General features: G+C 66.6%; 57 protein-coding genes and 1 tRNA gene (1 of these 58 cut by a window edge). 29 read left to right on the forward strand and 29 right to left on the reverse strand.

Annotated elements, in window-relative coordinates; genetic code table 11:
• Positions 1 to 424 precede the first annotated feature (424 nt).
• Both KBZ13_RS11095 and KBZ13_RS11100 read left to right on the forward strand, forming a co-directional pair.
• On the forward strand, positions 425 to 1,108 hold the full coding sequence (locus KBZ13_RS11095) for a hypothetical protein (RefSeq protein ID WP_255009147.1): 684 nt from the start codon (positions 425 to 427) through the stop codon (positions 1,106 to 1,108).
• A 19-nt stretch (positions 1,109 to 1,127) separates the two neighbouring features.
• Positions 1,128 to 1,955, forward strand: coding sequence for a nucleotidyl transferase AbiEii/AbiGii toxin family protein (locus KBZ13_RS11100; protein WP_255009149.1), 828 nt, complete (start codon positions 1,128 to 1,130; stop codon positions 1,953 to 1,955).
• A gap of 73 nt (positions 1,956 to 2,028) precedes the next feature.
• Here the strand turns inward: KBZ13_RS11100 and KBZ13_RS11105 are convergent, their stop codons facing one another.
• Together KBZ13_RS11105 and KBZ13_RS11110 are read right to left on the reverse strand one after the other, a co-directional pair.
• Positions 2,029 to 2,430, reverse strand: coding sequence for a type II toxin-antitoxin system VapC family toxin (locus KBZ13_RS11105; RefSeq protein WP_255009151.1), 402 nt, complete (start codon positions 2,428 to 2,430; stop codon positions 2,029 to 2,031).
• Complete coding sequence (locus KBZ13_RS11110; protein WP_255009153.1) at positions 2,427 to 2,735, reverse strand: FitA-like ribbon-helix-helix domain-containing protein; 309 nt, start codon at positions 2,733 to 2,735, stop codon at positions 2,427 to 2,429. Before KBZ13_RS11110 ends, KBZ13_RS11105 begins: the two co-directional genes overlap by 4 nt.
• Before the next feature lie 151 nt (positions 2,736 to 2,886).
• On the opposite strand from KBZ13_RS11110, the gene KBZ13_RS11115 reads away from it, so the two are divergent.
• Positions 2,887 to 3,141, forward strand: coding sequence for a type II toxin-antitoxin system Phd/YefM family antitoxin (locus tag KBZ13_RS11115; RefSeq protein WP_255009155.1), 255 nt, complete (start codon positions 2,887 to 2,889; stop codon positions 3,139 to 3,141).
• A 4-nt stretch (positions 3,142 to 3,145) separates the two neighbouring features.
• Complete coding sequence (locus tag KBZ13_RS11120; RefSeq protein ID WP_255009156.1) at positions 3,146 to 3,568, forward strand: type II toxin-antitoxin system VapC family toxin; 423 nt, start codon at positions 3,146 to 3,148, stop codon at positions 3,566 to 3,568.
• 458 nt (positions 3,569 to 4,026) lie between these two features.
• Here KBZ13_RS11120 and ribH read toward each other — a convergent pair whose 3' ends face one another.
• Both ribH and psbZ read right to left on the reverse strand, forming a co-directional pair.
• A complete protein-coding gene (gene ribH / locus KBZ13_RS11125) occupies positions 4,027 to 4,506 on the reverse strand; it encodes a 6,7-dimethyl-8-ribityllumazine synthase (RefSeq protein WP_255009157.1) in 480 nt (159 codons plus the stop codon).
• 4 nt (positions 4,507 to 4,510) lie between these two features.
• Complete coding sequence (psbZ, locus tag KBZ13_RS11130) at positions 4,511 to 4,699, reverse strand: photosystem II reaction center protein PsbZ (protein ID WP_255009159.1); 189 nt, start codon at positions 4,697 to 4,699, stop codon at positions 4,511 to 4,513.
• An 88-nt stretch (positions 4,700 to 4,787) separates the two neighbouring features.
• Between psbZ and KBZ13_RS11135 the strand changes: the two genes are divergently transcribed.
• Together KBZ13_RS11135 and mutS are read left to right on the forward strand one after the other, a co-directional pair.
• On the forward strand, positions 4,788 to 5,045 hold the full coding sequence (locus KBZ13_RS11135) for a type II toxin-antitoxin system VapC family toxin (RefSeq protein WP_255009161.1): 258 nt from the start codon (positions 4,788 to 4,790) through the stop codon (positions 5,043 to 5,045).
• A gap of 35 nt (positions 5,046 to 5,080) precedes the next feature.
• A complete protein-coding gene (gene mutS / locus KBZ13_RS11140; protein WP_255009163.1) occupies positions 5,081 to 7,795 on the forward strand; it encodes a DNA mismatch repair protein MutS in 2,715 nt (904 codons plus the stop codon).
• Here mutS and KBZ13_RS11145 read toward each other — a convergent pair.
• Positions 7,770 to 8,381 (reverse strand): precorrin-8X methylmutase, encoded by a 612-nt coding sequence (locus tag KBZ13_RS11145; RefSeq protein ID WP_255009165.1) that lies wholly within the window; start codon positions 8,379 to 8,381, stop codon positions 7,770 to 7,772. The genes mutS and KBZ13_RS11145 overlap by 26 nt on opposite strands.
• Before the next feature lie 9 nt (positions 8,382 to 8,390).
• Between KBZ13_RS11145 and holA the strand changes: the two genes are divergently transcribed.
• Both holA and KBZ13_RS11155 read left to right on the forward strand, forming a co-directional pair.
• Positions 8,391 to 9,365 carry a DNA polymerase III subunit delta gene (holA, locus tag KBZ13_RS11150; RefSeq protein ID WP_255009167.1) on the forward strand — a complete coding sequence of 325 codons (975 nt, stop codon included), beginning with the start codon at positions 8,391 to 8,393 and terminating at the stop codon, positions 9,363 to 9,365.
• A gap of 27 nt (positions 9,366 to 9,392) precedes the next feature.
• Positions 9,393 to 11,207 (forward strand): aspartate kinase, encoded by a 1,815-nt coding sequence (locus tag KBZ13_RS11155; protein WP_255009169.1) that lies wholly within the window; start codon positions 9,393 to 9,395, stop codon positions 11,205 to 11,207.
• An 18-nt stretch (positions 11,208 to 11,225) separates the two neighbouring features.
• Here KBZ13_RS11155 and uvrB read toward each other — a convergent pair whose 3' ends face one another.
• The 3 genes from uvrB to KBZ13_RS11170 all read right to left on the reverse strand — a co-directional run bounded on the left by uvrB (position 11,226) and on the right by KBZ13_RS11170 (position 14,519).
• Positions 11,226 to 13,232, reverse strand: coding sequence for an excinuclease ABC subunit UvrB (gene uvrB / locus KBZ13_RS11160; RefSeq protein WP_255009170.1), 2,007 nt, complete (start codon positions 13,230 to 13,232; stop codon positions 11,226 to 11,228).
• Positions 13,233 to 13,254: 22 nt separating this feature from the next.
• Positions 13,255 to 13,680 (reverse strand): phage holin family protein, encoded by a 426-nt coding sequence (locus KBZ13_RS11165; RefSeq protein WP_255009172.1) that lies wholly within the window; start codon positions 13,678 to 13,680, stop codon positions 13,255 to 13,257.
• 71 nt (positions 13,681 to 13,751) lie between these two features.
• Positions 13,752 to 14,519 carry a DUF561 domain-containing protein gene (locus tag KBZ13_RS11170; protein WP_255009174.1) on the reverse strand — a complete coding sequence of 256 codons (768 nt, stop codon included), beginning with the start codon at positions 14,517 to 14,519 and terminating at the stop codon, positions 13,752 to 13,754.
• Between the two features lie 15 nt (positions 14,520 to 14,534).
• Between KBZ13_RS11170 and tilS the strand changes: the two genes are divergently transcribed.
• Positions 14,535 to 15,590, forward strand: a complete 1,056-nt coding sequence (tilS, locus tag KBZ13_RS11175) for a tRNA lysidine(34) synthetase TilS (protein WP_255009175.1) — start codon at positions 14,535 to 14,537, stop codon at positions 15,588 to 15,590.
• A complete protein-coding gene (locus KBZ13_RS11180) occupies positions 15,590 to 16,204 on the forward strand; it encodes a hypothetical protein (protein ID WP_255009177.1) in 615 nt (204 codons plus the stop codon). The genes tilS and KBZ13_RS11180 overlap by 1 nt, the downstream gene beginning before the upstream one ends.
• Before the next feature lie 56 nt (positions 16,205 to 16,260).
• On the opposite strand, the gene KBZ13_RS11185 is transcribed toward KBZ13_RS11180, so the two are convergent.
• The 3 genes from KBZ13_RS11185 to KBZ13_RS11195 all read right to left on the reverse strand — a co-directional run bounded on the left by KBZ13_RS11185 (position 16,261) and on the right by KBZ13_RS11195 (position 20,365).
• The gene (locus tag KBZ13_RS11185) at positions 16,261 to 18,309 is read right to left on the reverse strand and encodes a ribonuclease J (protein ID WP_255009179.1); all 2,049 of its coding nucleotides are present in this window, start codon (positions 18,307 to 18,309) and stop codon (positions 16,261 to 16,263) included.
• An 89-nt stretch (positions 18,310 to 18,398) separates the two neighbouring features.
• Positions 18,399 to 19,304 (reverse strand): 4-hydroxy-tetrahydrodipicolinate synthase, encoded by a 906-nt coding sequence (gene dapA, locus KBZ13_RS11190; protein ID WP_255009181.1) that lies wholly within the window; start codon positions 19,302 to 19,304, stop codon positions 18,399 to 18,401.
• Positions 19,301 to 20,365, reverse strand: a complete 1,065-nt coding sequence (locus KBZ13_RS11195; protein WP_409995649.1) for an aspartate-semialdehyde dehydrogenase — start codon at positions 20,363 to 20,365, stop codon at positions 19,301 to 19,303. Before KBZ13_RS11195 ends, dapA begins: the two co-directional genes overlap by 4 nt.
• A gap of 330 nt (positions 20,366 to 20,695) precedes the next feature.
• On the opposite strand from KBZ13_RS11195, the gene tig reads away from it, so the two are divergent.
• The 5 genes from tig to KBZ13_RS11220 all read left to right on the forward strand — a co-directional run bounded on the left by tig (position 20,696) and on the right by KBZ13_RS11220 (position 26,983).
• The gene (gene tig / locus KBZ13_RS11200) at positions 20,696 to 22,138 is read left to right on the forward strand and encodes a trigger factor (RefSeq protein ID WP_255009191.1); all 1,443 of its coding nucleotides are present in this window, start codon (positions 20,696 to 20,698) and stop codon (positions 22,136 to 22,138) included.
• 77 nt (positions 22,139 to 22,215) lie between these two features.
• Complete coding sequence (gene clpP / locus KBZ13_RS11205) at positions 22,216 to 22,872, forward strand: ATP-dependent Clp endopeptidase proteolytic subunit ClpP (RefSeq protein WP_315859627.1); 657 nt, start codon at positions 22,216 to 22,218, stop codon at positions 22,870 to 22,872.
• Between the two features lie 89 nt (positions 22,873 to 22,961).
• Positions 22,962 to 24,314, forward strand: coding sequence for an ATP-dependent protease ATP-binding subunit ClpX (clpX, locus tag KBZ13_RS11210; protein WP_255009193.1), 1,353 nt, complete (start codon positions 22,962 to 22,964; stop codon positions 24,312 to 24,314).
• Positions 24,315 to 24,418: 104 nt separating this feature from the next.
• Positions 24,419 to 25,084, forward strand: coding sequence for a lecithin retinol acyltransferase family protein (locus KBZ13_RS11215; RefSeq protein ID WP_255009195.1), 666 nt, complete (start codon positions 24,419 to 24,421; stop codon positions 25,082 to 25,084).
• Positions 25,085 to 25,117: 33 nt separating this feature from the next.
• On the forward strand, positions 25,118 to 26,983 hold the full coding sequence (locus KBZ13_RS11220; protein ID WP_255009197.1) for a DNA polymerase III subunit gamma/tau: 1,866 nt from the start codon (positions 25,118 to 25,120) through the stop codon (positions 26,981 to 26,983).
• Positions 26,984 to 26,989: 6 nt separating this feature from the next.
• On the opposite strand, the gene KBZ13_RS11225 is transcribed toward KBZ13_RS11220, so the two are convergent.
• The 3 genes from KBZ13_RS11225 to KBZ13_RS11235 form a co-directional block, all read right to left on the reverse strand.
• Positions 26,990 to 28,855 (reverse strand): PAS domain S-box protein, encoded by a 1,866-nt coding sequence (locus tag KBZ13_RS11225; protein ID WP_255009199.1) that lies wholly within the window; start codon positions 28,853 to 28,855, stop codon positions 26,990 to 26,992.
• Positions 28,856 to 29,048: 193 nt separating this feature from the next.
• Positions 29,049 to 30,080 (reverse strand): glutaminase A, encoded by a 1,032-nt coding sequence (glsA, locus tag KBZ13_RS11230; protein ID WP_255009200.1) that lies wholly within the window; start codon positions 30,078 to 30,080, stop codon positions 29,049 to 29,051.
• 3 nt (positions 30,081 to 30,083) lie between these two features.
• On the reverse strand, positions 30,084 to 30,845 hold the full coding sequence (locus KBZ13_RS11235) for a MinD/ParA family protein (RefSeq protein WP_255009202.1): 762 nt from the start codon (positions 30,843 to 30,845) through the stop codon (positions 30,084 to 30,086).
• A 219-nt stretch (positions 30,846 to 31,064) separates the two neighbouring features.
• On the opposite strand from KBZ13_RS11235, the gene KBZ13_RS11240 reads away from it, so the two are divergent.
• Positions 31,065 to 31,463 carry a tellurite resistance TerB family protein gene (locus KBZ13_RS11240; protein WP_255009203.1) on the forward strand — a complete coding sequence of 133 codons (399 nt, stop codon included), beginning with the start codon at positions 31,065 to 31,067 and terminating at the stop codon, positions 31,461 to 31,463.
• A gap of 34 nt (positions 31,464 to 31,497) precedes the next feature.
• Here the strand turns inward: KBZ13_RS11240 and KBZ13_RS11245 are convergent, their stop codons facing one another.
• Positions 31,498 to 32,853 (reverse strand): glycosyltransferase, encoded by a 1,356-nt coding sequence (locus KBZ13_RS11245; RefSeq protein ID WP_255009204.1) that lies wholly within the window; start codon positions 32,851 to 32,853, stop codon positions 31,498 to 31,500.
• A 38-nt stretch (positions 32,854 to 32,891) separates the two neighbouring features.
• The gene (locus KBZ13_RS11250; RefSeq protein WP_255009205.1) at positions 32,892 to 34,463 is read right to left on the reverse strand and encodes a SpoIID/LytB domain-containing protein; all 1,572 of its coding nucleotides are present in this window, start codon (positions 34,461 to 34,463) and stop codon (positions 32,892 to 32,894) included.
• A gap of 76 nt (positions 34,464 to 34,539) precedes the next feature.
• Here KBZ13_RS11250 and rpmI point away from each other — a divergent pair, with 76 nt between their 5' ends.
• The 3 genes from rpmI to KBZ13_RS11265 are packed head-to-tail and all read left to right on the forward strand — an operon-like array spanning position 34,540 to position 35,737.
• Positions 34,540 to 34,740: a 50S ribosomal protein L35 gene (rpmI, locus tag KBZ13_RS11255; RefSeq protein ID WP_255009206.1), complete on the forward strand. Its 201-nt coding sequence runs from the start codon at positions 34,540 to 34,542 to the stop codon at positions 34,738 to 34,740.
• Positions 34,741 to 34,781: 41 nt separating this feature from the next.
• Entirely contained in the window at positions 34,782 to 35,129 is a 348-nt protein-coding gene (gene rplT, locus KBZ13_RS11260; protein ID WP_255009207.1) for a 50S ribosomal protein L20, read from the forward strand.
• A 20-nt stretch (positions 35,130 to 35,149) separates the two neighbouring features.
• Positions 35,150 to 35,737, forward strand: a complete 588-nt coding sequence (locus KBZ13_RS11265) for a tetratricopeptide repeat protein (RefSeq protein ID WP_255009208.1) — start codon at positions 35,150 to 35,152, stop codon at positions 35,735 to 35,737.
• 32 nt (positions 35,738 to 35,769) lie between these two features.
• On the opposite strand, the gene KBZ13_RS11270 is transcribed toward KBZ13_RS11265, so the two are convergent.
• On the reverse strand, positions 35,770 to 36,303 hold the full coding sequence (locus KBZ13_RS11270) for a hypothetical protein (RefSeq protein ID WP_255009209.1): 534 nt from the start codon (positions 36,301 to 36,303) through the stop codon (positions 35,770 to 35,772).
• Between the two features lie 75 nt (positions 36,304 to 36,378).
• Here KBZ13_RS11270 and KBZ13_RS11275 point away from each other — a divergent pair, with 75 nt between their 5' ends.
• From KBZ13_RS11275 to KBZ13_RS11285, 3 genes are all read left to right on the forward strand, one after another.
• The gene (locus KBZ13_RS11275; protein ID WP_255009211.1) at positions 36,379 to 37,293 is read left to right on the forward strand and encodes a thiazole synthase; all 915 of its coding nucleotides are present in this window, start codon (positions 36,379 to 36,381) and stop codon (positions 37,291 to 37,293) included.
• Between the two features lie 196 nt (positions 37,294 to 37,489).
• The gene (locus tag KBZ13_RS11280; RefSeq protein ID WP_255009213.1) at positions 37,490 to 38,686 is read left to right on the forward strand and encodes an NAD-dependent epimerase/dehydratase family protein; all 1,197 of its coding nucleotides are present in this window, start codon (positions 37,490 to 37,492) and stop codon (positions 38,684 to 38,686) included.
• A 29-nt stretch (positions 38,687 to 38,715) separates the two neighbouring features.
• Complete coding sequence (locus KBZ13_RS11285) at positions 38,716 to 39,858, forward strand: glycosyltransferase family 4 protein (protein WP_255009214.1); 1,143 nt, start codon at positions 38,716 to 38,718, stop codon at positions 39,856 to 39,858.
• On the opposite strand, the gene mrdA is transcribed toward KBZ13_RS11285, so the two are convergent.
• The 5 genes from mrdA to cbiD form a co-directional block, all read right to left on the reverse strand.
• Positions 39,859 to 41,586, reverse strand: a complete 1,728-nt coding sequence (gene mrdA, locus KBZ13_RS11290) for a penicillin-binding protein 2 (protein ID WP_409995651.1) — start codon at positions 41,584 to 41,586, stop codon at positions 39,859 to 39,861.
• A 44-nt stretch (positions 41,587 to 41,630) separates the two neighbouring features.
• A complete protein-coding gene (locus KBZ13_RS11295) occupies positions 41,631 to 41,993 on the reverse strand; it encodes a hypothetical protein (protein WP_255009218.1) in 363 nt (120 codons plus the stop codon).
• 44 nt (positions 41,994 to 42,037) lie between these two features.
• The gene (locus tag KBZ13_RS11300; RefSeq protein ID WP_255009220.1) at positions 42,038 to 42,646 is read right to left on the reverse strand and encodes a hypothetical protein; all 609 of its coding nucleotides are present in this window, start codon (positions 42,644 to 42,646) and stop codon (positions 42,038 to 42,040) included.
• 72 nt (positions 42,647 to 42,718) lie between these two features.
• Positions 42,719 to 44,317 (reverse strand): glutamine-hydrolyzing GMP synthase, encoded by a 1,599-nt coding sequence (guaA, locus tag KBZ13_RS11305; RefSeq protein ID WP_255009399.1) that lies wholly within the window; start codon positions 44,315 to 44,317, stop codon positions 42,719 to 42,721.
• 49 nt (positions 44,318 to 44,366) lie between these two features.
• The gene (cbiD, locus tag KBZ13_RS11310; RefSeq protein WP_255009221.1) at positions 44,367 to 45,497 is read right to left on the reverse strand and encodes a cobalt-precorrin-5B (C(1))-methyltransferase CbiD; all 1,131 of its coding nucleotides are present in this window, start codon (positions 45,495 to 45,497) and stop codon (positions 44,367 to 44,369) included.
• Positions 45,498 to 45,556: 59 nt separating this feature from the next.
• Here cbiD and KBZ13_RS11315 point away from each other — a divergent pair, with 59 nt between their 5' ends.
• Both KBZ13_RS11315 and KBZ13_RS11320 read left to right on the forward strand, forming a co-directional pair.
• Positions 45,557 to 46,708: a pyridoxal-phosphate-dependent aminotransferase family protein gene (locus KBZ13_RS11315; RefSeq protein WP_255009223.1), complete on the forward strand. Its 1,152-nt coding sequence runs from the start codon at positions 45,557 to 45,559 to the stop codon at positions 46,706 to 46,708.
• A 97-nt stretch (positions 46,709 to 46,805) separates the two neighbouring features.
• A tRNA-Gly gene (locus tag KBZ13_RS11320) sits at positions 46,806 to 46,877 on the forward strand.
• 136 nt (positions 46,878 to 47,013) lie between these two features.
• Here KBZ13_RS11320 and KBZ13_RS11325 read toward each other — a convergent pair.
• From KBZ13_RS11325 to KBZ13_RS11335, 3 genes are all read right to left on the reverse strand, one after another.
• Positions 47,014 to 47,145 (reverse strand): hypothetical protein, encoded by a 132-nt coding sequence (locus KBZ13_RS11325; protein ID WP_255009224.1) that lies wholly within the window; start codon positions 47,143 to 47,145, stop codon positions 47,014 to 47,016.
• A gap of 200 nt (positions 47,146 to 47,345) precedes the next feature.
• Positions 47,346 to 47,576: a hypothetical protein gene (locus KBZ13_RS11330; protein ID WP_255009226.1), complete on the reverse strand. Its 231-nt coding sequence runs from the start codon at positions 47,574 to 47,576 to the stop codon at positions 47,346 to 47,348.
• A 39-nt stretch (positions 47,577 to 47,615) separates the two neighbouring features.
• Positions 47,616 to 47,939 carry a hypothetical protein gene (locus tag KBZ13_RS11335; protein ID WP_255009227.1) on the reverse strand — a complete coding sequence of 108 codons (324 nt, stop codon included), beginning with the start codon at positions 47,937 to 47,939 and terminating at the stop codon, positions 47,616 to 47,618.
• A 95-nt stretch (positions 47,940 to 48,034) separates the two neighbouring features.
• On the opposite strand from KBZ13_RS11335, the gene KBZ13_RS11340 reads away from it, so the two are divergent.
• Together KBZ13_RS11340 and KBZ13_RS11345 are read left to right on the forward strand one after the other, a co-directional pair.
• Positions 48,035 to 48,556: an AbrB family transcriptional regulator gene (locus KBZ13_RS11340; RefSeq protein WP_255009229.1), complete on the forward strand. Its 522-nt coding sequence runs from the start codon at positions 48,035 to 48,037 to the stop codon at positions 48,554 to 48,556.
• 78 nt (positions 48,557 to 48,634) lie between these two features.
• Entirely contained in the window at positions 48,635 to 49,102 is a 468-nt protein-coding gene (locus KBZ13_RS11345) for a DUF6554 family protein (RefSeq protein ID WP_255009230.1), read from the forward strand.
• A 9-nt stretch (positions 49,103 to 49,111) separates the two neighbouring features.
• Here KBZ13_RS11345 and KBZ13_RS11350 read toward each other — a convergent pair whose 3' ends face one another.
• Positions 49,112 to 50,665 carry a DEAD/DEAH box helicase gene (locus KBZ13_RS11350; RefSeq protein ID WP_255009231.1) on the reverse strand — a complete coding sequence of 518 codons (1,554 nt, stop codon included), beginning with the start codon at positions 50,663 to 50,665 and terminating at the stop codon, positions 49,112 to 49,114.
• A gap of 214 nt (positions 50,666 to 50,879) precedes the next feature.
• On the opposite strand from KBZ13_RS11350, the gene KBZ13_RS11355 reads away from it, so the two are divergent.
• A complete protein-coding gene (locus KBZ13_RS11355; protein WP_255009232.1) occupies positions 50,880 to 51,317 on the forward strand; it encodes an HNH endonuclease in 438 nt (145 codons plus the stop codon).
• Between the two features lies 1 nt (position 51,318).
• Here the strand turns inward: KBZ13_RS11355 and KBZ13_RS11360 are convergent, their stop codons facing one another.
• Complete coding sequence (locus tag KBZ13_RS11360; protein ID WP_255009233.1) at positions 51,319 to 51,564, reverse strand: serine protease inhibitor; 246 nt, start codon at positions 51,562 to 51,564, stop codon at positions 51,319 to 51,321.
• 32 nt (positions 51,565 to 51,596) lie between these two features.
• Here KBZ13_RS11360 and KBZ13_RS11365 point away from each other — a divergent pair, with 32 nt between their 5' ends.
• Positions 51,597 to 52,562 (forward strand): SDR family NAD(P)-dependent oxidoreductase, encoded by a 966-nt coding sequence (locus KBZ13_RS11365; RefSeq protein WP_255009234.1) that lies wholly within the window; start codon positions 51,597 to 51,599, stop codon positions 52,560 to 52,562.
• Positions 52,563 to 52,575: 13 nt separating this feature from the next.
• On the opposite strand, the gene KBZ13_RS11370 is transcribed toward KBZ13_RS11365, so the two are convergent.
• On the reverse strand, positions 52,576 to 52,797 hold the full coding sequence (locus KBZ13_RS11370; protein ID WP_255009235.1) for a hypothetical protein: 222 nt from the start codon (positions 52,795 to 52,797) through the stop codon (positions 52,576 to 52,578).
• Between KBZ13_RS11370 and pdxA the strand changes: the two genes are divergently transcribed.
• Positions 52,796 to 53,818, forward strand: a complete 1,023-nt coding sequence (pdxA, locus tag KBZ13_RS11375; protein WP_255009236.1) for a 4-hydroxythreonine-4-phosphate dehydrogenase PdxA — start codon at positions 52,796 to 52,798, stop codon at positions 53,816 to 53,818. The two genes, KBZ13_RS11370 and pdxA, sit on opposite strands and share 2 nt — an antisense overlap.
• Here the strand turns inward: pdxA and accB are convergent.
• Positions 53,805 to 54,157, reverse strand: the 3' portion of a protein-coding gene (gene accB / locus KBZ13_RS11380) for an acetyl-CoA carboxylase biotin carboxyl carrier protein (RefSeq protein WP_255009237.1). Its footprint extends 136 nt past the window's final position; the window shows 353 of its 489 coding nt (coding positions 137-489); the start codon falls outside the window, past its right edge; its stop codon occupies positions 53,805 to 53,807. The two genes, pdxA and accB, sit on opposite strands and share 14 nt — an antisense overlap.

The raw sequence follows: 54,157 nt of genomic DNA on the forward strand, positions 1-54,157 counted from the left end.
TAGCAGCGGCTGACTGAGGCCCATCGATGGGGCCCGGACAGCAGAAGGACGGAGTCTCAGCTATTCAGCTCAGGGGTCGATCCGCTGTGGCCAGGGGTTCGCTGCTCAATTGGCAACAAACTCCTAGGCGATCAGAGGGATCTCAACACTGCAGGGCACCCAGGCCACATCGATGCCGTGGCACCGGCTTGGACCGAGTCCTAAAATCTGTACAACGTGTACTTTTAGGACTGGGCCGAAGTGGCGGCGGCCGTGTTGCTGCGACCTCTCGCCGTTGGATGGGGCGCAGCAGAGCTCCCAAAGAGTCGGAATTTGCAAAGAGTTCGCTGAGGGATCACTCCATCACGGCAGCAGCACGCTGATGGGCCGGCTTTAAGCGCTGATTCTGACGAAATGAACCAGCATGATCGGATAAAATCCGATCATGCCGTCAAAAACAGACAATCTGGACCATCCGCTTCGGCGCTTCGGGGCTGTGCCGCTGGCACGGGACGTGCTCGATGAAGCACTCAGCGGTTACCGGCAGCCCAACGACAAGGTGAGTGAATGGCTGCGGGAAGGGGCACTGCAGCCGCTGCGACGCGGGCTCTACCTGGCGGGGGCGCCCCTGCGAACCAGCCCGGCTTGCCTGCCCCTTATCGCCAATCATCTCTACGGCCCCTCCTGTGTATCCCTCGACTTTGCCCTGGCCTGGCATGGCCTGATTCCCGAGGGGGTGGCGGAGGTGACCTCGGTGACCCCCAAGCCAAGCCGCAGGCTCAGCAACGCTCTGGGGCGCTTCACCTACCACCACCTGCCACTGCCCTACTACACGGTGGGCCAAGAACTGGGCCAGGCAGCCGATGGGCTCAGCTTCCTGATCGCCAGCCCCGCCAAGGCACTGTGTGATCGGCTGGTGCTCAGCCGCCAGTTGGCGCCGTTGTCCCGCGGGGCCATGCGGCAGTGGCTGCTGGAGGACCTGCGGCTGGATCCCGATCAGCTGGGACTGCTCAACCTCGCCGCCATCCGCGCGTGCCTGGCCACCGGCTACAAGCGAAGGCAGCTGGGAACCTTGCTCAAGGTGATCGAAACGCTGCAGCAGGAGCTGGCCACGGAGCCCTCGCCATGAACTCAGCACCATGAACAGGGTGGTTGAGCAGATGCTGCAGCGGGTTCCCCTCGATAGCGATGCGGCGCGCAGCCAGGCGTTGCGGGAGGTGATGCAGGAGCTTGCTCTGGCGGGGCTCTATCGCCGTGGTTTCTTTGGCAAAGCCGCGTTTTACGGCGGCACCTGCCTGCGCATCTTTCATCAGCTGCCGCGGTTTTCTGAGGATCTGGATTTCTCGCTCCTACAGCCAGATCCAAACTTCTCCCTGCAGCCCTATCTGCGGGGACTTACGGAGGAATTTGCCGCCCTGGGAATTGATGTTGAGATCAAGGTAAAAACCAAGACGGCTCAAACAGCAATCCATTCAGCCTTTTTGAAAACAACCACCACCATCGTTCAGCTCGCAATCGGCAGCTCCAAAATGCTGAAGATCAAACTTGAGGTCGACTCAGAACCCCCCCTGGGATTCAGCACCGAGGAGAAGCTCCTGCTGCAACCCTATTCCTTTTACGTTAAATGTTTCAGCCTGCCCGATTTATTCGCAGGCAAAATGCATGCGGTGTTGTTCAGGCAGTGGCAGCAGCGGATCAAAGGCCGTGACTGGTTCGATCTGGAGTGGTATGTGCGCCAAGGCAACCCCCTGCATCTGGATCACCTGGCTGAGCGGGCTCGCCAGAGCGGCCATTGGCCAGCGGATCAGCCCTTTACGGCATCAACGCTGCAGGCGTTGCTGGATGAGCGCATCGCCCGCCTGGATGTTGCCAATGCCCGCATGGACATTGAACGCTTCATTCCCGACCCCCACCCACTGGCCATCTGGTCGACGGACTACTTCCACCAGCTTGGCCGTCGCATCACAACGGTCTGAACCTCTGGCCGGCCGATGCGTGTCTCGCGTCAAGCCCTGCATCTGGCGCTGATCGCGCCCTCGGCAGGTGGGTTCAGGCGGTGAACAAATCCAGGGGCCTCGCCACATCCGAAAAGGCCACGAGAATGGCGCGGTCCTCGGTGACCAGCGGCACCCCCAGCTGCTGCGCAGCGGCAACGAACTCGCAGCCATAGGCACTGCAGCGGCTGCTGATGGCCAGCTGCAATACCTGCTCGGAGGTCACCGGTTCGTCCTGACCAGCCAGAAGCAGCTCAGCGCGTTCCATCAGCGCCACAGCGTCTGGGAGCTGCAGCAGGTCACGCCGCAGGTAGGTGGTGAGCACATTGCGCCACTCGCTGCGCCAGAGCGGAGGTGCTGCCCAACAGGGTTGATGGAGCAACAGGGCTTCTGCCAACGTTGTCTTGGGCCCCGGCAGCAGCAGATAGGCCAACACGTTGGTGTCGACGACGATCAAGGTCGCCCCTCGCGCTTGAAGGCATCGATCTCGGCCGGATCAAAGCTGTGCTGGCCAAGGCTGTTGCGCAAGGCGCGGATCTCCGCCAGCTGCTGCTCCACAGCCAAGGGCCCATGGCCCAAGCCGGCTTCCAGGCAAACGATGGCTTCGTTGTTGAGGCTGCGCCGATGCCGCTTGGCTGCTGCTGCCAGCCGGGCATGGAGCAGGTCGGGCAGGTTCTTGAGCGTGATGGTTTTGGCCATGGCAGCCAGCGATCTCGCAGCAATGCAACCATTATGGATCCATTCTGGTTTCTGGCGGCCCATGGGCATGGCCCGGTCAGCATTGCGCTGGGTATTGGTTGATTTGTCAATCCATGGCCATGAAGCGGATGGGTCCGGCGCAGGCCAAGATCCGACGCAAGAAGGCAGCAATGATTAGACTAGTCATCTAACTAGTCTGAATGCGGAGTGCCCCATGACGGTCTGGCCGGTCCAGCACGCAAAAGCGCGTTTCAGTGAGCTGCTCGATACGTGTCAACGTGAAGGGCCCCAGGTGGTATCGAAACGTGGCAGCGAAGCGGCTGTGCTGGTATCCATCGACGAATGGCGCCGTCTCCAGGCAGCCGCACAGCCCAGCCTGAAAGACCTGTTGCTGACCCCAGGCGCGCGTACCGAGGCGCTGGTTCCGCCCCGGGGCAAGGCCCGCCGGCGATCCCTGCTGGCTCTTTAGACCGGTGGTATTTCTGCTCGACACCAATGTGGTTTCGGAGCTGCGTAAGCCGCGGCCCCACGGCGCCGTGCTCGCCTGGCTCCAGGGCGTTGACGATGCAGACCTCCACCTCGCCAGCGTGACCCTTGGCGAGATCCAGGCTGGCATCGAGCTCACCCGCGAACAGGACCCCGCCAAGGCCACCGAGATCGAACAGTGGCTCGTTCAGGTGAGCTGCACCTACAACATCCTGCCGATGGATGGAGCGGCTTTTCGCTGCTGGGCCCGACTCATGCAGCGGCAATCCGACACCCTCTACGAGGACGCGATGATCGCTGCCATCGCCAGGGTTCACAAGCTCACCGTGGTCACCCGGAACGAGGCTGACTTCAGCCGCTTTGGGGTGGAGCTGATCAATCCATTCACCGCTACGGGCAGTGGGGCCTGAGTCGGCGCCACAGCTTCTGGGAACTGGAGCAGGAACAGCCAGCACCGTGGTAATCGATTGCATCCGCTGCGAACCGGTCGGGCCCTGCCGGAGCTTTTCAGTGTTGCTTTGGGGAACTTGCACAGATGCACAACTTCCTCAAATAGCTGGATTGCAAGGTCATCAGGCGTTTCTCCCGCTCCGCCACGAAGGCCAAGCAGGCCAGCACGTCCCCATGGGTGAGCTATCGAGTTCGGCGCCCAGCCTCAACAGATCGGCCACGTCCATGGACGGCGCCTCCAGGCAGAGATCAAGATCCGAGCCTGAGCGATGGCGCCCCATCGCCCTTGAGCCTTAGAGAACCACCCGCCGCAGAGTGGCCAAGGAACGCCCGTCATTCTCCAGCCGTTGCAGCCAGCGAACATCCTCATCAGCCATACCGGGCGCTCAACCTGGACTGGCTAAGTCTGGCGGATGCCCTAACCCGGCAACCCCGCCATCAAGCTCCCCATCTCCAGCGCCTGCAGCGCATAACTCCAGCCCAGGTTGCTCTTGATGCCCGCCCGCTCCAGGGCCTGCTGCAGGGTGTCGGTGGTCAGCACCCCGAAGATCACGGGGATTCCCGTCTCGCGCGCGACAGCCGCCACCCCCTTGCTGGCCTCGGCCACCACCACATCGAAATGGGGGGTGTCACCGCGGATCACGGCCCCCAGGGTGATCACCACCTGGTAGCGGCCGCTGGCGGCCAGGCGCTGGGCGATCAGAGGGATCTCGAAGCTGCCGGGCACCCAGGCCACATCCAGCTGCGTGCTGCCTTCGGACACATCAATGCCGTGACGGCTGAGGCAATCCAGGCAGCCACTCAGCAACCGGGAGGTGACCAGATCATTGAAACGGGCGACCACGACGGCGATCCGCAGGCCGCTGACCTCGGTGAACCGTCCTTCAAAGATGGCCAAGGGGTCAGATGACGAAGAAGCTCATACCCCAGTTGAGCAGAACGAGGGCCACCCAAGCCCCTCCGCCCAGCAGAATCAGCCGGTTGGAGCGGCCGCTGTCATCGCTGCTGGCGTAGAGCACGGGAATAGCCACGATCAACGCGAAGGACAGCACCACCAGGGCCAGAACGGTGAGGGTGTTGAGGATCTGCATGGGTCCTTCGGGGGCCTGTGCGGGCTGGAAATGGATTGTCCCACGGCGTTTCGGCCGATTCTGAGGGCGTCTGCCGATCCTTCACAACTTGTCGGGAGGGGTCCTGCGCGAGCACGGGGAAGGCCCGGCCCTGCAGGCCATCGCCTTGATGCAGCGCTCTGAGCTGGTGGCCTTGAGCCCCGAAATCGCCCTCCACGGGGCCCAGCTCAGCCTGGAGCTCAAGCTGCCCATGGCGGACAGCCTGATGCTCGCCACCGCCAAGGCCTGTGGTGCTCTCTTGATCACCCAGGACGCCGATTTCCGGGGGATCGCCGGGGTGCGCTGGCTGCCGAAAGCCCCCGGCTGAGCCACCTACGATCGCCCCCTTGGCAGGGGCACAACGTGGCGGGGGAAGCCAAGGAACAGCTGTCGCTGATCGCCGCTCCGGCGCTGCAGGGCAGCCTGTTCGGCGCTGCCGAGGCCTTGGCCGAGGCCCCGGATGAGGCAGATCCAGGCACCACCGAGCTCGACGACGCAGCCCTGATCGCCCAGGCGGCCGCCCGGCCCCGCAAGCGCCAGGCCAGGAGCGAACCAGACGCCACCGAAACCAGCCCCGGCGACGACAACGCCGGCGTCTCCGACCTGCCCCGCTGGCACCACCACGGCCTGGTGGACCCCGAGGCGCTCCCGCCGATGCTGCGCCACTACGTGGAGCTCAAGGCCGCCCACCCCGATCGGGTGCTGCTCTACCGCCTCGGGGACTTCTTCGAATTCTTCTTCGAGGACGCCCTGCTGCTCTCGCGCCTGCTGGAGCTCACCCTCACCGGCAAGGAGGCGGGCAAGCGCCTCGGCCGGGTACCGATGGCGGGGATCCCCCACCACGCCGTCGAGCGTTACTGCGCTGAGCTGGTGCGCCACGGCCTCAGCATCGCCCTCTGCGATCAGCTGGAGGCGGTGGCCGCCAAGGGCAGCCTGCTCAAGCGCGGCATCACCCGGGTGATCACCCCCGGCACGGTGCTGGAAGAGGGCCTGCTGGCGGCCCGGCGCAACAACTGGCTGGCGGCGGTGGTGCTGGAGGGGCCCCGCTGGGGCCTGGCGGTCACCGATGTGAGCACGGGGGAGTTCCGGGTCACCGAGCGGGAGGGCACCGACCGCCTGCACCAGGAACTGCTGCAGCTGGAGGTGGCCGAACTGCTCTGGCCGGGAGAAGCGTCGCCCCCCCCCTGGTGCCCTGAGGGTCTGCGGCTCACGCCCCTGCCCACCACCCCCTTCGCCAGCGCCGAGGCCCGCCGCACCCTGCTGGAGCGCTTCGCCTTGGCTAGCCTCACTGGATTGGGGCTGGGGGAGACCCCCCTGGGGCTGCGGGCCGCCGGCGGCCTGGTGCGCTACCTCGATGACACCCAACCGGGCAGCTCGATCCCCCTGGAGCTACCCCGCACCTGGTCCGCCGGCGATGAGCTGGTGCTGGATGCCCAGACCCGCCGCAACCTGGAGCTGACCCGCACCCAGATGGGCGGCGCGTTTCACGGCTCGCTGCTTTGGGTGCTGGATCGAACGCTCACGGCCATGGGGGGCCGCCGGCTGCGGCGCTGGCTGGAGGCCCCCCTGGTGGAGCTGACGCGCATCCGCGCCCGCCAGGAGAGCGTCAGCGAACTGGTGGCCCAGCGCTCCCTGCGCCTGGCCCTGCGCCGGCTGTTGCGGCCCATGGGCGACCTGGAGCGCCTGGCGGGCCGGGCGGGGGCCGGCTCCGCCTCCGCCCGCGACCTGGTGGCGTTGGCCGATGGCCTCGAACGGCTGCCGCGGCTGGCGGCCCTGCTGCAGGAGGCCTCCAGCGCCCCTCTGCGGGATCTGAACGAGCCGCGGCCGGAGCTGGCGGCACTGGCCGCCCTGGTGCGCCACACCCTGCTCGATGCCCCCCCGATGGGCCTCACCGAGGGCGGCCTGATCCACGACGGCGTCGATGAGCGCCTCGATGGCCTGCGCAACCGCCTCGATGACCAGGACGCCTGGCTGGAGGCCCAGGAGCGCCAGGAACGGCGCCTGAGTGGCATCGCCAGCCTGCGGCTGCAGTTCCACCGCAGTTTCGGCTACTTCCTCGCCGTCAGCCGGGCCAAGGCCCTGGCCGTGCCCGAGCACTGGATCCGCCGCCAGACCCTCGCCAACGAGGAGCGCTTCGTCACCCCCGACCTCAAGGCCCGCGAGGGGGCGATCCTGCAGCTCAAGGCCCGCGCCGCCCAGCGCGAATACGAGCTGTTCGCCGAGTTGCGCCAGCGCGTGGGCGCCCAGGCGGGTCCGATCCGCGCCGCCGCCCGCCGGGTGGCCGCCCTCGATGCCCTGGCCGCCCTGGCCGAGGTGGCCGCCACCGGCGGCTACTGCTGCCCGGAGCTCACGGACAGCCGCACCCTGCAGATCGAGGCCGGACGCCATCCGGTGGTGGAGCAGATGCTGGTGGAGGAGCCCTTCACCGCCAACGGCATTCACCTAGGGGAGGAGGGACAGCCCGATCTGCTGGTGCTCACGGGCCCCAACGCCAGCGGCAAGAGCTGCTACCTGCGCCAGATCGGCCTGCTGCAGCTGCTGGCCCAGGTGGGCAGCTGGATTCCGGCCCGCTCCGCCCGTCTGGGGATCTGCGATCGGATCTTCACCCGCGTCGGCGCCGTCGATGACCTGGCCACGGGCCAGTCCACCTTCATGGTCGAGATGGCCGAAACCGCCAACATCCTTCACCACGCAACCGATCGCTCCCTGGTGCTGCTCGATGAGATCGGCCGCGGCACCGCCACCTTCGATGGCCTCTCGATCGCCTGGGCGGTGGCCGAACACCTGGCCGAGGGGATCAGGGCGCGCTCGGTGTTCGCCACCCACTACCACGAGCTCAACGAGCTGGCCGAGCTGCTGCCCAACGTGGCCAACGTGCAGGTGTTGGTGGAAGAAACAGGCGAGCGGCTGAGGTTCCTCCACCAGGTGCGGCCCGGTGGAGCCAGCCGCAGCTACGGCATCGAGGCCGCCCGCCTCGCTGGGGTGCCCCCTTCGGTGGTGCTGCGGGCCCGCCAGGTGCTGAGCCGCATCGAGGCCAACAGCCATGTGGCGCTCAGCGCCCCAGCCAGGCCCGCCTGAGCAACGCATTCACCGTGGCCGCCGCCAGGGCCGCCCCCCCCTTGCTGCCCTCGAGCCGGATCTGCGCCAGGGGCGATTCGGCCAAGTGGCGCTTGCTCTCGGCCACCCCCACGAAACCCACCGGCATCCCCACCACCAGGGCAGGCCGCACAGGTGAATCGGCCTCGGCGGCCAGCTCCAGCAGCCGCTCGAGGGCCGTGGGGGCACTGCCGATCAACACCACCGCCCGCGGGTGCTCCGCCAGGGCCAGGGCCATGCCGGTGGCCGCCCGGGTGCCCCCTTCAGGCGCCAGCGCCGGGGCCCAGTCCAGGGCGCTGCGCACGGGGTTGGCAAAGGTGCGCGCCGCCATCGGCGCCACCGCCGCCGCGGCCATGGCGGTGTCGGTGAGGATCAGCTCCCCGGCGGCCAGGGCCAGCAGGCCCGAAGCGCAGGCCCCGTGCCCGAAGCGCAGGTCGGCGGCGATGGCCAGGTCGCCGCTGGTGTGCACCAGGCGCTCGAGCACCTCCTGCTGCACCGGATCGAGGCCCGTGTCGCCGAGCCAGTCGCGGATGCGCCGCACGCTTTCGGTGAAGATCGGGTGATCCATGGCGCGCCCATGCCGGTCCATCTCTACTGGGGCGACGACGAAGCCGCCCGAACCCGGGCCGTGGAGGCCCTGATCGCCCAGGTGATCGATCCCGCCTGGGCCAGCATCAACCTCTCCCGGCTCGATGGCAACGACCCCGCCCAGGCCTCCCAGGCCCTGGCGGAAGCGCGCACGCCCCCGCTCGGCGGCGGTGATCGGGTGGTGCTGCTGCAGCGCAGCCCCTTCTGCAGCGCCTGCCCCGCCGAGCTGGCGGCCCAGCTGGAGGCCGCCCTGGAGTTGATTCCCGCCAACGGCCACCTGCTGCTGGTGAGCCCCGGCAAGCCCGATGCCCGCCTGCGCACCACCAAGGCCCTCAAGGCCGTGGCCACCGAACAAAGCTTCCCCCTGCCGGCGGTCTGGGATGGGGCCGGCCAGCTGGAGCTGGTGAAGGGCACCGCCGCGGCCCTGGGCCTCAAACTCACCGCCGGCGCCGCCGAAGCCCTGGCCGAAGCCGTGGGCAGCGACAGCGCCCGGCTGGCGAGCGAGCTGGAAAAACTGGGGCTCTACAAAGGCGACCAGCCCATTGACGCCGCGGCCGTGGCCGCCCTGGTGGGGGCCCATGCCACCACCAGCCTGCAGGTGGGGGACGCCCTGCTGGCGGGTCGCCTCGGCGACGCCATCGCCCTGCTCGACGCCCTGCTGGAGGCCAATGAGCCCGCCTTGCGCATCGTCGCCACCCTCTGCAGCCAGATCCGCGGCTGGCTCTGGGTGAGCCTGCTGGAGCGCAGCGGCGAACAGGACGTGGCCGTGATTGCCAAGGCCGCCGGCATCGGCAACCCCAAGCGCGTCTACGTGATGCGCAAGCAGATCCGCGGGCGTCCGCCGGAGCGCTTCCTCGCCCTGCTGGCTCAGCTGCTGGAGGTGGAGGCCGCCCTCAAGCGCGGAAGCGAACCCCGCGACGCCTTCCGAGATGGATTTCTGGCGGGCGCCGGCCCCGACGGATAATCACACCTCACTGCCCGCAACCGAGCGATGGCCCTGCTGGTTCAGAAATTCGGGGGCACCTCCGTGGGCAGCGTCGAGCGCATCCAGGCGGTGGCCCGCCGGGTGGCTGACAGCCGTGAGCAGGGCCATGAGCTGGTGATCGTGGTCTCGGCCATGGGCCACACCACCGACGAGCTCACCGCCCTGGCCCGTGCGATCAGCCATGACCCCCCCCAGCGGGAAATGGACATGCTCCTGGCCACCGGGGAGCAGGTGTCGATCGCGCTGCTGGCCATGGCCCTCAACGCCCTCGGCGTGCCGGCGGTCTCGATGACGGGCGCCCAGGTGGGCATCGTCACCGAATCGGCCCATGGCCGCGCCCGCATCCTTGAAGTGCGCACCGACCGCCTGCGCCGGCTGCTCGATGACGGCCAGGTGGTGGTGGTGGCCGGCTTCCAGGGCACCAGCAGCGGCAGCGGCGGCACCGCCGAAATCACCACCCTGGGCCGCGGGGGGTCCGACACCTCGGCCGTGGCCCTGGCGGCGGCGCTGGGGGCCGACGCCTGCGAGATCTACACCGATGTGCCCGGGGTGCTCACCACCGACCCGCGCAAGGTCAGCGACGCACAGCTGATGGAGACGGTCACCTGCGACGAGATGCTGGAACTGGCCAGCCTCGGTGCCGCCGTGCTGCATCCTCGGGCCGTGGAGATCGCCCGCAACTACGGCGTGCCCCTGGTGGTGCGCTCCAGCTGGAGCGAGGCCCCCGGCACCCTGCTCACCAGTGGGCCGGGCCGGTCGATCGGCAGCGAGGGCCTGGAGCTGGGCAAACCGGTGGACGGGGCGCAACTGGAGGTGGACCAGGCCGTCATCGCCCTCTCCCTGGTGCCCGACGAACCAGGGGTGGCGGCGCGGCTGTTCGAAGCGCTCTCAAGCGCCGGCCTCAACGTGGACCTGATCGTGCAGGCCACCCAGGAGGGGGCCACCAACGACATCGCCTTCACCCTCGCCGCGTCCCAGCTGGAACGGGCCCGGGAGGTCTGCCAGGTGCTGCTGAACGCCACCGGGGCCGCCGACTGCGCCCTCACCGCCCAGGGGGGCCTCGCCAAGCTGAGCATCTCCGGGGCGGGGATCCTCGGCCGCCCCGGGGTGGCGGCCCGGCTGTTCGACACCCTGGCCCGCAGCGGCATCAACCTGCGCATGATCGCCACCAGCGAGGTGAAGGTGAGCTGTCTGGTGGAGGGAGACCAGGCCACCAAGGCCCTGCGGGCGGCGGCGGCCTCCTTCGAACTGGCCGATCACCAGCTCCAGCTCAACCCCCCGCCCTGCGGCCTGGGGGATCCGGCGGTGCGGGGGGTGGCCCTCGACCGCGACCAGGCCCAGGTGGCCACTCGCCTGTTGCCCGACCGGCCCGGCACGGCGGCACAGGTCTGCCGGGCCCTGGCCGATGCCGGCATCAGCCTCGATGCGATCGTGCAGTCGGAGCGCACCCGCGGCGATGGCAACGATCGCCGCCGCGACATGAGCTTCACCCTGCGCCGCGACGACCTGGAGCGCGCCCGAATCGCCCTGGCACCGGTGCTGGCCCAGTGGAGTGGCGCCCGCTTCGAGCAGGGTCAGGCGATCGCCCGGGTCAGTGCCGTGGGGGCGGGCATGCCCTGCACCCCTGGCACGGCGGCGCGCATGTTCCGTGCCCTGGCGGACGCGGGGATCAACATCGAGATGATCGCCACCAGCGAAATCCGCACCAGCTGTGTGGTGGCCGAAAAAGATGGCGAGGGGGCCCTGCGGGCGGTGCATGCCCGCTTCGGCCTGGGGGGAATCACCGTGCACCGGGCCGAGGGCACGGCTGCTCCGGTCTGATCCGTGGCTCAGCTCTGATCAGTGCTTGCCCACCAGCTTCATGCGCAGCTGCTTGATGCGGTCGCGCAGGCCCGCCGCCTCTTCGTACTCCAGGTTCTTGGCCGCGGCCTTCATCTTGTCCTCCAGCTGGGTGATCAGTTCCGGCAGGGCCTCCAGCGGCACCGTCTCATGCAGGGCCTCCTCGGTGGCCTGCTCCAACTGATCGTCGCTGAGGCGGCGCGAAAGCTCCAGCGACGAAAGGATCGAGTTACCGGCGCGCTTGCCCGCAGGCGTTGGGGTGATGCCGTGCTTCAGGTTGTAGGCGTGCTGGATCGCCCGCCGCCGCTCGGTTTCGGAGATCGCCTTGGCCATCGAATCGGTGAGGTTCTCGGCGTAGAGCAAGGCCTTGCCCTCCACGTGGCGTGCGGCCCGGCCGATGGTCTGGATCAAGGAGCGTTCCGCCCGCAGAAAGCCCTCCTTGTCAGCATCGAGGATCGCCACCAGCGACACCTCCGGCAGATCGAGGCCCTCCCGCAGCAGGTTCACCCCCACCAGGGCATCGAACACACCGTTGCGCAGGTCCTGGATGATCTCGATGCGCTCGATCGAGTGGATCTCCGAGTGCAGATAACGAACGCGCACGCCATGTTCGGCCAGGTAATCGGTGAGGTCCTCGGCCATGCGCTTGGTGAGGGTGGTGATCAAGCAGCGCTCCCCCTTGTCGGCCCGCAGCCGAATCTCCCCGAGCAGATCGTCCACCTGGCCCTCGGTGGGGCGAACTTCCACGATTGGATCAAGCACCCCGGTGGGGCGGATCACCTGCTCCACCACCTGCCCGAGGCTGCGCTCCAGCTCCAGGGCCCCGGGGGTGGCAGAGACGAAGATCGTCTGGTGGGCCTTGGCCCAGAACTCCTCATCCTTGAGCGGCCGGTTGTCGGCGGCCGAGGGCAGGCGGAAGCCGTGCTCGATCAGCACCTGCTTGCGGCTCTGGTCGCCGTTGTACATGGCCCGCAGCTGGGAGCAGGTGACGTGGCTCTCGTCCACCACCAGCAGCCAGTCGTCGGGGAAGTAATCGATCAGGCACTCGGGCGGGGTGCCCGCATCGCGGCCAGCCAGATGGCGGGCGTAGTTCTCGACGCCATTGCAGTAGCCCACCTCCTTGAGCATCTCCAGGTCGTAGGTGGTGCGCTGCTCCAGCCGCTGGGCCTCCAGCAACTTGCCCACACTGTTGAGTTGATCCAGGCGCTGGTGGAGCTCCGCCCGGATCGCGGTGATCGCCCCCTCGAGCCGGTCTTTGGGGGTGACGAAGTGCTTGGCGGGGTAGATGTTCACCGCCTCCAGGCTCTGCAGGATCTCGCCGGTGGTGGGATCCACGTAGCGGATCGCCTCCACCTCATCGCCGAACAGCTCGATGCGCACCAGCCGATCTTCGTAGGCCGGGCCGATCTCGAGCACGTCTCCGCGCACCCGGAAACGGCCGCGTGCCACCTCGGTGTCATTTCGGCTGTATTGGTTATTGACCAGTTCCCGCAGGGAGGTGCGCAGGTTGAGCGTTTCGCCCACCCGGAACTGAACGGCGGCCTTGAGGTATTCCGAGGGGATTCCAAGGCCGTAGATGCAACTGATCGAGGCCACCACGATCACGTCCTTGCGCTCGAACAGCGAACGCGTCGCCGAGTGGCGCAGCATGTCAATCTCCTCGTTGATCGAGGCGGTCTTGGCGATGTAAGTGTCCGAGACCGCCACATAGGCCTCGGGCTGGTAGTAGTCGTAGTAGGAGATGAAGTATTCGACGGCATTGTCGGGGAAGAACTCCCGCAACTCGTTGCAGAGCTGCGCCGCCAGGGTCTTGTTGTGGGCCAGCACCAGGGTGGGACGCCCGGTCTGGGCGATCACATTGGCGATCGAAAAGGTCTTGCCGGTGCCGGTGGCGCCCAGCAGGGTCTGGTAGCGCTCACCGGCATCCACCGCCCGCACCATGGCGGCGATGGCGGATGGCTGGTCACCCTGGGGTATGTAGGGGGCCTGGAGCTGGAAACGGGCCATGCCCCCATTCTGTGGGGTTCGCTCAGGCCACCGCGCCGCTGACGAGGGCGCTGGCGCGGGTAAAGCCCACCTCAAGTCCCAGGAAACGGAGAATCAGGACGCTGACCACGGTGTAGACCACGGCGCCGAGGATGGCACTCACCAGGCCGTTCTTGAGCCGGAACCCGGGAATCAGCCAGGCCGCCAGGCCGAAGAGCACCACCGTGATCACCCAGTTGTAGAGGGCGCTGATCGGGGTCACGAAGCCGCCGAGGCTGGTGAGGGCCCAAGGCAGGGCCAGCAGCAACTTCAGGGGCCAGATCAACAGCGTGCCCAGCAGACCGATCACCACCGCCGACAGCATGGCGGTGCCGAAGTTCTCGAGCTCAACACCCAGGGGCAACCAGCCCACCAGCAGCAGAACCGCAGCCCGGATCGGCCACTGCAACAGCCAGACGAAGGCACCCATGGGTCGACAGGTAATTTTCCTTGAGGCTAAGCAGCCCCAGCCGGAGCCAACAACGGCCGGTCCACAGGGCGTTACGAAACGGCGCCGATCGGAGCCACGACGGCGCCGCTGAGGGCTTCCCTCAAGGAGCGCACCACGGCCACCATGGCCAGCTCATCGCCCAGCCGGTTGACGGCCGAGCCCACGCCCACCCCGGAGGCCCCGGCCGCGATCGCCATCGGCAGGGTCACCGCCGAGAGGCCGGAGGCGCAGAGCACCGGCAGCTCCACCACCCGGCTGAGGGCATGGGCGGCGGCCAGGGTGGGGGCGGCCTTCTCGATCAGGCCGAGGACTCCGGCGCTGAAGGGCCGAGCACTGGTGCCCCCCTCGGTCTGGATCAGGTCAGCGCCGGCCGCCTGCAGATCGATCGCCAGCTGCTCCTGGAGATCAAGGCTGAGCACGTGGGGCACCGTCACTGACAGCACCACCTGCGGCAGCAAGGAGCGGGTGCGGCGGGCGAGCTCGAGAACCTCCTGTGCTCCGAACACGCGGCCCTCGGGGTAGAAGGCATCGAAGTTGCCGATCTCCACCAGGGCCGCGCCGGCGGCGACAGCGGCAGGGAACAGCTCGGGATCGACCGCCGAGACGCAGATCGGCAGGCCAGAGGCCGCGGCGGCGGTCCGCACCAGCCCAGGGTCGCAGGCGATGTCCAGCAGGTCCGCGCCACCGGCGGCGGCGGCCCGGGCGATGCGCCGCACAGATCCGGCGTCAAAATTGGTCAGTCCGGCGATCACCTTCAGCAGCTGTCGCGTCTCCAGCGCGCGCTGCAGGGCGGTGGGCAGGCTGGTGAGACGGGACATCGGCAACGCAGGCAGATGACGGCGATTCTCCCATCCGAACCCCCGGACTCCCGTCCCTGGAGCCCCCTGCACGGCCGTCTGCACAGGGAATTGCTGAGGCGACCCGAGTTGCTGCCGGCCGGAGAACGCTTGCTGCTGGCGGTCTCGGGCGGCCAGGATTCGATGACCCTCACCCGGCTGCTGCTGGACCTTCGGCGCCTGCACGGCTGGACCCTGCTGCTCTGGCATGGGGACCACGGCTGGCATCCCGGTTCGGCCCCCGAGGCCGAGGGCCTGCGTCGCTGGGCGACGACGGCGGGACTTGAGTTGCTGATCGAGCGGGCCGATTCCGGCCCCTGCAGCGAGGCCGCGGCGCGCCGCTGGCGCTACGACCGCCTGGCCTGCCAGGCCGCCGCCCGGGGCTGCCAGCGGGTGCTCACCGGTCACACCGCCGACGACCGGGCTGAAACCTTGCTGCTGCACCTGGCCCGGGGGGCCCACCTGCGCGGCCTCAGCAGCCTTCGGCGCAGCCGGCCCCTGCTCGATCCGATCCTGCTGGTGCGGCCGCTGCTGGGAATGAGCCGCGCTGAAACCGGCCACTTTTGCGCTGAGCAGGGTTTGCCGGTGTGGGTGGATCCCAGCAACGCCGCGCTGACCTACGGCCGCAACCGGATCCGTCACGAGGTAGTACCGGTGCTGGAGGCGTTGCACCCCGGCGCCGGCCGGCGCCTGGCCGCCCTGGCCGAGCGCCTGGAGCAGGAGGGGAACCCCCTGGAGGAGCTGCTGCCCCTGGCCTTGGCGGCGCTGCACCCTGGGGTGGACCCCCTGGTGCTGCGGCGCCCCGGCCTGACGGCGCTCGCGCGCGCCAGTCAGTGCCATCTGCTGGCCCAATGGCTGCGGCTCCAGAGCGGCCATGGGCTGGGGGCCCCACAACTGGAGGATCTGCAACACCGCTTGCAACCTGGCGCTGGGCCCGGCAGCCTTGACCTGCCCAGGGGCTGGCGGCTGAGCTGGGACAGGATGGAGATCCGCCTCCAGCCGCCCCCGGCCGAACGGCGGCCCGCAACGCGTCCCGATCAACCCGAGAACTGATGGCCAAACCTTTTCAGGAGTCCTACATCGACGTGGAGCGGGCCTACAGCCAGGGCCAGTTCAGAGAAGCCCTCACCCAGGCAGAAACGCTGCTCAACAACCGCCCGGAGGACGCGGACGATCTGCAGTATTCACGCCTGCAGTTGCTCAGCGGCCACATCAACCTCTACGGGCTCAAGCAGTACGACGCCGCCTCCACCTATTACGACCAGGTGGTGGAAACAAGCAAGGAACCCACCTACCGCGACCTGGCCCGGCAGGGGCTCGAAATCTGCGCCAGTGAGCGGGCCAAACCGGTCCCTGAGGCCAGCGAGGCCCCCTTCGAGACCGCCGCGTCCGGCGCCCCGGCGGTAGGAGCCACCGTGCCGGCGATGCCCTGGTTGACCAGTGATCAGGCCCCTGCCACCGCCACCGGTCCCCAGGATTTTGCTGACCCCTTCAAGCAGGCTCCTGCGGCCCCGAGCGCCGCCGATGAGGGGATCATCGAGGCGAAGGTGTTGGTTGAGGAGCCTGCCCCGAGCCCCAGCGAACCGCCACTGACGGCGGCGTCCTCCTTCAGTGCCGAGGAACTGGCCCAGCTGGCCAAGGGCCGGCTGCGGGTGATCCTGCGCTGAATCCCCCCCAGAGAGGGGGGAAGGGGATGGCCCCCTCACCCCTCGCTCCCTGGGTCTCAGCCTGCGGCGGTGGAGCGACGGCGGCGGGTGCGGTTGGCGGGCATCTCCGGCTCCGGATCCCGCACGGGGGTGGCTGCCGCCGTTGGCAGACCCACGGAAGTGGCGACCGGCGCCGGCACGGCTGAGGCCGACGACGGGATGGATGCCGCAGCAGTGGGTGCGGCGGCGGTCACCAATTGGCGCACGGGCGCCCCATGGACGGGCTGGGGACGGGGGACGCCTCCATCACGGTCACGGCCGCCGGAGCGACCACCCCGGGGAGCCGGACGGCTGTCGGGTTCGGCCTCGGCGCGACCCTTGTAGGCCGGTGTGCCCCCGGGGGCGGGCTGCACCAGGGCGATGATCAGGGGCTCCACCTGGAGCTCCCGGCGCAGGCGCCGCTGCAGTCCCACCTCAATTTCCCGCTGCACGCCCACCCAATCGACCTCGGGGGCTTTGCCGCCGGTGTTGCGGGCCAGCTGATTCCAGCGGTTCTCCAGCACCCAGGTGATCTCCCGCTCGGCCCAGAGCGACAACTTGCGCGCATCGGCCGTGGTGACCACCCCCCGCAGGTTGACCCGGGGCGGGGCCGCCATCACGCCGTCGGTGCTGATCACAGCCAACAGGGTGATCACGCCATCTTCCGCCAACTGCTGGCGTTCCTTGAGCACCCGGGCATCGACGATGCCGTTGCGGGAGGCATCGAGCAGCTCGATGCCCGCCTTGACCGGATCGCCCTTGTGGATCGAGTCGGGGGTGAGCTCGACCACGTCGCCGTTGTCGATGATCAGGATGTTGTCGGCCGGCACACCCATCGACTGGGCGGTCTTGGAGTGGGCGATGAGCATGCGGTGCTCACCGTGCACCGGCACGAAGAACTTCGGCCGGGTGAGCGCCAACATCAGCTTGTGATCCTCCTGGCAGCCGTGGCCGGAGACGTGGATGCCCTCGCCCTTGCCGTAGACCACCTTGGCTCCGAGCATCATCAGCCGGTCGATGGTGTTCACCACACAGATGGTGTTGCCGGGGATCGGGCTGGCCGAAAAAATGATCGTGTCGGTGCTCTTCGCCTGCACCTGGGGGTGCTCACCGCGGGAAATGCGGCTCAGGGCGGCCAGCGGCTCGCCCTGGCTGCCGGTCATCAGCAGCAGGGTCTCGCGGTCGGGCAGATCACGGATCTGCTTGATCGGCACGAACAGCTCGTCGGGGCAGCGGATGTAGCCCAACTCTCGCGCCTTGGCGATCACGTTGAGCATCGAGCGGCCCAGCAGGCCCACCTTGCGGCCATGCTTGAGCGCCAGCTCCAGGATCATCGAGACCCGGTGCACCGAACTGGCGAAGGTGGTGACGATCACCCGACCTTCGGCGGCGCCGATGTGGCGATCGAGGTTCGGGAACACGGCCCGCTCGGGGGGCGTGAAGCCCGGCAGTTCGGCGTTGGTGGAATCGCTGAACAGGCAGAGCACCCCCTGCTCGCCGTAGTGGGCCATGCGCTGGATGTCGAAATATTCGCCATCCACCGGGGTGTGGTCGAACTTGAAGTCACCGGTGAACACCACCACCCCGGCGGGGGTGGTGATCGCCAGGGAGAAGCTGTCGGCGATCGAGTGGGTGTTGCGGATGAACTCCACCTTGAAATGCTGCCCCACCTGCACCACATCCCGCGGGCTCACGGTCTGGATGATGGTGCGATCGGTGACGGCCGCTTCCTCCATCTTCCCCTGCAGCATCGACATCGCCAGCCGCGGGCCATAGATGACGGGGATGTTGAAGTTCTTGAGGTGGTGGGGGATGCCACCGATGTGATCTTCGTGGCCGTGGGTCACGATCATGCCCCGGATGCGCTTCTGGTTCTCGCGCAGGTAGCTGGTGTCGGGCAGCACCACATTGACGCCGTGCATGCCGTCGCTGGGGAACGCCAGGCCGGCATCCACCAGCATCAGGTCGTCGCCGTACTCGAACACACAGGTGTTCTTGCCGATCTCATGGAGACCGCCAAGGGGAATCACCCGCAGACCGGGTTGCTTGGGGGAACCGTTGGTTTTGCCGTTGTTGCTGACTGTCATCGTGGAGAGATCCGGAGGGTTCCGGGTGAGAAGTGAGGGGAAATCTGTTGCTGAAGCTGGAGCGAAGCGCGCGGTGCGAAGCCTTGGCGTCAGGTAGGACGCAGGGCAGCCAGGGCGGTGGTCAGTCGGTCACGCACATCGCTTTCAGCGGAAACCAGCGGTAGGCGAGGGGCACCCACGGGCCAGCCCAACAGCTCGAGCGCCGCCTTCACCGGGATCGGGTTGGTGGTGCTGAACAGGGCCCGGGTCAGGGGCAGCAATTGATCGTGCAGGGCCAGGGCGGTGGTGTGGTCGCCGGCCAGGAAGGCGCTCACCAGCTGATGGATCTGGGGCCCCACCAGATGGCTGGCCACGCTCACAACGCCCACGGCGCCCACGGCCAGCATGGGCAGGGTGAGGGCGTCGTCGCCGCAGTAGATCGCCAGGCGGCTGCCGCAGTGCTGACGCAGCAGGCTGACCTCCTCGGTGCTGCCGCTGGCGGCCTTGAAGCTGACCACATTGGGCAGATCCAGCAGCAGGGCCGTGGTCTCGGGAGCCAGGCTGCAGCCGGTGCGGCCGGGGATGTTGTAAAGCATCAGCGGCAGCTGGGGCGCCGCTTCGGCAATGGCCCGGAAGTGGGCCGCCAGGCCCGCCTGGGGAGGCTTGTTGTAGTAGGGCACCACCACCAGGGCGCCATCGGCCCCCAGCTCAGCCGCCTGGGCCACAGCCTCGACCGCCTCGGCGGTGCAGTTGCTGCCGGTTCCCGCCAGCACCTTGACCTCGGCGGCCACAGCCCCCTTCACCGCCGCGAACAGGCGGTGCTGTTCGTCCCAGCTGAGGGTGGGCGATTCACCGGTGGTGCCGCAGACCACCAGGCCATCGGACCCTTGGGCGGTGAGGTGGCTCGCCAGCCGGGCCGCCAGCTCCAGATCGACGGAGCCATCGGTGGCGAAGGGGGTCACCATCGCCGTGAGCACCCGGCCGAAGGGTACGGGGCTGGCCGCCAATGGGCTCAAGCCACACCTCCTGCGGTCATCGCTGCGGCGCCGGTGGCCGCATCAAGGGGCGCTGGGGGGGGCGCTGAGGAGGTCGCTGGGGGGGAACGCAGCGCTTCGGCGATCTGGATCGCATTCAGGGCCGCGCCTTTGCGGATCTGATCGCCGCAGAGCCACAGCTCGAGCGCATGGGGATCGCTGAGGTCCTGGCGGATTCGACCCACCGCCACCAGATCCCGGCCGGTGACGTCGGTGGGCATGGGGAAGCGGTTGGTCTCGAAGTTCTCGATCAGCTCAACCCCCGGCGCCACCGCCAGCAGGGAGCGGGCCTCCTCCACCGGGAAGGGCTCACGGAACTGGATGTTCACCGCCTCGGAATGGGCCCGCAGCACCGGCACCCGCACACAGGTGGCCGACAGACGCAGATCGGGCAAGCCCATGATCTTGCGGGTCTCGTTGAGCATCTTCAGTTCCTCCTCGCAGTAGCCATTGGCCTGCAGAGGGGAGTTGTGCAGGAAGAGGTTGAAGGCCAGGGAGTGGGGCAGCACCGTGCTCACCGGTTCACCCCCTTCGAGCACGGTGCGGCTGAGCTCCCGCAGCTCCTCCATCGCCCGGGCCCCGGCGCCGCTGGCGGACTGATAGGTGCTGACCACAACCCGCTCGATCGGCCTGCGGGCAGCCAGAGGGGCCAGGGCCAACGTGAGCAGGATCGTGGTGCAGTTGGGGTTGGCGATGATGCCGCTGTGCTCGAAAGCGGCCTCGGGGTTCACCTCCGGCACCACCAGGGGCACGGCGGGATCGAGGCGGAAGGCGCTGGAGTTGTCGATCACCACGGCACCGGCCGCGGCCGCCAGGGGAGCCCACTGCTTCGACACCGAGCCGCCGGCGGAGGCCAGCACCAGATCCATCCCCTCGAAGGCGGCGGCGCTCACCGGCTGAACCGTGAGGGTCTGACCGTTCCATTCGACCGTCTGGCCGGCGGAGCGGGGAGAAGCGAGCAGGATCAGCTCGGCCACCGGAAAGTGGCGCTCGCTCAGCAGGGCAAGCAACTCCTGACCCACCGCTCCTGTGGCGCCGAGCACGACGACGCGGAGGGGGCGCTCAGGCAGGGATCGGGAGTGAGCGGTAACGGACAACGGGGTGAAACAGCGACATCAAGACGAAACCAGCCCGAAGCACCAGGAAGGCAGAGCTGAATGGGATGGCCGGAGTGGAGCGGTTGGGATTGGGTCGGGGGGTGGCGGAAGCGGACGAAAGGTGGTGAAAGCTGGAATCAGGGAAGGTCGCTGGGGGAGATGCCGGCCCGGCGTAGAACTTCAAGTTGACTGTGATCAACAATACGTGGCCGTGCGTCCCTTGGCGAGAGGGCCGCTTTCTAGGATCACAGGCTGCCCCGCCGATCCCCTGCGTCCATGAGCACCGCCTTGAAGGTCAAAACCAGCCCCAGGCCCGCCAGCCGGGTGGCGCTGGAGGTGGCCATCCCTGCCGGCCGCAGCCAGGCCAGCTATGACGCGGCCGTGGAGAAACTCAGCCGCACGGTGCGTCTGCCGGGTTTCCGCAAGGGCAAGGTGCCCCGCCCCGTGCTGCTGCAGCAGATCGGCCCCCTGCGCGTGCGCGCCACCGCCCTCGAAGAGCTGGTGGACAGCGTCTGGCGGGACGCCCTGGCCCAGGAGAAAATCGAAGCCCTCGGCAGTCCGGAGCTGAGCGAAGGCTTCGACACCCTGCTGGCGCGCTTCAACCCCGGCGAGGAGCTCACCCTCACCCTCGAGCTCGATGTGGAGCCCACCCCGACGCTGCGCGCCACCAAAGGGCTGGTGGCCGAAGCCGAGGCGGTGGCCTATGACCCGGCCCGGGTGGATGAACTGATCGAGCAGTCCCGCAAGCAGCTGGCCACCCTGGTGCCCCTGGAGGGCCGCGCCGCCGCCAGCGGCGATGTGGCGGTGGTCAATTTCACCGGCACCTTCGCTGACAGCGGCGAAGCCATCAGCGGTGGCAGCGGCGAGGCCCTGGAGGTGGAGCTGGAGGAAGGCCGCATGATCCCCGGTTTCGTGGAGGGGATCCTGGGTCAGGCCATCGGCGAGACCCGCACGATCAGCTGCACCTTCCCCGAGGAGTACGCCCAGGAGGAGGCCCGCGGCCGCGGGGCCTCGTTCGAGATCACCCTCACCGAACTCAAGGGCCGGGAACTGCCGGCCCTTGATGACGCCTTCGCCCAGCAGGCCAGCGACAAAACCACCCTGGCCGAGCTGCGCGCCGACCTGGAGACCCGGCTGCGGGAGGACGCCGAGCGCCGGGCCAAGGGCAACCGCCACGACGCCCTGCTCAAGGCCCTGGTGGTGGAGCTGGAGGTGGAGCTGCCCGAGACCTTGATCCAGCAGGAAATCCGCTCCCTGCTCGAGCAGACCGCGAGCCAGATCGCCCAGCAGGGCATGGACATCAAGAAACTGTTCACCCCTGAGCTGGTGCGCAGCCTGCAGGAGACCTCCCGGCCCGAGGCCGAGGAACGCCTGCGCCGCAGCCTGGCCCTCAAGGCCCTGGCCGCCGCCGAATCGATCGCCCTCGAGCCCCAGGAGATCGACGCCAAGGTCAAGGAGCTGAGCCAGGGCTTCAGCGACAGCGCCAACATCGACCCGGTCCGCCTGAGGGAAGCGGTGAGCGAAGACCTGCTGCGGGACAAGCTGCTGGGCTGGTTGGAAACCCACAGCACCGTGAGCGAAAAGGCCCCCGCCAGCGACGCTGACAGCGCTGATGAGGCTGGGGAAAAGCCCGCCAAGGCCAAGGCCAAAGCCAAGGGCAAAGCCGACAAGGGCGACCAATCCGAACAGGCCGGCAAGGCCAAAGCGGCCGAGGGCTGAGTCGTCCCACCGGCTCTCCCCGTCCAGTGGCGCCGAATAGATTGAATTCACTCCCCTTCCCCCCTGCCGGCGCACGCGTGATCCAGGCTTTTCAATCCCACCCGATCTCGAACCGCTGGCAGGGGCCTCGGCCGGTGTCGTCCCCCGGGATCCTTCCCACGGTGGTGGAGCAATCCGGCCGCGGTGATCGCGCCTTCGACATCTATTCCCGCCTGCTGCGGGAGCGCATCATCTTCCTGGGCACCGACATCAATGACGGGGTCGCCGATTCGCTGGTGGCCCAGCTGCTGTTCCTCGAAGCCGAGGACCCGGAAAAGGACATTCAGATCTACATCAACTCCCCCGGGGGCTCGGTGACCTCGGGGCTGGCCATCTACGACACCATGCAGCAGGTGGCCCCGGATGTGGTCACCATCTGTTACGGCCTGGCGGCCAGCATGGGGGCCTTCCTGCTCTCCGGCGGTACCAAGGGCAAGCGCCTGGCCCTGCCCAATGCCCGAATCATGATCCACCAGCCCCTGGGTGGGGCCCAGGGCCAGGCCGTCGACATCGAGATCCAGGCCAAGGAGATCCTGTTCCTCAAGGACACCCTCAACGGCCTGATGGCCGAGCACACGGGCCAGCCGCTCGACAAGATCACCGAAGACACTGACCGGGACTACTTTCTTTCTCCTGCGGAGGCGGTTGAATACGGCCTGATTGATCGTGTGATGGTGGAAGCCCATCCGGTCTGATCCCGAATCAACCGAGCCGAGCCGACTCCCGCGGCTGATTCATTCCCCCAGGGCCTCCCCCCTCCACTCAGAACGCAACATCCCGCGCGATGGCCAAGTTCGACGCCCATCTCAAGTGCTCGTTCTGCGGCAAGTCCCAGGAGCAGGTGCGCAAGCTGATCGCCGGGCCTGGGGTCTACATCTGCGACGAGTGCATCGATCTCTGCAACGAGATCCTTGACGAGGAGCTGGTGGAAACCCAGGGCAGTTCCTCCCGCACGGCGCTGGAAGGTTCGCGCAAGGCGCCCGCCAAGAAGAGTTCCAAACCAGCCCCCACCCTGGCCACGGTCCCCAAACCACAGGAGATCAAGGCCTTCCTGGATCAGCAGGTGGTGGGCCAGGAGGAGGCCAAGAAGGTGCTGGCGGTGGCGGTCTACAACCACTACAAACGCCTGGCCTGGCAGGGCGATGGCCAGGGAGAAACCGACCGCAGCGCCACCCGCCTGCACAAGTCGAACATCCTGCTGATTGGCCCAACGGGCTGCGGCAAGACCCTGCTGGCGCAGACCTTGGCGGAACTGCTCGATGTGCCGTTTGCGGTGGCGGATGCCACCACCCTCACCGAGGCCGGCTACGTCGGTGAAGACGTCGAGAACATCCTGCTGCGGCTCCTGCAGAAGGCCGATCTGGATGTGGAACAGGCCCAGCGGGGGATCATCTACATCGATGAGATCGACAAGATCGCCCGCAAGAGCGAGAACGCCTCGATCACCCGTGATGTGTCGGGCGAAGGGGTGCAGCAGGCCCTGCTCAAGATGCTGGAGGGTACCGTGGCCAACGTGCCGCCCCAGGGGGGCCGCAAGCACCCCTACCAGGACTGCATCCAGATCGACACCAGTCAGATCCTGTTCATCTGTGGAGGTGCCTTCGTCGGCCTCGATGAGGTGGTGCAGAAGCGCCTCGGCCGAAACTCGATCGGCTTTCTGCCCACCGATGGTCGTGGCCGCACCCGCAGCAGCCGCGAGCACCTGGCGGCCCATGCCCTGCGCCACCTGGAACCCGACGATCTGGTGCGCTACGGCCTGATTCCCGAATTCATCGGCCGCCTTCCGGTGAGCGCCGTGCTCGAACCCCTCGATACCCGCGCCCTCAAGGCGATCCTCACCGAACCCCGCGATGCCCTGGTCAAGCAATTCCAGACGCTGCTGAGCATGGACAACGTCCAGCTGGAGTTCGAACCCGAGGCGGTGGAGGCCATTGCCAAGGAGGCCCACCGCCGGCGCACCGGCGCCCGGGCCCTGCGCGGCATCGTCGAGGAACTGATGCTCGATCTGATGTACGACCTTCCCTCCAACCAGGACATGAAGACCTTCACCGTCACCCAGGAACTGGTGGAGCAGCGCACCAAAGCCAAGGTGCTGCCCCTCGCCCCTGGCGACCGTGACGCCCAGGCCTCAGCCTGAGCCTGAGCCTGAGCCTGGCGGGAACGGCAATCCCCACCCCACCGGCCCTGGGGCCTTGGGCCCGTCAGGGCGAAGCTGAGAGCACCCCATTCCCCGCTTAAGCCTTGGCCGCCGCCGACCACCTGCAGGCCCCGCGCCAGCACGGTCTGTTCAACCACCACGGCATCGATCTGGGAGATGGCACCGTGGCCCATTACCTGGAAGGGCGCCAGATTCTGCGCAGCCCGGTGGAGGAGTTCAGCCGCGGCCAGCCTCTGATCGTGGTGCCCTACGCCGAAGCCTCCCCCCCCGGGGTGACCCTGCGGCGGGCCATGGGGAGACTCGGGGAGCAGCGCTACAACCTGCTGTTCAACAACTGTGAGCACTTCGCGATCTGGTGCAAGACCGGTCGACACCGCAGCCCCCAGGTGGAGGACTGGCTCCACACCGGCAGCCTCGGTGCCCTGGCCATCGGCCAGTTCATGCCCGCGGCCCTGATCGCCGCGGTGCGACTGCTGCTGCGCCAGGGGCTCAACCTCGATGGCGAACAGCTGGAGCGGGGTCGGGCGTTGGCCCTGCGCAGCCTCGAGCAGCTGGATGCCCTGCGGCTGATGTTGCAGGAGCGGCTGGAGAAGGAACTGGCCCAGGCGGAGACCTGGTGGGGAGGGGGCCAGGCCTCGGTCAACGAGGGGCTGCTGCGGGCGGCCCGCAGCCTGGCCGACCAGCTCACCACCGTGGAGGAACTGGAGGGGAAGCTCAACCGGCTGCTGGAGGCCGGCAAGCCTGAGTAATCTCAGGTCCATGGCCACCCCAGGGACAGACCGATGACCCAGGCCAGTCCTTATCAGCCCCTGCACCACAAGTACAGACCCCAGAGGTTCGACCAGCTGGTGGGGCAGGAGGCGATCGCGGCCACCCTCACCCAGGCGCTGCAGCAGAACCGAATCGCGCCGGCCTACCTGTTCAGCGGTCCGCGCGGCACCGGCAAGACCTCCAGTGCCCGGATCCTCGCCCGCTCGCTCAATTGCCTGGCCAGCGAAGGGCCGACCGCGGAGCCCTGCGGCAGCTGTTCCCTCTGCACCTCCATCGCCGCCGGCAATGCCCTTGATGTGATCGAGATCGACGCGGCCTCCAACACCGGTGTCGACAACATCCGAGAGCTGATCGAGCGTTCCCGCTTCGCGCCGGTGCAGGCCCGCTGGAAGGTCTACGTGATCGACGAATGTCACATGCTCTCCACGGCGGCCTTCAACGCCCTGCTCAAGACCCTGGAGGAGCCGCCACCGCGGGTGGTGTTCGTGCTGGCCACCACCGACCCCCAGCGGGTGCTGCCCACGATTCTGTCGCGCTGCCAGCGCTTCGATTTCCGCCGCATTCCCCTGGAGGCCCTGGAGACCCACCTGCGCTTCATCGCTGGGGCCGAATCCATCGGCATCACACCCGAGGCCCTGCACGTGGTGTCCCAGCGGGCCCAGGGGGGACTGCGGGATGCCGAAAGCCTGCTGGATCAACTGAGCCTGCTGCCGGCACCGATCGAAGCTGTGGCCGTGTGGGATCTGCTGGGGGCCGTGCCCGAGCAGGACCTGCTGGAACTGGCGGAGTCCCTGGCGACGGGTGAGCCCCTGGGGGTGATCGAAGCCACCCGCCGGCTGCTAGAGCGGGGACGGGAGCCCGGCGCCGTGCTCCAGGGCCTGGCGGGGTTGCTGCGGGATCTCGTCCTGGCGCGGGTGGCCCCTGAGCGCCCCGAATTGAGCAGCTTCTCGCCCCAGTTCAGGCCGCGGTTGGCACCCCTGGCCGCCGCCATCGACCCCGATCGGCTGCTGCGCTGGCAAAGCCAGCTCAAGGGCAGCGAGCAGCAACTGCGTCAAAGCGTGCAGCCCCGGCTGTGGCTGGAAGTGCTGCTGCTGGGGCTGCTGGCGGAACCGGCAGCGGCCAGTGCTTCGGCCACGGCCACCAAGGTGCCAGCGACTGCAACGGCAGCCGCTCCGGTGCGAATGGACGTGCGCGCCGCCAATCAGCCGGCGGCACCTGCACGAGTGGCACCTGCACCAGTGGCAACTGTGCCAGCGGCACCAGAGCCAGCGGCCGAGGCCGAACCCCCGCCAGTCCCGAAGATCGCCACCCCCCCTCCAGCGAGCGGCGAGATCCCCCTGAGCGAGCTCTGGCAACAGATGCTGGCCGCCCTGGAGCTGCCGTCAACGCGCATGTTGCTCTCCCAGCAGGCCGAGCTAGTGCGGCTGGATGGTCAGCGGGCCGTGGTGCGGGTGGCGACCACCTGGATGGCGATGGTGCAGAGCCGTCTTCCTCTGCTGGAGAAGGCGGTGGCCACCACCCTGGGGAGCCCCCGCCAACTGGTTCTGGAGGGGGCCGCTCCGGCAACCGTGCCCGCCTCGGCGATGCCTGCTGCTGCTCAGCCCCCGGCCCAGGCCAGCCCCCAACCTTCTCCCCCTGTACGACAGGCGCAAACGGCAGCTGTTCCGATCTTGCCCATCCCGAGCCCCCCAGCGCATGATCGGGCCGGGGCGGCAACCCCGGCGCCTGAGGCCGCTGCCAACGCAGGGCAGCAGCTCGCCCCTGGTGGCGCACAGACGCGCAATCCACTGGATGAAAACGCCCGCCGACTGGCGGAATTCTTCAACGGAGAGGTTGTGGAGCTGGATGGCCCCCTGGAGGATGGGGAAGCGGCCTGAGAACGTTCAGGACCAGAAGTTTTCCAGATCGAGATCTTCGATCTGCTGCTTGGCTTCGCGGAAAAATGTGCTGCTGGTCAGCTTCTCGACATCCTGTTGTTTCTTGCCCTGATCGATCTCGACCTTAAGTTCGCGCAACTGACGCTCCAGGGATTCCTCGCGCAACTTGCGATCGGTCACATCCCGCGCAATGCCCTCCAGATAGAGCGTCTTGCCGGCCGCATCCTTCACCAGCCGAGCATCCAGTTCGAGCCAGATGCTGTCGCCGTCCTCCCGTAGGGTCGAATACACGAAATCGGTCAAGGTACCATCGCGCTTCAGCCGCTCCTGAAGTTCAGTGACCACCTCAGGATTCTGAAAGAACTGAGTATTGACATCCTTCACAGACGCCAGCATCTCCTTGGTGGAGTGGTATCCGTAGATGTCCGCAAGGGCGGGATTAGCGCGCAGCAGGCGACCCTCAACACTGGACTGGAAGATGCCATCTTGAGCATTCTCGAAGATGCTGCGAAAGTTCTCCTCCGCCAAGGTGAGCTCAAGGTTCGATTGCTCCAGCGCCGTGAACGATGCCTGCAGCTGGTGGGTCATGTTGTTGAAGGAGCCCGCCAGCTGATCGATCTCGATAATCACGCTTGGATCAACTGTCTGATTGAGGTCTCCAGCCGCAAGCCGCCTGGCTGCCTGGGAAATCTTTTCAATTGGATTGGTGACCCACTGGGAGGAAGCCAGGCCAAGAAACACCGCAAACACCAACGAACCAACGCAAAGGAAGATGGTGGTCTTGGAGTTGGCCTCAATCTGGCCCATGAAATCAGCTTCAGGTGTGACCACCATCAGCAGCCACTGCAAACCCTTGCCATCTTCAAGCGGTGAAACCCTCATCAATTCCCTGTCGCCATCTAGCTTGAACTCGTATTGATGGCTCTCGTAAACGCGACTGTAGCTTCCCAAATTCTCGTTGATGACACCCATGGCGCCCCTGAGCATGGGATCGGTGGACTCACTGGCGAGCAGACGCTGTCGTTGGTCCCCTTTTCCTACGATCAGGGGCTGGTTGGGTGAAGACGAGGCGATCAGCTCACCCGTGCGCTCAAAGATGTAGACCTTGCTATTGCGGCTGACCTTCAAGGAGCGAAGAAATTGGCTGATCTGATCCAAGCTGATCTGAGTATTAAAAATCCCAAGTAGCTTGCCGCCCGGGCCAAAGTAAGGAGAAACGGCATTTAACTGAAGATTGTCATAACCAAAATTGACCGTAACAGGCCCCCAGGTGGGGCGACGGGCAGCAACTGCGGCCTTGAACAAGGGAGAGTCCTTGGCATCAAAGTTAGAGCGAACCTTCTCCACATCTGCTGGATTGCCGGAGCGATCCAGCCCGTAATAAACCAGATCTCCCGAACCTGGCTTGAGTTGAAGAGCTAGCTGTGGATCCTCATCGGAAGCAAAGCGATTGTTGGCCCAACCAATACGGATGAAGCGACCCTCACGGTCAACCAGACCTGAGTAACCGATATCGTTGAAGGCATTGACCTGCTTCCAGAGGAAGGGGCGGGCCGCATCAATGTTGTCAAATCTGATCAACCCCAGGCTGGCAGCATTCGCATTCAGCGCATTGACGCGGTGGGGAGTGTTGAGAAAATTAGTGACCCGCACCAAAACTTGTTTGGAGATCGAGTCCTGGAGCTGCGCCGCCAATTCATTGACCGCCCGCTGGCTATGGCGAAACGACAGAAAGCCAACCAGACCCACCGTGGCCACAGTCTGCAAGACAAAAGGAACCACCAAGTAGGTGCGGAGGTTCAGGCGAAAGGCTTGAAAACTCAATGCCTTGTACCAGCTGGACTTAGGTTCTAGGTGGTTCTGGGTGGTCATGCCATTAGCAGCCGTGGCCTTTGCCTATCGTTTGGTCTACTACAGCCGCACTTAAAGCTTCGGTATACAGGCATGCGCATGGACCAATGTCTATCCAACTGCCACTGCCTCAACTGAGACCAAACCAGGTGTCAACAGCAAAAGAACCCATGACCATGGTGAGTCGCCCCACGCAGCATGGACGTGCCGTAACTTACCAGCCAAGGGAGTCATGGTCTCCATTCATCCAGGTGACAAGGTCGTGCTTGGGTGTGGCCGTGTTGAACATATGCAGGCCAAAATCCCGTGAAATCTCCTCACAAACCTTGATCCCTCGGGTGCTGTTGCCCTTGGCATCGAGGGGCGGAGAATAGATGCCGATACCCAGCTTGCCTGAGGCCACCGCCGTGATCCCACCGGCGACCCCACTCTTGGCTGGAATGCCCACCCGGTAGGCCCATTCTCCCGAGGCATCGTACATGCCACAGGTGAGCATCAAACTAATCACATCTTGTACATAGCGTTCTTCGATGGCTCGAATGCCCGTGACGGGGTTCACACCGCCGTTGGCCAGGGTCGCTGACATCATGGCCAAATCCTTGGCGTTGACCAACATGGAGCATTGCTGAAAGTAAAGATCCAGCGTTTCATCAATCTTCTCGCTGACCATGGAGAAGTTCAGCATCAGAAAAGCCATGGCCCGATTGCGATGACCGGTCTCTTTTTCCGAAAGAAACACGGGGACATTAATGTCATGGGCACGGCCGGTGTAGCGCCCGAACATCTCGAGGATGCGCTTGAGGCGCTCGGTGCCGTTGCGACCCTTGATCAGATCTGTGGTAGCGATCGCCCCGGAATTAACCATGGGGTTGTAGGGGCGATTGGTCGCCTCATCAAGAATGATCGAGTTGAAGGCTTCACCCGTGGGCTCCATGCCCACTTTGCTATTCACATACTTGCGACCGTGATCTTCAAGAGCAAGACCAAAAACGAAGGCTTTTGAAATTGACTGGATCGTAAAAGTTTTATCGCAGTCTCCAACTTCGAAGGTCTGACCATCCGTGCTGACCACGCAAATCCCAAATGAATCGGCGCTGGCTAACGCAAGCTCAGGAATGTAATCAGCTACCCTGCCTTTCTTGAGGCCGCGATGCTTATTATAAAGATCATTGAGATAACTCCTGAAAGGGGAGGCCACCGCATTGATCGAGCTGGCGAGTGTAACAAAACTCCTTAGATCTGTCATGACTCAACTACCTTCCATGATGGACTTGGCAACGAGCTTGAACTCCTGAGTCAATGGGTGATCAGGATACTTGACGCAGAAAACACCCTCACTGGCCAAGCGGGCAAAGTCTTCAGAAAGAGGAAAGACTCCAGCCACCGCTTCGCCATAGGTTTCTGCCACTTTGGCTCGCAATGCATCCAGATTCAGTCCACTGTGGGCCTTATTGATGGCCAGCAATAAACGTCGGACCTTCAGCTGCCTAGCCACATCGACGGTGACCGCAGTTCCTTGGTAATCCTGTTTGTCAGGGCGCAGAATCAGCAGCAGTACATGGGAGATGGCAATCGAAAGGAAGGTTTCCTTGGAAAGCCCTGGGTGGGTATCGATGAACAGGAAATCAAGCTTGAGCTCTCGAACGAGATTCCTGAATCCGTCGTTCATCTTGCTCACATCATAGCCCACCTGAAGAATGCGTGAAATGTCATCGGGCTTCACACTGGAGGGAACCAGGAAGATCTGACCTGGAAGCTCGATGCCCACCTTGGCGCTGACATCGTAAGCAGCCTCTGCAATGGACGCTTCATCCCAGAGGAAATCATTCAGCGTTTTGCCTATTTCATCTTGCTCAAGGCAGAACAGGTTGTGAATACCTGGCGAGGGCACATCGGTATCAATCACGCCAACTCGAAAACCCTGAGCCGCAACAGTCGTAGCCAGATTAGCCGTGAAATTCGACTTCCCGGTGCCCCCGCGGTAGGAATGAACGGAGACGACTTTTGGCATTGCCACCCTTGAGTTCAGAAACAACTAAGCGTTGCCCGACCCCCTTGCGGTAACGAGCGCTACCAAGAATGCCGGCCTGGTCGGCGGAGGCTCCCCAGGTGTCCAAATGGTTCGGCCATTGGATCACGAATCGTTCAGTCTTGGGGACGGTTGCAACCATTACCATCGTTTGGGCCCTCAGCCTGCGATGAAAGGCGTGGCTGAGCCCCTAGCGCGCCCATGGATCCTTCTCGTGCCCTTGCCGCTGTCGCCCTGGCCTCCGTCGCCTGGGATGGGGTGATGGGCAGCGCTGGAGCCCGCGCCCTGCGCCACTCCCTCGACTACCGCTCCCCCTACCGGGAACGCAGCGACCAGGAGATGATCGCCCTGATGAACGATTTGCTCCTGAGCCTCAAGGCACAAGGTGCCGAAGCCCTGTTGCTGGAGGCTGGCGCCGCCTTGGATGGGCCCCAACGGCTGACCGCCTTCGCCATGGCGACGGAGATCATGCGCTCGGACGGTCCCCTGGTGGAGGAAGAACAGCGCATTCTCGACCACCTGTCGGAGGCTTTGGAACTGAGCGCTGACGAAACAAGCACAATCATGGAGGTGATGAACATCCTCCACGCGAGTCTTTAGGAGCCCAGGCCAGAGGCTGGCCGCGGCCCCAATTTCAGGAGGCCTGGGTGCTCAGATCGCTTTCGGGCAGGGTGCCCAGATGCAGGGTCTTGGCCCAGACCAGTCGCTTGGGCAGCACCGCCATGCGCAGGCACACCCAGGGAATGACCACGAACCAGTGGAGCAGGTAAAGCATGACCAGGGCGAGGGAGGCCGGATTGGCCTCGGGCAGGGGCGGGCCCTCGCTGCTCCGCTGGCAGGCCTGAAGAATCGCCACCCCCGAGAGGCCGAGGACCACCAGGGACAGGGGCCAGAAGGCCGGCAGGGTGCGCGTCACAAGGGACGCGGCCAGGTCCGCCACCGCCACCACCGGCAGCACGTATTGCAACAGGAAAAAGCTGCTGAGATCGAGCTTGCCGGAGAGGCTGACGCGGCCGGAGACCAGGCCTGGCCAGTAATCGAAGAAGCGCTGCAGACCCCCTTCGGCCCAACGCTGGCGTTGTCGCCAGAGGGCCCGGAGACTGAGAACGGCCTCCTCCTGCACCGGTGGGTCCCAGAGCACGCCGATCGAACGGCCGGCGAGCAACAGCCTGAAACTGAGGTCCAGATCGTCGGTGACGGTGGCCTCGTTGAATCCGCCGCAGGCCTGGATCGCCTCTCTGAGAAGCAATTGGCCGTTCCCCCGCAGTTCAGCGATGCCGCCGCCATCAAGGCGGCCCTGCTGCACCACCGCATCAAGGGCCATCTCCATCGCCTGCGCCCGGGCGAGCAGGTTGACCTCACCGTTGACCACGGCCTTGCGCAGTTGCACCGCTGACCAAACACCTTGCTCGGCAAAGGGGATCAACCGCTCGAGCACATCGCTCTGAAGCTGGGCATCGGCATCGAGCACCAACATCCAGCGGCTCTTGAGCTGGGCCAGCACGGTGTTGAGGGCACCGGATTTACCCCCCCCCGCCTCGCGGTTGCGGCGCACCAGATGCAAAAAGGGATGCTCCCGCCTGAGCTCCTCGAGCAGTTCCGGGGTGCGGTCCTCACTGCCGTCATCGACCACCCAGAGCTGCAACCGACCGGCGGGGTATCGGAGCTGGGCGATGCGCTCCACCAGACGACCAATCACCGCCTCCTCATCGCGGGCCGCCACCACCACATCGACGGACGGCAACGCTGCGTCCCCATCAAGGTTCGACGGGGGCTGGGCGGCCTCGGTCTCACCCTGGCGGCGGCGGGCCCCCAGGAGCACCGTGCGGAAGCTGTAGATCCCGAGCAACAGGGTCAAGGTGAGCGCCGGCAGAACGCTGCGGCCCCCGCTGAGGCCATGGGGCGCCACCCCGGCCGCCACGCAGGCGATCAGGAACACCGAAGCCTTGACCCGTCGGCGATCGGTCCCCGTGCTGCCGTTCACGGCCATGGCCGACCCAAAAGTTGAGGAAGTTTAGGGGCCGCGGTTTAGGGATCCAGCAGAAGGCCCTGGAGGCTCTCAAGCTTGGTGCCGGAGTAATAGTGCTGAAGGATCCGGCCTGAAGGCCAGCCCCGCCGGGCCAGATCCATGGCCCCGGCCTGGGAGAGCCCAGCTCCATGGCCGAAGCCGCCCCCCACGAAGCTCCAGCGGCCCGGGCCATCCGGCGCCACCACAAACAGGGTGCTGGGCAGCCGGCGGAAGGCGCGCCGGATCGCATCGAAGCGCAGCACCACCCGGCCCGCGGTCCCCTGCATCTGCAGGGCAAGCACGCGACCGCTGGCCCCCCGCTCCAGCACGGTCAGCCGTTGGGGCACGCCGAGGGCAGCGGCCTGGGGACCGAGGGCCGCTCTGATTCGATCCCGGTCCAGGGAGCGCCGCCAACGGAACAGCGGGTGATCGCTGCCGTAGGCCGCGCCACCTTCTTGAAGCAGCTGGCGGAGGCGGGCAGGTTCACTGAGGGGCACGGCGAAGCTGCGCTCGAAAGGAGCTGGACCATCGGGTCGGGTCTGCAGATAGGGCAGTGGGGCGCCCCCCCAGGCCTCCTCGAACCCGGCCGCCACCCCGCCATTGCTGGCGTGGTACACCGCATGGATGGGCTGCCCCTGCCAGATCAGCACCTGGAATCGAGTGGCCGCAATCGCCTGGCGCACAGCCGCGCCCGCCTGGCGGGGATCGGCGTAGACCTGGCATTGGGTATCGGCGCAGAGGTGGTACCCATCCACCCTGAAACGCTGACGGTTGCGCAGGGCCCAGGTGCGGGCCAGCACCGCCTGGGCCTGGAGGGCGGCGGCGGGAGCCTCGGCGCCGATCTCATGGGGCAACACCCCCAGGAGGTAACGCTCCAGTGGGACCTGCTCGATCAGGCTCCAGCTGCCATAGGCATCGCTCTGGAGCCGAAACGGCCCCTGGTAGAGCCCACCGGCCCAGCGCAGCCCTGATGGCGCGCTCAGCCGCAGGGGGCCCTCCAGGGTCCTCAGGCCCAACGACTCCCGAACGGCGAGCACCAGCCGCTCCGTGATCCGGGCCCGCTGCTGACGAGCAGCCAGCCGGCTGCCCCCAAGGGTCGGTGGCAGCGCATCCGGGCCGCCCCAGACCTCCCAGTCGCCAGGTTTGGCGATCACGGGGCTGATTCCCTGTTGGCGCCAGGCCTCGGCCACCTGCTCGGCGCGCTCGTAGCTGGGGAACGGACCCAGCACCGTGCGCTGGAGGTTGAGGGGTTCCTTGAGGGGAACCCGCCGCCAGAGCAACCCCAGGCTGGAGCCCCGCAGCTGGCGACCCGAGGCCTCTGTGAGCGTCAGTGGGCCCGATGGACTCACCAGGGTCAACGGGGGCGCCGCTGCGGGATCGCTGTCCGGCCTGGGGCCCAGGTGGGCCGCCAGCGCGACCCAGAGCACCGGCTCGGTGCGGCTCAGCGCCGGCGGGGCAGGCACCGGCCAATGCAGCAGCGAGCTGGCACGACAGCCCTGGGCCAGCAGCAGCAAACCCCCCAGGGCCGCTCCGCCCAGGAGCGCGGTCCCCTGGATCGGGCGCCGCAGATTGAGCATCAGGGACGAAGACATCGACGAACGGGCGCCAGGGAGTTGGCGGAAGGCTGGTCCGCGTCGTAGTTTGCTTGTTTGTGCCCGACCACGAGCCATGCCCAAGCTGAAGACCCGCAAAGCTGCCGCCAAGCGGTTCAAGGCGACAGGCACCGGGAAGTTCATGCGCCGTCGCGCCTTCCTGAACCATCTGCTCGATCACAAGAGTCCCAAGCGCAAGCGCTACCTGGGCACCATGGCCGTCGTCGACGAGCGCGATGCCGACAACGTGCGGGCGATGTTGCCCTACAGCCGCTGAGCCCCAGCTGCGCTCCGTTTCCATTCCTTTACTGAACTCCCATGGCCCGCGTCAAAAGGGGCAACGTTGCCCGTAAACGCCGTAACAAGATCCTTCGCCTGGCCCGTGGCTTCCGGGGCGGCAATGGTTCGCTGTTCCGCACGGCCAACCAGCGGGTGATGAAAGCCCTCTGCAATGCCTACCGCGACCGTCGCCGGCGCAAGCGCGACTTCCGCCGCCTCTGGATTGCCCGCATCAACGCCGCCGCCCGCCTCAACGGCCTCAGCTACAGCCGCCTGATTGGCGGGCTCAAGAAGGCCGATGTGCAGCTGAACCGCAAGATGCTCGCTCAACTCGCCGTCATCGATCCCAGCAGCTTCAGCAACGTGGTCAGCGCCGCCAAGGGCTGACCATCCTCTCGATAGGCCCGATGGATCGGCTCCTTCCCCAGGCCTACCTCCTAGGTCTGGTCGTTCTGCTCGCTGGGGCGGCCGTCCTGGTCGGCCTGCAGATCCTGCGGGTGCGTAAGGACGAGCAGTCCCTGGTCCGTCTGGAGGGCAAGAGCAAGGCCAGCGCCACCGACGCGGCTGATTTCTATGAGCTGGCCTCTGTGCAGTTGCGCAAACGCCTCTACCCCCAGGCGGCGGCCAACCTCAAGCTGGCTGCGAAACGGGCCGAAGGGGAGCCCCCCGAAGCCCAGGCCGTGATCCAGAACGCCCTCGGCTTCGCCCTGGCCGCCCAGAGCAACTACGCCGCTGCGATCAAGCACTACCGCTCCGCCCTGCGCTCGAAGCCCAACTACCCCGTGGCCCTCAACAACCTGGCCTACGCCCTGGAAAACCAGCGCCAGAACGAGGAAGCCAAGGCCATCTACGAGCAGGTGCTTCAACTCGATGACACCAACAAAACCGCCCGCAAGCGACTCAAGGGACTTGAGCGCAGGCAGGGTGTTCCCCTCGCCCCCTTGAGCGCAAAGGAGGGCCTGGGCGTGGGCGGCGACCCTAAAAGAAAAGCCTGAACCGTTGGGCGATCGCCCCTTGGGCTAAGGCCTCACCAGAGGCCCCGGACGGGGACCGCCTTGCGAATCACCGGCCTCGGAGCAGGGGGTCGGAGGTCGAGCACACCGCCTGGGTGGGTCAGGCGCGGGGCATTCCAGCCGGCCAGATACACGCCCTGCAGGCCTTGAAAGGCCCCGCCGAGTTCGAGGGCGGAGTCTGGGTTGCCTTCGAGGGGAAGTAGATCCAATTGATCCGACTTGGCGTTGAAGTTGCCCTGCACCGGCATAGTGACGCCGGCGACGGTGAGTTCACCGCGCAGGTCGAGCATCTGTCCCATCGGCACCACCGAAGCGAGCCGCAACTCCGCCGGCACCACCCGACCATCGATGAACGATTGGTAGGTGCCCGTCCAGGTGCGGGGAATGCTGAGCGCCAGGTCCTGGGCCCGCGCCACAGGATCGAAGGTTTCCACCGGCCCCAGTTCCGACTGGAAGGCCGAAATCGCCGCCATCGGGGCCACGGCCGGCGCATTGAACGGCACCACACTGCCCACGGGAAGGGGGACGGCGGCCAGCAGCACGGGCATGGCAAAACAGATTCAGTTATTCCCAGGCTAAGAGCTGTGGCGCCAAAAGGAATCCCCGGGCAGTACGTTCGCAGCATGGCCCCCTTTGCCGATCCCAGCTCCCCCATCGATCCCAGCCGTCCCGACCCCAGCAACTTCGGCAGCGCTCACGCTCCTGCCGCTGGCGCCCCGGGCGAGGACGAGGTCCTTGTGATCGGGGGCCGGCGATTCTCGAGCCGGTTGATGACCGGCACCGGCAAGTACCCCAGCCTTGAGGTGATGCAGGCCAGCCTTGAGGCCAGCGCCTGCTCGATCGTCACCGTGGCGGTGCGCCGGGTGCAGGCCGCGGCCGCCGGCCACCAGGGCCTGATCGAGGCCATTGATTGGAGCCGGTTCTGGATGCTGCCGAACACCGCCGGCTGCGCCACCGCCGAGGAGGCCGTGCGGGTGGCCCGGCTCGGCCGCGAGCTGGCCAAGCTCGCCGGCCAGGAGGACAACAGCTTCGTGAAGCTGGAGGTGATTCCCGACAGCCGCCACCTGCTCCCGGACCCCTTCGGCACCCTGGAGGCCGCTGAGCGCCTGGTGGCCGAGGGCTTCACGGTGTTGCCCTACATCAACGCCGATCCGCTGCTGGCCAAGCGGCTGGAGGATGTGGGCTGCGCCACCGTGATGCCCCTGGGGTCGCCGATCGGCTCGGGGCAGGGCATCCGCAACGCCGCCAACATCGGCCTGATCATCGAAAATGCCCAGGTGCCCGTGGTGGTGGACGCAGGCATCGGCGTTCCCAGTGAGGCCGCCCAGGCGATGGAGCTGGGGGCCGATGCCTTGCTGATCAACAGCGCCATCGCCCTGGCGGGAGATCCCGCCGCCATGGCTCGGGCCATGGCCCTGGCCACCCTGGCTGGCCGTACCGCCTTTCGAGCCGGCCGCCTGCCGGTACGCCCCGACGCCAGACCCAGTTCACCCGTCCAGGGCAGGGTGGGTCAGCAGCCATGGGCCGAGCAGCCATGAAGTTTCCTGCCCACTTGGCTTTGGCGCGAACGGACGCTGCCTAGGGCGATCGGCGGGGGACGCTGGCGGCACTGATGGTGGCCCTGGCCTTCAAGCTGAGCTGAGCCCGGCAGCGTCACGGGCATCACCCGTTGCGGCGGAATGCCTGTAGTAGCTTCGATTCAATGAGCACGCGCTCGTTCTTGAGGAGTCAAGGGTGAAGGTTCTCGTACTTGGCGGAGACGGCTTCTGCGGTTGGCCCTGTGCGGTGAATCTCGCCGATACGGGACACGACGTGGTGATCGTCGACAACCTGAGCCGGCGCAAGATCGACATCGATCTCGGGGTCGAATCGCTCACCCCGATCGCCACCATCCACGACCGCCTCAGGGCCTGGCGTGAGGGGGGTGGCCGGCCGATCGAATTCGTCTCGATCGACATCGCCCGCAACTACGCCCGCTTGCTGGACCTGCTCCGCAACGAGCAACCCGAGGCGATTGTCCACTTCGCCGAGCAGCGGGCCGCCCCCTACTCGATGAAGACGAGCACCACCAAGCGCTACACCGTCGACAACAACGTCAGCGGCACCAATAACCTGCTCTGCGCCATCGTCGAGAGCGGCATCCAAACCCACATCGTCCACCTGGGAACGATGGGGGTCTACGGCTACGGCTCCCACCGGGGCGCCACCATCCCCGAGGGGTACCTCACCGTCGAGGTGCCCCAGCCCGATGGCAGCCGCTTCACAGAGAAGATCCTGCACCCCACCGATCCCGGCAGCGTCTATCACCTCACCAAGACGCTGGATCAACTGCTCTTTTACTACTACAACAAAAACGACGGCATCCAGGTCACCGACCTGCACCAGGGCATCGTCTGGGGCACCAACACGGACCTCACCGACAAGGAACTTCGTCTGGTCAACCGCTTCGACTACGACGGCGACTACGGCACCGTGCTGAACCGCTTCCTGATCCAGGCGGCCATCGGCTATCCGCTCACGGTCCATGGCACCGGCGGCCAGACCCGGGCCTTCATCCACATCCGCGATTCGGTCAAGTGCGTGCAACTGGCGGTCGAAACCCCGCCCCAACCAGGCGACAAGGTGCGGATCTTCAACCAGATGACCGAGAGCCACCAGGTGAAGAGCCTGGCCGAAAAGGTGGCCCATCTCACCGGTGCCAAGATCAACTACCTGCCCAACCCCCGCAAGGAGGCGATCGAAAACGATCTGATCGTCGATAATCGCTGTCTGATCGATCTCGGACTCAAGCCCACCACCCTCGATGAGGGGCTCTTGTCGGAAGTGGTGGATGTGGCCCGCCGCTGGGCCGACCGCTGCGACCGCTCCAGAATTCCCTGTGTCTCCGCCTGGACCACCACCCAGGCCGCTTCGCTCCAAGCCACGGTCTGAGTCACGGTCCATCCCCCTGCGCGGCAAGTGTGAAGATCGCCCTGTTCACCGAGACCTTCCTGCCCAAGGTCGACGGCATCGTCACCCGCCTGACCAAGACGATCGAGCACCTGGTGGTTGCTGGCGACGAGGTGCTGGTCTTCTGCCCGGAAGGCGCGCCCGACCATTTCATGGGGGCCCGGGTGGAGGGGGTGCCGGCGATTCCCCTGCCGATGTATCCCGAGCTGAAACTGGCCCTGCCCAGCCTGGCGGTGTCCGGTGCCCTCGACGCCTTCAAGCCCGATCTGGTGCATGTGGTCAACCCTGCGGTGCTGGGGCTCGGCGGCATCTACATGGCCCGCACCCGTCAGCTGCCCCTGGTGGCCAGCTACCACACCCACCTGCCCAAATACCTGGAGCACTACGGCGTCGGTCTGCTGGAGCCGGTTCTCTGGGAACTGCTCAAGGCCGCCCACAACCAGGCCCAGCTGAATCTCTGCACCTCCTCGGCCATGGTGGAGGAACTGAGCGATCGGGGCATCCTCCACACCGCCCTCTGGCAACGGGGGGTCGACACCGAGCTGTTCCGTCCCCAGCTCCGTTCGGAGGCCATGCGCCGGCAGCTGCTGGGCCCCCACGACGATCAGAACGCCCTGTTGCTCTACGTGGGCCGCCTGTCAGCGGAAAAGCAGATCGAGCGCATCCGCCCCGTGCTCGATGCCCTGCCCCACGCCAGGCTGGCCCTGGTGGGCGATGGGCCCCACCGCCAGCAGCTGGAGAAGGTGTTCGCCGGCAGTGCCACCCATTTTGTCGGTTACCTGGGGGGCGAGGAGCTGGCCGCGGCCTACGCCAGCGCCGATGCCTTCCTGTTCCCCTCCAGCACCGAAACCCTGGGGCTGGTGCTGCTGGAGGCGATGGCCGCCGGCTGTCCGGTGGTGGGAGCCAACCGCGGCGGTGTCCCCGACATCGTCACCGATGGGGTCAACGGTTGCCTCTACGACCCGGATCAGCCCAGCAGCCTCACCGAGGCCACCGAACGGCTGCTGGGAAACCCCAATCAGCGGGAAACCTTGCGCCAGGCGGCCCGCAGCGAGGCCGAACGCTGGGGCTGGGCCGGTGCCACCGCTCAGCTGCGCCGCTTCTACCAGCAACTGCACAACCACCACCGGCCCCAGCTGCAGCTGGTGGCCTGATCACTTGCCCGGCGCCCGGCTGCCGCTGTTCGCCGCTTCCTTGAACCAGGTGGTCATCAGCGCCTTCACCATCGGAGCCGCCACCGTGCCACCGAAGCCGCCGGAGTTTTCCCCGAAGGCCACGATCACCAGGGTGGGCTTGCCGGCCGGGGCGTAGCCACCGAACCAGGCGTGATCAGGCCGGGGGGGGTCCTCACCGGTGCCGGTCTTGCCGGCAACGGGCGGCAGGCTGGGGTCGTTGAGGATCGTGGCGGTGCCAGCGGTGACCACCATGCGCAGGCCCTTGCGCAGGGCCCGCAGGGTCCCGGGCTTGAGGCCGATCCACTGACGCGGGTACTCGGCCTCCACCAGATGGGGCGTCACCAGCCAGCCACCATTGGCCACGGCGGCATACAAACGGGCCATCTGGATCGGTGTGACCTGCAGGGCCCCCTGACCGATGGCGGAGGTGATCGTGTCCACAGCGGCCCATTCCTCGCCGAGCACCTTCATCTTCCAGGCCCGATCGCCGAGCAGGCCTGGGGTCTCCTCTTCCGTCAGCTCAATGCCGGTGAGGCTGCCATACCCCATGCGCCGGGCGGCCTTGAACAGCTCGGCGTCCTTGACCGTCAGGCCCACCCGGTAAAAAAAACTGTTGCTGCTCACCGCCAGGGCCATCGGAAAACCGATCGCGCCGAAGCTGCCGTGGTCCTTGTAGCAGAGGCCATCCCAACAGAACGAGTTGGAGGTCGGCACGGTGGAGTTCTCGTTGAACAACCCCGACTCGATGCCCGCGATCGTGGTGACGATCTTGAAGGTGCTGGCCGGTGGGAAGCCCTGGTACGCCCGGTTCAGCATCGGCGACTCAGGGCGGTTGAGGTCGTTCCATTGGGCCGTGGTGGGTCCGGGCGAAAAGACGTTGGGATCGAAACTCGGCCGGCTGGCCATGGCGCGGACCGCGCCGGTCTGGGGATCGAGGGCCACGATCGCCCCCTTGCGCACGCCATCAAGGGCCCGTTCCGCCGCCTTCTGCAGCTCCAGATCGAGGGTCAGCCGCAGATCCTTGCCGGATCGGGCCTGCTTGTCCCCCAGCACCCGCTGCACTTGGCCTTCGGCATTCACCTCCAGCTGCTGACCGCCCCATTCACCCCGCAGGTGCGGCTCGAACACCCGCTCCAGCCCACTGCGGCCGATGCGGTCCTGGACGCGGTAGCCCTTGGGCTCCAGGCGCTCGTACTCCTGTTCGGTGATGCCGCTGGTGTAGCCCAGGACATGGGCAGCGAGGCGGCCGAAGGGATAGGCCCGCAGATAGTCCACATCCACTTCAGCCCCTTCGAGGTTGCTGGCCTGTTCCCGGAAGCGCAGCACCTGAAGGGGCTTGAGCGGGCCGGCCAACTCGATCCGGTAGCCGGAACCGGAGCCGGCGGCGCGGCGCTTCCGGTCCAGCTGAGCCGGGGAAAGCGTCAGCAGGCGCGCCAGGCGATCCCGCAGCTGCGGCCAGTCAGCCTCGCTGACCAGCCGTGGCTGCAGGTAGAGGTTGTAGGTGAGGCGGCTTGTGGCCAGCACCTGGCCATTGCGGTCGAGCAGCCTCCCGCGCATGGGATTGCGCGGCACCAGGCGAATGCGGTTCTGATCAGCCATCACCCGGTTCTCGGCGCCATGGATGAGTTGCAGCCAGGCCAGCCGTGCCCCCATGGCGGCGCAAAGCGTGAGCACAAGAGCCAGCAGCACCGCGGGCTGCTGGCGCATGCCGGCGTGGCGCGCGGACGGCGGAGCGAACCCCCCTGCCATGGTCAGGCCCCGGCGTCCAGCCGTTGCTCGAGCAGGGCGAGGCGCTCACCGATGCGCCCCAGGGCCTCCTGAAGCTCGTGGGTATCAGGGGAGCCCGGTGGGGCCTCAGACCGCACATCCCGCACCGTGACCTTCATCACAGGATTGCCGAGGCCGGGCTGCAGACGATCGAGGCTTTCGCGGACGCGGCTGGCGGCGGAATCCCCCTCCTGCCTGAGCTGGAGGAGGGGATCCGCGGAGGTGGTGAAGGCCTCGATCACATCGCGGGGACCGCCCTTGCGCGCCCGCTCCACGACCGCCATCCCCACGGGCAGCACCTCCTGCATCAGCGAGAGCCGCAGGGCATCGAAGGGATCACTGGCCATGACGCCGGGATGGAGCAGAACCCACAGTCTGCCGCCGAACGGATTCAGGGCGCGCGCTGGATCCCCGGCTGCAGAATCACCTGACGGCAGAACTCCTGCGAACCGACCCACCAGCCCCCGAAACTGGCGATCACCAGCAAGGCCGTGAACGGCAGCAACGCCTGGCGGGTGGTCTCCAGGGCAGCCCATTCCCCCCAGCCCCGCAGCAACCGCTCCCGGTCGAAACGGCGCCGCTCCTGGTTCTGGTGCTGCTGACGCCGCCGCAACGACTTCTGCACCCAGCGCTCGAAGGCCTTCTTCTTGGTGACGGCCATCTTGCGCTCCACCTCCAGCAGATGGCCGGCGCTGAGCTCAGGGTGGAAGGTGCTGATCAGTTCCAGCGACTTCAGGAACATCTCCACGGCGCCGTCCTTGATCTGGCGCTCGGACTCCTCGAGGTCGTCCCAGTGGAGCTCGGGATAAAAGCGCAACCGGTTGGCCTCGATCTGCTCCTCCCCCAGCTGGCCGGGCTCCCTGAGCCAGCGGTCGGTGTTGGCGTCGAAGCGGCGCCAGTAAAGGAAGGGGTTGAGGTAGATGGTCTTGCCGGCCAGCTGGATGCTGTCCTGCTGGAGTCGGCGCTGCAGCTGGACATCCAGCTGAGGGGCGGCAGTCACAGGTCCATGGCCGGGCGCCGATCGTATCGAAGGCCGGCCGAGCCCACCAGCCCCGCCCCCATCAACCGGGGCTCATTCCCACTCGATCGTGCCGGGGGGCTTGCTGGTGATGTCGAGCACCACCCGGTTCACACCTTTGACTTCATTGACAATGCGGTTGGAGATCGTTTCCAGGAGGTCGTAGGGGAGGCGCGACCAGTCGGCGGTCATGCCATCTTCCGAGGAGACGCAGCGCAGCACGATCGGGAAGGCGTAGGTGCGCTTGTCCCCCATCACCCCGACGGTGCGCACGGGCAGCAGCACGGCGAAGGCCTGCCAGATCTCGTTGTACAGACCCGCTTCCTTCACCTCCTCCCGCACGATCAGGTCGGCATCCCGCAGGATGTTGAGTTTCTCGGCGCTCACCTCACCGAGGATGCGGATCGCCAGCCCCGGGCCCGGGAAGGGATGGCGCCCCACGATTTCCTGGGGAAGCCCGAGGCTGCGGCCCACCTTGCGCACCTCGTCCTTGAACAGGCGCCTCAGGGGCTCCACCAGCTTGAACTGCAGGTCCTTGGGCAGACCACCCACGTTGTGGTGGCTCTTGATCTTCACCGCCACCCGTTCGCCGGTCCTGGGATCAACGTTGGTGCCCGCGGACTCGATCACATCGGGATAGAGGGTGCCCTGGGCCAGGTAATCGAAGGGCCCCAGGCGCTTGCTCTCCTCCTCGAACACGCGGATGAACTCCGCGCCGATGATCTTGCGCTTCTCCTCGGGGTCAGTGATGCCGGCGAGCCTGCCGATGAAGCGCTCACGGGCGTTGATGTATTCCACGTTGATGTGGAAACGTTTGTCGAAAAACTCCACCAGGAATTCGGGCTCGCCTTTGCGCATGAACCCCTGGTCGATGAACATGCACGTGAGCTGATCTCCGATCGCCTGGTGCAGCAGGAAGGCCAGGGTGGATGAATCCACGCCGCCCGAGAGCGCCAGCAGCACCCGCTTTTCACCCACCTGGGCGCGCACGGAGGCCATGGCCTCATCGATGAAGGCGGCGGTGGTCCAGTCGGGTTCGCAACCGCAGATGTGATAGACGAAATTGCGAATCAGGGCCATGCCGTGGGTGGAATGGACCACCTCCGGGTGGAACTGCACTCCGTAGAGCCGGCGGGCGTGGTCGGCGACCGCCGCCTCGGGCGTGTTCTCCGTGTGGGCCAGGCGGCTGAAGCCCTCGGGCAGGCGCTGCACGGAATCACCGTGACTCATCCACATGGTCGAGCCGCTCTCGACGTTGGTCAGCAGATCGGTGGGGTCATCCACGTTCAGGGGCGCCTTGCCGTACTCACCACGGCCGGCCGCCTCCACCGCCCCCCCCAGCTGCTGCACCATCAGCTGCATGCCGTAGCAGACCCCCAGCACTGGAAGGCCCAGCTCCCAGATCGCCGGATCACACACCGGCGCGCCCTCGGCATAGACCGAGCTCGGTCCACCACTGAGGATGATTCCCCTGGGCGCCATGGCCCTCAGTTCTTCGGCCGTGGTGCTGTAGCCCATCACCAGGGAATACACCTCCGTTTCCCGCACCCGGCGGGCGATCAGCTCCGAATACTGGGAACCGAAATCGAGGATGACGATGGCTGGGTGGCGCTGACCCTCCAGCGGCGCGTCGGGAGGCTGGGACTGGGTCATACGGCCGATCACGGGGCCACCGTGCGGTGGCCACTTGGGTGGCGTCACCCTAGGGCGCCTGGCCTGGGGAACCCACGGCCGTGAAGGCCTCCCAGAGCTGAGCTCCCCAGGGGCCCCGGGCGCTGATCCGACGCTGGCGATCGAACAGCACGGCTCCGATCACCAGATCCGCTGCGCCGTAGCGGGCCACATAGGCGGCGCTGCGCTGCTCAATCGCTTCAGCGATCCGCTGGCGCAGGCGAGCTGCCAGCCCTGGATCAGTGGCGGCCAGGGCCTCCAGGGCCGCCTCCACCGTGGGCGCGCCGTGGAGCTCCCGCAGCGCCTCCCCCTGCAGGCCCTCCAGGGCCGCCAGGCTCGTGAGCACCTCGGCGCGGCCGTCGGCCAGGTGATGGTGGGTGTGAAAAATGCCGCCAGCCAGTTTGATCAGCTTGCCGTGATAGCCGAACAGCAGCAGCCGCCGTACGCCGCCCTGGGCCGCCGCCACCAGCAGCGGGCCGACCCAGTTACCCCCTTTGAGCAGCAAGGAGGGCGGCAGGCCCAGGCGGGGTGCCAGATCGAGACCGTTCTCGCCGATCACCAGCACCAGATCGCCCGAAAAGTCGCCCTGGTGCGTGCGGGACTCCAACTCCAGGAGGCACTTTTCGAGCTGCTCGGGATCGGCGCTGCGCTGCACCTCCGCCTGGGTGCCGATCAGGGCCAGGCCTTCCACCACCCCGAAGGCGGCGTTGCTGGTGCGCTCCGCCAGGGCCCGGCCATTGGGGAAGACCAGTCGCAGGTTGAGGCCACGGCCCGGCAGCACGAGATATCGCAGGTTGGTCTCCAGGAGGCTTCGTGCATAGGCGGAGAGGCACAGCTCCCGGTTGTGGGCATGGACCCCCAACCCCTCGCCGGCCTCCAGCTGCAGCCAGTCGGCGCCTGGATCGCGCCAGCTGGCCAGCACCCAGATCACCAGGTCGCGGGTCAGGTCGAGGCCGACGCCGGGATCACAGCGGGCCACCGCCAGGGCCCCGGCGGGACCCAGGCAGGCGGCGGCCACCACCGGCACCATCCGCACCCCGGCGGGCTCCAGCAGCTCCAGGGGCTGGCCTGGCTCAAAGGGCTCACGGAGCAGGGCGACGGTGGCGGCCCGAGCTGCGGCCGCCACCCAGACCGGCAAGGTCCACCCGCCGGGAGAGCTCATGACGGCCTCTTTTTTAAGATCGGTAATTGCGCCGCCGCGCGCCCGCGCCAGCCCCCCCCATGCAGGACAAGCTCACCCTGATGATCCCCGGCCCGACGCCGGTGCCGGAAACCGTCCTGCTGGCCATGGGCCGCCATCCGATCGGCCACCGCAGCGCCGACTTCCAGGCGATCGTCAAACGCACCACGGCGCAGCTCAAGTGGCTCCATCAGACCAGCACCGAGGTGCTCGTGCTGGCCGGCAGCGGCACCGCCGCCATGGAGGCCGGGATCATCAACGTGCTGAGCAAAGGCGATCGGGTGCTCTGCGGGGACAACGGCAAGTTCGGCGAGCGCTGGGTGAAGCTGGCCAAGGCCTACGGGCTGGATGTTCAGGTGATCAAGGCCGAGTGGGGTCAGCCCCTGGATCCTGAGGCCTTCCGAGCCGCCCTCGAGGCCGACACCGACAAGCGCATCCGGGCGGTGATCCTGACCCACTCGGAAACCTCCACGGGGGTGATCAACGACCTGGAAACCATTGCCCGTCACGTGAGGGCCCACGGCCAGGCCCTCAGCATCGCCGATTGCGTCACCAGCCTGGGGGCCACCAACGTGCCCGTCGATGCCTGGGGCCTGGATGTGGTGGGCTCTGGCTCCCAGAAGGGCTACATGATGCCGCCCGGCCTGGCCTTCGTGGCCATGGGGCCCCGGGCCTGGGAGGCCCACGAACGCTCGGATCTGCCGAAGTTCTACCTGGATCTGGGCAAATACAGGAAATCGGCCGCCGCCGACAGCAATCCGTTCACCCCGGCCGTGAACCTCTACTTCGCCCTGCAGGCCTCCCTCGAGATCATGCAAGCCGAAGGCCTTGAAGCCATTTTCGCCCGTCATGAACGGCATCGCCGGGCCACCACCGCGGCCATGAAGGCGATCGGCCTGCCCCTCTATGCCGCCGCAGGCCACGGAAGCCCGGCGATCACCGCCGTGGCCCCCGAGGGACTCGATGCCGAGCTGCTGCGCAAAAAGGTGAAGGAGCGCTACGACATCCTGCTGGCCGGCGGCCAGGACCACCTCAAGGGCAAGGTGTTTCGCATCGGCCACCTGGGCTTCGTCTGCGACCGCGACGTGCTCACCGCCGTGGCTGCCATTGAAGCCAGCCTGCAGGAACTGGGGGCCTCGGTGCATCCTGTCGGCGCAGGCGTGGCGGCGGCGGCGGCCGAGTTCGCCCGCTGAGCCGAGGAGGCGAGCCAGGGCTCCCTTGAGGAATGGCGCCCGGGCCGCCTGGCGGTGGCGCCCTGCGGTGCAGGGTCCTTTGCTAGTGTTTGGTCATGCGGGTGTAATTCAGTGGTAGAATGTCAGCTTCCCAAGCTGAACGTCGCCGGTTCGAGTCCGGTCACCCGCTTGTCATTTTCGAGCCTGACTTCAGGAGAATCAGGTCATTCAAGCTGATTCAGGTCTAATCAGGCTTCCACCAAAGAGTTCACCAGCCAGTGGTGCGCTCCGCCGATTGAATTGACCATGGCCGTGAAGGCCAGAATTCAAGCCCTTGGCTTGATCAAGAGCAACACCTGGGGCCCCAGACTTCCGGCCCGGCGCTCACAATCCAGCGACAGCAGAATGTGGCGGGCCGATTCAGCCAGATCACCCCGATCAGCGGCAGCTTCGGCCATCACTGAAAGTTCTGAGGCCTGTGCCAACAATTCAGATCGCTTGTCTTCGGATCCCCCTTGGATCCGTTGTTGCGGTTGCCTGGATTGCACTTGAAACGTGCTGGCCACTGAGGTGCCCTGGTGATATTCGATTGTACTGCGCAGTGGAAAGTTCGCCAGGGATCAGAGCGACGTTTGGGTGTGATCCCTGGTTGCGCTGATCAAGTGCCTGGTTCTTCGCGGTTGCCCCCAAGGGCGGCAATCTGGGCGCGAAGTTGATCGGAACGGTTGTGATCACCCCGGGTAATGGCAACGGCCAGGGCAAATTCAAGTTTTTCGAGCTGATGGCCGCCTTCAAGGGAGCTCACCGGCTGATGGCAGGCCGGAGTGCCGCTGGAGCTGGTTGAAGCGAAGGTCCTGTTACCGCTGTGAAGCCCGTTGGAGCTGCCCATGGTTCGCTTTCTTCCCATTCTGACACCCCACGCCAGGGATCAGGCGGCGTAGGCGTGGGAGCCATGGTCTGGGCCGTGATCTGGGCCCTGGTGCTCGATTTCCCGGGGCTCGATGGCCTTGTCAGGAGCCGGGGCGGGTGCCTCCGAGTCCTCCAGCAGCGTGCGGCAGTCGATGAGCAAGCGCTCCACGCTGTCGAGGGTCGCCAGCTCTGCGGCCTCGGGCTGGGCCCGTTGGTCGGCCTGCAACTCCAACCCCGCCAGCCGCTGCTCCAGCCGTACGAGGCGGTGCGAGAGCGCGCTGACGGTGTGGGCGAGATCCTCAGCCGTGCGCGTGATCCGGAAGGAAACCGATTCGGTGGTCATCGAGCGCCAACTGCTGGGCCGATGACAACACAGAAACACGTTGATCTCAAGACGTCCCCCAGACTTACGGCGCCCCGATGCCGCGCCGAAGGGCCATGAGCACCCCATTGAATCTGCTTGTCTATGTATTGGCCGGGCTGGGCGGCGGCCTGCTGGCGCTGCGCACGGGCATCCCGGCCGCTCCCCTGGCGGGGGCACTGCTGGGGGCTGGGCTGGTGAGCATGACGGGCCGCCTTGAGGTGGCCGTCTGGCCCGTAGGCTCCCGCACCCTGCTGGAAATCGGCATCGGCACGGTGATCGGCACCGGCCTCACCGCCACGGCGCTGACGGAACTGCGTCAACTCTGGAAACCGGCGATCTTGATCACCGTGGCCCTGGTGGCCACAGGCCTGGTGGTGGGCCTGTGGTGCAGCAGGCTCCTGGGCCTCGATCCGATCGTTTCCTTGCTCGGGGCCGCCCCTGGTGGCATCAGCGGCATGAGCCTGGTGGGGGCAGAGTTCGGCGTCGGCGCGGCGGTGGCCGCCCTGCATGCGGTGCGGCTGATCACCGTCCTGCTGGTGCTGCCTGTGATCGTGCGGTTCGTGGTCTCATTCACAGCTGGTCACGCCTCAAGCTGAAGCGGCAGATGCGCCCCCTGGACAGCTCCAGGAGGCTCGATACGTTGGGCCGTAGTCCACTCCCGCCCTTCCAGGCCCATGGCGAGCCGTCCCCACTTCTGCCTCCGACGCGCGCTCACGGCCAGGGCCGCCGCCGGTGTCCTGGGGCTGCTCAGCCTGCAGGCAGGCCTGACACCGGCACTGGCTGGCAGCGTCGGCGACACCGCCGGCAGCAAAGGTGCCCAGGTGTACTGCTTCATGCGCGGCGCCAACAACACCCACGAGGTGAGCTGGGTGGCGGCCTATGCGCTGATCAAGCGCCAGAGCGCCAGCATGTTCAAAACCTCCCCGGAACACGCTGCCGTGATGATCACCGAGGCGGTGGTTCAGAACCCTGGCAACTACCCGGATTGCGGCCGCTACCTGGGTTCCCTCTACGAAAAATCCGCAACTCCCGCAACCACCAGCTCCAGCGGCGAGGCAGCCGGTCCCACTCCGATCAGCAGCATCGGCACCCGCCCCCCGACGAACAGCGGTGCCCCCCGGCCGAACCGCTACAACTACTGAACCAGCCGCTCACCAGCGGCTCAGCAACTCCCGCGCCATTGCCGGCATGCTCCGGCGCTCCAGCAGTTGGCTGATGCGTTCGGCCTTGGTGGCGATCAGCCCGTCGACGAACTGATCGGCCACCCCCAATTGCAGCCAATGGCAGGTGAGGCCGCCCTCCATGCCAAGGCGATGGCAGCGGTCCTCCGCCTGTTCCGTGTCCCCGGGGGTCCAGGGGCGTTCGATCAGCACCACGTGGCCGGCCCGGTGCAGGGTGTAGCCCAGGCCGCCAGCCCCGAAGGTGGCGATCAAGAGCGGGTGAGCGCCCGCCTGAAAAGCCTCCACCTGCCGCTGGCGCTCGTCCGGCGGTTGACGACCTGTGAGCAGGGCCCCGCCCAACTGACGCTGCAGCAAATCGGCCGTGGCCACGAAGGCGGTGAACACCACCACTGATTCGCCCTTCTCCAGCAATCCGGCCACCAGCGCGGCGGCGGCGGGCAGCTTGTACTCGGAACCGATCTGGCGCAGGGCCGTGAGCACCGCCAGGGCCTCCGCATCCCGTCGCACCTCGCCTCGGGCGGCCCGCAGCCGGTAATCGTCCACCTTGAGTTGCAGGCGGTGCTGAAAGCCGCGGCCCTGGATCTCCTCCAGCGCCACCGGGAGGAAGCGGCGACACTTGGGCGGCAGATCAAGGCAACTCTGCTTGGAACGGTGCAACACCAGGGGGCGGCTCAGGCGCTGGAGCTCCTGGAGCTGACTGGCTCCGAGGGCATGCCAACGCTGAAGGCCATCGATCTCCCGCCAGTGACCCGCGCAGTAGCTCTCCTCGAACGCCCGTTGATCCAGCCCCAGGGGGTGACCGATGGCCGCCAGCAAAGGGAACAGTTGGGCCGGCCGGCCGTTCTTCATCGGCGTACCGCTGAGCAGCCAGATCGCCCGCAGGCGCGGGTGACGGGCCAGGCGCAGAAATCGCTGGGTGCGCTGGGAATTGAGGTTCTGGGCGTAGTGGGCCTCATCGGCGATCAACACCGTGCCCGCCGGTGGCAGGGCCTGCGGCAAGCGCGACCAGCTGTGCAGTTCGATCTCCAAGGGGAGCCCGGCGGCCTCCTGACGCCAGAGCCCATGGAGCCCCACAGGCGCGATCACCAGCACGCGACAAGCGGTGACGCGCGCCAGGGCTCGGGCGGCCATCAGGGCCGTCAGGGTCTTACCCAGACCCATGGCATCGGCCAACACCGCGCCCCGCCGGGCCAGGAGCCAACGCACGGCGCTGCGCTGGTGGCTCAACAGGGAGCGTCCATCCGCCAGGGGCGCTCGCAGCTGGGCTTCGGCCACCAGCTCCCGAAGGGGAGGGAGGGGTGGCAAGGGCTGCTCGAGCCAAGCGAACCAGCGGGCCAGTTCGGGATCGAGAGCAAAGCGATCACCGAACCGGTCCTGAAGCAGACGAGCCGCCTGAAGGGGAAACTCCCAACATCCCCGGCGCGGCCGCCAGTGGCCCCGGGGCCGAATCGCCCGCAACTGAGCCTGGGTGACGGCATCGAAGGGCAGCACCACCTCAATCAAACCGGACGGTCCCAACCGCATCAGACAACGCTGGTGGGTAGGCGTGCCCGTGGTCACGCCGGTGCTCGGGGAGCTGGTGGAAGCGCTCAGCGGATCCCTGCCAACTGAGCTGACTGTAAATCTAAATCCCCCAGGCCAGAAAACAACAAGCGTCCAGCAAACCGGAAAAATGCAGTCTTCGACACATTGACAAGCCAGTGGTCAAGGCCACACTTGCCCCAACCGAGGCATGCCGATGCACGCGAGGGATGGGGTTTTCCTTGAGGATCTCTGCCCCAAGTTTCGTGTTCGACGTTGGCGACAATCCCTTCATAAGTTCACTGATCAAAGTTGTATCTATTGCGGCTGCACTTCTGAATCCATCGACCATGTGCTGCCCCGCAGCCGCGGCGGATTGAGTGTCACCGAAAACTGCGTGCCCGCCTGCCTGGCGTGCAACGGCCATAAGAGCGACGCCGATGCCTTCGAGTGGTACCGCCAGCAGCGCTTCTATGACCCCCGTCGGGCCATGGCCATCCGGGCCTGGATGGACGGTGATCTGCGCCTCGCCCTGAGGCTGCTGCAATGGGTCAGACCCGAAGCAACGCCTACTGGGCCACGGGAGCTGCAACGCAAGCACGGTCCCATGGTTCAGGCCGCTGACAGTTCCGGCTGGAGCCTCCAGGCTGCCTGAATCACCAGACGCGGCAGGCGGCTGCACCGTTGTGGCGCTGGCAGATCGAGGCCTGCTCACCGGGCTGCTCAGGAGCCACGAGAGCGGCCACCAGCATCAGCACCAGGGCCAGACCAAGGGCCGTGGTGCCGGTCCCAGCAGCGAAGGCCTGCGGCTGGCGACCGCGATGACGCCGGACCACCGGCCGGGCGGCCGGCATAGCCACGGGAATGCGCACGTGTGCAGTAGAGAAGCAGGAGGCGGTCATGACCACAGATCATTACTGATACATCTGTACTCATGTCGACTGAACCTGTCAACCCCCTTCCCTCGCCGGTCGCTCTCACCCAGGCCCCTGAAGGTCTCAGGGGCGGCAAGTTGCTGGTGCTGGGCGGTGGTTACACCGGTGAGCGCTTCGCCCGGGCCGTGGCCGCCCTCGGGGTGCCCGTCGTGTTGACCCGCCGGCAACCCCCACGACCCGCGCCCCCCGTTCAGCCCTTGATCAGCTGGGATGTCTTCGACGGGGAGAAAGGCCTGCTGCCCTCGGACGAGGCCTGGGCCGGCACCACCCACGTGCTCGTCACGATTCCCCCCGCCACCGATGGACGCGATCCTGTGCTCACCTGGCTGGCCGCTCACCTGGCCCGCTTGCCCCTGCGCTGGCTGGGCTACCTCTCCACCACCGGCGTCTACGGCGACACCCAGGGGGCCTGGGTGAACGAAGATGCCCCCACTCCTGCTGGGCTCGGGCGCAGCCAGGCGCGGCTGAACTGCGAAGCCGCCTGGCGCTCCAGCGGACTACCGGTGCAGGTGTTCCGGCTGCCGGCCATCTACGGTCCCCAGCGTTCAGCCTTCCGCTCCCTCGCCCTTGGACAGGGGCGTTTGATCCATAAGCGGGGCCAGGTGTTCTGCCGCATCCATGTGGATGACATCGTCGGGGCGCTGCTGCATTGCTTAAGCCTGGAGGCGCCGCACCGCCCGCCGGTGCTGAATCTCAGCGACGATGAGCCCTGCCCCACCAGCGAGACCCTGGGCTACGCCGCCCACCTGCTGGGCTGCCCCCTGCCGGAGGTCCAGAGCTTTGAGGAGATCGCTGCGACGATGGGCCCCATGGCCCAGAGCTTCTGGCTGGAGAATCGTCGGGTGTGCAACCGCAGGCTCTGCCAGGAGCTGGGCTATGTGTTGCGGTATCGCACCTATCGCGAAGGCTTTCGCTCGATTCTGCTGGCGGAGCGTCAGGAAGGATCTGAGGCTTCAAACCCCTAGCAGAAAAACATCGCTACTCGGCTTTGACCAGGTCGCGGAAGCTCTTGTAATTGCTTGGTTGGGGTGTAAGGGGGTCGGTGGTCTCGTTGGTTTTATAGATATCTGTGTTCCAGGACTTCGCATTGGGCAGCTTGATATCACGGGCCATGCGGTCCCAGTTGGCCACCACCCACTCTTTATCCAAGGCGACACCGGCCCCCACCAGCACCAGTCCCAAAAGGAGCCAACGAAACATGAACCGTCTGCCCAACCGATCAGAGAGTAACGCGATTCGACTGGCGATTTCCGTAGGCGATCCTGCAGGCATCGGGTCCGAAGTGACCCTCAAAGCCCTGCACCGGCTCCGTCATCTCGAGCTTCATCCCGTGCTGGTGGGCTGCCGTCGCCAGCTGGAGCAGAGCTACCAGGGGTTGCGGGCCCTCAGCACCGAGCCGCTGATCGACCCCGCAGAGCTCGACATCATCGATCTTCCCTTGCCGCAAACAGTTCCAGCCGGTGAGGGAACGGCGATCAGTGGGCAGGCCAGTTTCCGCTGGCTGACCGCCGCCGCCGAACGGGTGCTGAACGGAGATTGCCAGGCCCTGGTCACCGCCCCGATCGCCAAACATGCCTGGCATGCCGCCGGCCATCACTACCCCGGCCAGACCGAACGGTTGGCGGAACTCTGCGCTGTGAGCGAAGCCTCGATGCTGTTCACGGCCCGCTCTCCCCATGGCTCCTGGCGGCTGAACACCCTGCTGGCCACCACCCACCTACCGCTGGCCCAGGTTCCCGACGCCCTGGACGCCCGAAGGGTGGAAATGAAACTTGATGTACTGCGCCAGTTCAGTCTTCGCTTCAACCCCACACCACAACTGGTGGTGGCGGGCTTGAACCCCCATGCGGGCGAAGCCGGCGTCCTCGGGGAGGAAGAGGTCACCTGGCTGGTACCCCTGCTCGAGCGCTGGCGCGGCCAGCACCCGGAGGTGGATCTGGTCGGTCCCCTGCCGCCGGACACCTGCTGGCTGAGCGCCGCCGAGGCCTGGCGCCGGGGCGGCGGCGGACCGGACGGATACCTGGCCCTCTACCACGATCAAGGGCTGATTCCGGTGAAACTCCTGGCCTTCGACGCGGCGGTGAACACCAGCCTCGGGCTGCCGTTCCTGCGCACCTCCCCCGACCACGGCACGGGCTTTTCGATCGCCGGCCAGGGGATCGCCCGACCCGACAGCATGCAGGCGGCCCTGGAAACGGCCCTGGAACTCAGCCCGGCTTGACCCGCATCAGCACCTGGCCGAATTCCACCGGGGTGCCGTTGTCCAAGAGGATCTCGACCACCTCACCGCTGAACTCGGTTTCAAGCTCGTTCATGAGCTTCATCGCCTCAAGGATGCAGACGGTCTGACCGACGCTGATGCGCTGGCCGATCTCGACGAAATTGGGCTCACCGGGGGCCGAAGCCCGGTAGAACGTCCCCACCATCGGGGCCGTGATCGCCACCAGATCCCCACGGACGGCCGCCGCCGCGGGAGGAGCCGCCGATGGCACCGCGGTCGCCCCAGGCGGCGTCACCGCCGCCACGGGAGCGGCCGGGGCCAGCGGAGCGGCCGGCAGCA

The sequence above is a fragment of the Cyanobium sp. ATX 6F1 genome, from assembly GCF_024346315.1.
Classification (GTDB): domain Bacteria; phylum Cyanobacteriota; class Cyanobacteriia; order PCC-6307; family Cyanobiaceae; genus ATX-6F1.

Excerpts from the sequence above, each read along its gene's own strand:
- KBZ13_RS11270 (WP_255009209.1), bottom strand. The coding sequence starts at position 36,303 with ATGCCCGTGCTGCTGGCCGCCGTCCCCCTTCCCGTGGGCAGTGTGGTG.
- KBZ13_RS11095 (WP_255009147.1), top strand. The coding sequence starts at position 425 with ATGCCGTCAAAAACAGACAATCTGGACCATCCGCTTCGGCGCTTCGGG.
- KBZ13_RS11235 (WP_255009202.1), bottom strand. The coding sequence starts at position 30,845 with ATGCCAAAAGTCGTCTCCGTTCATTCCTACCGCGGGGGCACCGGGAAG.
- uvrB (WP_255009170.1), bottom strand. The coding sequence starts at position 13,232 with ATGGCCCGTTTCCAGCTCCAGGCCCCCTACATACCCCAGGGTGACCAG.
- KBZ13_RS11245 (WP_255009204.1), bottom strand. The coding sequence starts at position 32,853 with ATGGCCGTGAACGGCAGCACGGGGACCGATCGCCGACGGGTCAAGGCT.
- KBZ13_RS11185 (WP_255009179.1), bottom strand. The coding sequence starts at position 18,309 with ATGACAGTCAGCAACAACGGCAAAACCAACGGTTCCCCCAAGCAACCC.
- rplT (WP_255009207.1), top strand. The coding sequence starts at position 34,782 with ATGGCCCGCGTCAAAAGGGGCAACGTTGCCCGTAAACGCCGTAACAAG.
- KBZ13_RS11345 (WP_255009230.1), top strand. The coding sequence starts at position 48,635 with ATGGCGAGCCGTCCCCACTTCTGCCTCCGACGCGCGCTCACGGCCAGG.
- cbiD (WP_255009221.1), bottom strand. The coding sequence starts at position 45,497 with ATGAGCTCTCCCGGCGGGTGGACCTTGCCGGTCTGGGTGGCGGCCGCA.
- KBZ13_RS11265 (WP_255009208.1), top strand. The coding sequence starts at position 35,150 with ATGGATCGGCTCCTTCCCCAGGCCTACCTCCTAGGTCTGGTCGTTCTG.
- KBZ13_RS11225 (WP_255009199.1), bottom strand. The coding sequence starts at position 28,855 with ATGACCACCCAGAACCACCTAGAACCTAAGTCCAGCTGGTACAAGGCA.
- psbZ (WP_255009159.1), bottom strand. The coding sequence starts at position 4,699 with ATGCAGATCCTCAACACCCTCACCGTTCTGGCCCTGGTGGTGCTGTCC.
- KBZ13_RS11180 (WP_255009177.1), top strand. The coding sequence starts at position 15,590 with ATGGCCAAACCTTTTCAGGAGTCCTACATCGACGTGGAGCGGGCCTAC.
- KBZ13_RS11165 (WP_255009172.1), bottom strand. The coding sequence starts at position 13,680 with ATGGGTGCCTTCGTCTGGCTGTTGCAGTGGCCGATCCGGGCTGCGGTT.
- KBZ13_RS11335 (WP_255009227.1), bottom strand. The coding sequence starts at position 47,939 with ATGACCACCGAATCGGTTTCCTTCCGGATCACGCGCACGGCTGAGGAT.
- mrdA (WP_409995651.1), bottom strand. The coding sequence starts at position 41,586 with ATGCGCCAGCAGCCCGCGGTGCTGCTGGCTCTTGTGCTCACGCTTTGC.
- glsA (WP_255009200.1), bottom strand. The coding sequence starts at position 30,080 with ATGACAGATCTAAGGAGTTTTGTTACACTCGCCAGCTCGATCAATGCG.
- holA (WP_255009167.1), top strand. The coding sequence starts at position 8,391 with ATGCCGGTCCATCTCTACTGGGGCGACGACGAAGCCGCCCGAACCCGG.
- KBZ13_RS11145 (WP_255009165.1), bottom strand. The coding sequence starts at position 8,381 with ATGGATCACCCGATCTTCACCGAAAGCGTGCGGCGCATCCGCGACTGG.
- clpX (WP_255009193.1), top strand. The coding sequence starts at position 22,962 with ATGGCCAAGTTCGACGCCCATCTCAAGTGCTCGTTCTGCGGCAAGTCC.
- KBZ13_RS11360 (WP_255009233.1), bottom strand. The coding sequence starts at position 51,564 with ATGACCGCCTCCTGCTTCTCTACTGCACACGTGCGCATTCCCGTGGCT.
- rpmI (WP_255009206.1), top strand. The coding sequence starts at position 34,540 with ATGCCCAAGCTGAAGACCCGCAAAGCTGCCGCCAAGCGGTTCAAGGCG.
- KBZ13_RS11355 (WP_255009232.1), top strand. The coding sequence starts at position 50,880 with ATGCACGCGAGGGATGGGGTTTTCCTTGAGGATCTCTGCCCCAAGTTT.
- KBZ13_RS11365 (WP_255009234.1), top strand. The coding sequence starts at position 51,597 with ATGTCGACTGAACCTGTCAACCCCCTTCCCTCGCCGGTCGCTCTCACC.
- tilS (WP_255009175.1), top strand. The coding sequence starts at position 14,535 with ATGACGGCGATTCTCCCATCCGAACCCCCGGACTCCCGTCCCTGGAGC.
- KBZ13_RS11240 (WP_255009203.1), top strand. The coding sequence starts at position 31,065 with ATGGATCCTTCTCGTGCCCTTGCCGCTGTCGCCCTGGCCTCCGTCGCC.
- tig (WP_255009191.1), top strand. The coding sequence starts at position 20,696 with ATGAGCACCGCCTTGAAGGTCAAAACCAGCCCCAGGCCCGCCAGCCGG.
- KBZ13_RS11370 (WP_255009235.1), bottom strand. The coding sequence starts at position 52,797 with ATGTTTCGTTGGCTCCTTTTGGGACTGGTGCTGGTGGGGGCCGGTGTC.
- KBZ13_RS11170 (WP_255009174.1), bottom strand. The coding sequence starts at position 14,519 with ATGTCCCGTCTCACCAGCCTGCCCACCGCCCTGCAGCGCGCGCTGGAG.
- KBZ13_RS11330 (WP_255009226.1), bottom strand. The coding sequence starts at position 47,576 with ATGGGCAGCTCCAACGGGCTTCACAGCGGTAACAGGACCTTCGCTTCA.
- KBZ13_RS11275 (WP_255009211.1), top strand. The coding sequence starts at position 36,379 with ATGGCCCCCTTTGCCGATCCCAGCTCCCCCATCGATCCCAGCCGTCCC.
- KBZ13_RS11295 (WP_255009218.1), bottom strand. The coding sequence starts at position 41,993 with ATGGCCAGTGATCCCTTCGATGCCCTGCGGCTCTCGCTGATGCAGGAG.
- pdxA (WP_255009236.1), top strand. The coding sequence starts at position 52,796 with ATGAACCGTCTGCCCAACCGATCAGAGAGTAACGCGATTCGACTGGCG.
- KBZ13_RS11250 (WP_255009205.1), bottom strand. The coding sequence starts at position 34,463 with ATGTCTTCGTCCCTGATGCTCAATCTGCGGCGCCCGATCCAGGGGACC.
- KBZ13_RS11340 (WP_255009229.1), top strand. The coding sequence starts at position 48,035 with ATGAGCACCCCATTGAATCTGCTTGTCTATGTATTGGCCGGGCTGGGC.
- KBZ13_RS11220 (WP_255009197.1), top strand. The coding sequence starts at position 25,118 with ATGACCCAGGCCAGTCCTTATCAGCCCCTGCACCACAAGTACAGACCC.
- guaA (WP_255009399.1), bottom strand. The coding sequence starts at position 44,317 with ATGACCCAGTCCCAGCCTCCCGACGCGCCGCTGGAGGGTCAGCGCCAC.
- KBZ13_RS11350 (WP_255009231.1), bottom strand. The coding sequence starts at position 50,665 with ATGCGGTTGGGACCGTCCGGTTTGATTGAGGTGGTGCTGCCCTTCGAT.
- KBZ13_RS11155 (WP_255009169.1), top strand. The coding sequence starts at position 9,393 with ATGGCCCTGCTGGTTCAGAAATTCGGGGGCACCTCCGTGGGCAGCGTC.
- KBZ13_RS11110 (WP_255009153.1), bottom strand. The coding sequence starts at position 2,735 with ATGGGCCGCCAGAAACCAGAATGGATCCATAATGGTTGCATTGCTGCG.
- KBZ13_RS11115 (WP_255009155.1), top strand. The coding sequence starts at position 2,887 with ATGACGGTCTGGCCGGTCCAGCACGCAAAAGCGCGTTTCAGTGAGCTG.
- KBZ13_RS11315 (WP_255009223.1), top strand. The coding sequence starts at position 45,557 with ATGCAGGACAAGCTCACCCTGATGATCCCCGGCCCGACGCCGGTGCCG.
- KBZ13_RS11325 (WP_255009224.1), bottom strand. The coding sequence starts at position 47,145 with ATGGCCGAAGCTGCCGCTGATCGGGGTGATCTGGCTGAATCGGCCCGC.